We start from the raw sequence: 50,282 nt of genomic DNA, 5'->3' as shown, positions 1-50,282 counted from the left end.
GCGCGGCACTACCTGGCCATCTTCGACAAGGGCAAGACCCTGGCGCTGTATCACACCAAACGCCTGGCCTCCCCCGCACAACGAATCGTGTTGTACGCCAAGGATCGTGGCTGCACCGCACCCGGCTGCACCGTGCCCGGCTACTACAGCGAAGTCCACCACGTGGTCGGCTACGCCACCTGTGGCTGCACCGACGTCAACAACCTCACCTTCGGCTGCCCCACCCAACACCACATCGTCCAACCCGAGGGTTGGAGCACCCGCAAGAACGCCAAGGGCGAAACCGAATGGATCCCGCCCCCACACCTCGAACGGGGCCAACCCCGAACCAACACCTACTGGCACCCCGAAAAACTCCTGCACAACGACGACGCCGCCGACGACCACGCCGCCGACGACGACGCGGCATAGCGCGCCGCTATAGCAGGATCGGCTGCCCAGTTTCCGGATCGGCCGGCGCGAGCAGCTCAGGACCGTTGTTCCGAACGTTGTTGACCAGTGTGGACACCTGACGCAGCTCGATGTCGCCGGCATCCGGCGGGCGGGTGAGGAATTCGGGGTCAAGGGCGGCATCGGGATCCAGCCAGGCGTCCCAGTCCGCTGGAGCAAGCATCAACGGCATCCGGTCGTGGATCTCGGCGAGCTCGCCCACGGCGTCGGTGGTGATGATCGTGCAACTCAGCAGCGGCGCAGCGTCTTTCGCGGGTTTCCACACCGACCACAGGCCCGCAGCGAACAGCGGCTCCCCGTCGCCGCGGTACATGTAGAACGGCGTCTTGCTCGACTTCTTTCCGCCCGCACCATCGGCGTTCACGCGCCACTCGTAATAGCCGTCCATCGGCACCAGGCAGCGCTTGCCCTTGGCCGAACCGCGAAACGCGGGCGAGGTTGTGACCTTGTCGGCCCGGGCGTTGATCAACAGCGGGCCCTTGTTCTCTGGTGCACCGTCGGGGCCGGCTTTGACCCATGGCGGGATCAACCCCCACCGCATGAGCCGGACGCGCCGGGTCGGTTCGTCGTCGGGCTCGCTGTGGCGGGTGACGACCGTGGCGATCGTTGAGGTGGGCGCCACGTTGTAGTTGGGCCTGCCAACATCGGACGTCTTTGCATCGGGCGTCTTAGCATCGGACGTCTTAGCATCGGGCGTCTTAGCATCGGACGCCGCGCCCGTGGCCTCGTCGATCGCCTTGATCTTCTCGGCCAGCTTGGCCGGATCCGTCGTAACCGCAAACCGTCCGCACATACCACCCATGGTGGCAGAACGCGGTCACAAGCGATGATGTACCAGTGACGACCTGGACGGCCCCCGAGGCGACGGCGCCGGTGCACGCGACCGTGACCGTTCCCGGCTCGAAGTCACAGACCAACCGGGCGCTGCTGCTCGCGGGGCTCGCGGCCGCACAGAACCAAGGCTCGTCGACCATCGGCGGGGCGCTGCGCAGCCGGGATACCGACCTGATGATCGGGGCGCTGCGGACCCTGGGTTTGTCCGTCGAGGGGGACGGTTCCGAACTGACCGTCGGCGGCCGCATCGCCCCGGGCCCGGGCGCCCGGGTGGACTGCGGCCTGGCGGGCACGGTCCTGCGGTTCGTTCCGCCGTTGGCGGCGCTGGCCGACTCGCCGGTGGATTTCGACGGCGACGAGCAAGCCCGGGTCCGGCCGATCACACCCCTGCTGGACGCGCTGAGAGGTCTCGGCGTCCGGATCGACGGGACCGGCCTGCCTTTCCGGGTGCAGGGCACCGGGTCGGTCGCCGGCGGCACCGTCGCGATCGACGCCTCGGCGTCGTCGCAGTTCGTGTCGGGCCTGCTGTTGTGCGCCGCGTCGTTCACCGACGGCCTGACAATCCAGCACACCGGTTCGGCACTGCCCTCGGCGCCGCACATCGCGATGACGGTGCAGATGCTGCGGCAGGCCGGCGTCGACGTCGACGACTCGGTCACGAACCGCTGGCGGGTGCGCGCGGGCGTAGTCGCGGCCCGACACTGGGACGTCGAACCCGACCTGACGAACGCCGTCGCGTTCCTGGCCGCCGCCGTGGTCAGCGGCGGAACGGTGCGCATCACCGGCTGGCCCGCCCACAGCGTGCAACCCGCCGACAACATCCTGGACGTCTTCGCGAAGCTGAATGCCGTTGTCACCCACACTGATTCATACCTGGAGGTGCGAGGCTCGTCGGGTTACGACGGGTTGGACGTCGACCTGCGCGCCGTGGGCGAGCTGACACCATCGGTGGCCGCGCTGGCGGCGCTGGCGAACCCGGGCTCGGTGTCACGCCTCTCCGGCATCGCCCATTTGCGCGGGCACGAGACGGATCGGCTCGCCGCGCTGAGCGCCGAGATCAACCGCCTGGGGGGCAACTGCGCCGAAACCCCCGACGGCCTGGTGATCACCGCGACGCCGCTGCGGGCCGGCACCTGGCGCGCCTACGCCGATCACCGCATGGCGATGGCCGGCGCGATCATCGGGTTGCGGGTCGCCGGAGTTCAGGTGGACGACATCGGCGCCACGACAAAGACATTGCCGGAGTTCCCGCGGCTGTGGGCGCGCATGCTCGAGGGTTCCAGCGGTTGAGGCCCGGCGACTACGACGAGTCCGACGTCAAAGTCCGGTCCGGCCGGGGATCGCGACCCCGGACCAAGACTCGTCCGCAGCATGCCGATGCAGAGGCCGCGATGGTGGTCAGTGTCGATCGCGGCCGCTGGGGATGTGTGCTGGGCGGCAGCCCCGAACGCCGGGTGACCGCCATGCGGGCCCGCGAGCTGGGTCGCACGCCGATCGTCGTCGGCGACGATGTCGATTTGGTCGGCGACCTGTCCGGCCGGCCGGACACCCTGGCCCGCATCGTGCGCCGCGGCGAGCGGCGAACGGTGTTGCGGCGCACCGCCGATGACACCGATCCCACCGAGCGAGTCGTGGTCGCCAACGCCGACCAACTGCTGATCGTGGTGGCCATGGCGGACCCGCCGCCACGCACCGGTCTGGTCGACCGGACGCTGATCGCCGCCTACGCCGGCGGGCTGGCACCGATTCTCTGCCTGACCAAGACCGACCTGGCCCCACCCGAGCCGTTCGAGCGGCAGTTCGTGGACCTGGACCTGACGGTGGTCGCCGCGGGCCGCGACGATCCCCTGCTCGCGGTCGCGGACCTGCTCGCCGGCAAGATCACGGTGCTGCTCGGGCATTCCGGGGTCGGCAAGTCGACGCTGGTGAATCGCCTTGTGCCCGAGGCGGATCGGGCCGTCGGCGAGGTCACCGATATCGGCAGGGGGCGACACACCTCGACGCAGTCCGTGGCTCTTCCATTGGGCGAGCCGCTGCAGGGCTCCGGCTGGGTGATCGACACGCCGGGGATCCGTTCCTTCGGGCTGGCGCATATTCAGCCGGACGACGTGCTGCTGGCGTTCTCGGATCTGGCGGAGGCGATTGCCGACTGCCCCCGCGGCTGTGGTCACCTGGGGCCGCCGGCCGATCCCGAATGCGCGCTGGACAGCCTGTCCGGGCCCGCCGTTCGCCGCGTCGCGGCGGCCCGACGGCTGCTTGCGGTGCTCAACCAGGCTTGACCAATCGCATGCCGAGCTCGTCGGGCGGCACCGGATGCCCTTCGGCGCAACGGATTTCCACGCTTGCCTCGGCACCGCAGCCCTGGTGAACCAGCCGCAGGCGGTTCCGTCCGGGCAGGTGGTGTCTCCCCCACTCGAACATCGCCCATACCACCGGCATGAAGTCGATGCCGGCCTCGGTGAGGACGTACTCGTCGCGGCCGCGTTGCCCTGGTTCGCGGTAGGGCCGCCGCGCCAGTAGCCCGAGGTCGACCAGTTCGGCCAGCCGCGCCGAGGTGGCCGCCTTGGTGATGCCGACCCGGCGCGCGAAGTCGTCGAACCGGGTGGTGCCGTAGTACGCCTCGCGCATGATGAGCATCGCCGACTTGGTGCCGAGCACCGCCATCGTCTTCTCGATGGAGCACTCTCCCACCGGCGACCATTTGTCGCGGTCGGCCAGCACCCCCTGCAGAAATGTCACGCAAATCACCTCTCGATCTGGGTTGCTTTTACTATACCCAGATGTTTACCTAGGTACAGCTAGCAATACCTAGCTTCTGGACTCGAGATTCTGGACTCAAGATTCTGTACTCAAGGAGGAGCCATGACCGGCTATCAAGGCCGCGACGCCGTCATCGTCGGCGCCGTCCGAACCCCCATCGGGAAGGGCAAGGCCAGCGGCGCGTTGCACGACGTACTGCCCGCGGACCTGCTGGCGCACAGCCTGCGCCAACTGGTGGCACGCACCGGCGTGGACCCGGTGCAGATCGACGACGTCATCGCGGGTGCGGTCACCCAGGTCGGCGACCAGGCCGTCAACATCGCCCGTAATGCCTTGCTGGGAGCCGGTTTCCCGGAGTCGGTCCCCGGTACCACGGTCGACCGGCAGTGCGGCAGCAGCCAGCAGGCCATCAGCTTCGCCGCCCAGGGCGTGCTCGCCGGCGCCTACGACATCGTGATCGCCGGCGGCGTGGAGTCGATGAGCCGGGTCGTGATGGGCAGCTCGGTACTGCCGGGCAGCAATCCGTTCGGCAACGACATGGCGGCGCGCTACCCCGACGGCCTGGTGCCGCAGGGCATCAGCGCCGAACTCATCGCGGCGAAGTGGGGCTTCTCGCGCACCCAGCTCGACGAATTCTCCGCGGCCAGCCATGAGAAGGCCGCCCGTGCCACCAAGGACGGACTCTTCGACAACGAGCTGATCCCGATCGCCGGGCTGGAGTACGACGAGATCATCCGGCCCGCCACCACCGTCGAGACGCTGGCCACGCTGCAGCCCGCGTTCTACAGCGAGGCGATGAAAGACCGCTTCCCGCAGATCAATTGGGAGATCACGCCCGGAAACTCGTCGCCGCTCTCCGACGGCAGCGCCGCGGTTCTGATCACCACCAGCGAGGTGGCCCGCAAGCTCGGCCTGCGCCCGCTGGCCCGGATCCACACCACCACCGTGGTGGGCTCGGATCCGCTGTACATGCTGACGGGCGTCATCCCCGCTACCGAGAAGGTGCTGCATCGCGCCGGGCTAACGCTGGCCGACATCGACCTGTTCGAGGTCAACGAGGCCTTTGCACCCGTCGTACTCGCATGGGCGGCCGACACCGGCGCGGATCTGGCGAAGACCAACGTCAACGGGGGCGCCATCGCGATCGGCCACCCGCTGGGCGCCAGCGGTGCCCGCATCATGACCACGCTGGTCAACGCGCTGGAGCAGCGCGGCGGTCGGTACGGCCTGCAGACGATGTGCGAGGGCGGCGGCATGGCCAACGCCACCATCATCGAGCGGCTGTGAGAGCGGAGGCCACCAACATGTCCAAGATCTTTGTCATAGGCGGCACCGGGGCCCAGGGCATCCCCATCGTTCGCGCCCTGGTCGCCGACAAGAAGTACTCCGTTCGAGTCCTCAGCCGTGATCCCGCCTCCCGGCGTGCCAAGGAACTTCTCGAACTCGGCAACGTCTCCATCCTGGAAGGCACCTTCGCCGACGAGGAGGTCCTGCGGGAAGGATTCCGCGGCGCCGACGGCGCATTCGTCAACATCGACGGGTTCAACACCGGCGAAAAGACCGAGATCTACTGGGCGATCCGCGCTTACGAGATCGCCATCGAAGAAGGCGTCAAGTTCTTCGTGTACGGCAACCTCGACTACGGGCTCAAGAAGTCGGGCTATGACTCGAGATTCCGCACCGGCCACTACGACGGCAAGGGCCGCGTGGGCGAGTGGATCTTGTTCCAGAACCAGGCGAATCGCTACCGGATGGGCGCGGCGGTCTTCACGACCGGCCCGTACATCGAAATGGTGATCTCGCCCGGGACACCCATGACACCCACCGTGGAGGACGGCGTCGTGACGTGGCGAGTCCCGCTCGGTGAGGGCGCCGTGCCGCACGTGTCACTCGAGGACTGCGGGTATTACGTCCGCTGGCTTTTCGACCATCGAGAGCGGGCGAACGGCATGGATCTCGAGGTAGCCATCGACCAGGTCCGCTATGCCGACCTCGCCGCGGCGTTCGAGAAGGTCACCGGGCATCCGGCACGATACATCGACACCGACCTGGACGAGTACTGGCGCACCGGTCCGATGAGCGCGGCCGCACAGGCGCCTGCCGGGTACAACGCCGACCCAAATGACAAGAGCACCATGAGCATTCGCGACAACTTCACAGGGTTCTGGAATCTGTGGAAGCACGAAGTCATTACGCGTGATTACGCCTTGCTCGACGAGATCCACCCGAATCGGATCAGTAGCGCCGAGGAGTGGTTGAGGCGAGAGGACCAGCGGGGACGAGAGCTGGGCAAGGGCGGCCTTTGGGATAGGGTTCAACCGGACAACCGGACTCCGATTCTCAAGATCGGCGAAGACAGGCGGACAGGAAAGCTGTAATGACCGTAATACGTGCCGCCGCAGTCCAACTCAGCCCAGTGCTGTACAGCCGGGAGGGCACCGTGGACCGGGTGGTTGCCAAGATCGAACAGCTCGCCCGCCAGGACGTGCAGTTCGCGACCTTCCCCGAGACGGTGGTCCCGTATTATCCGTACTTCTCCTTCGTCCAGCGTCCGTTCGAAATGCGTTCGGAACAACTGAAATTGATGAATCAGGCGGTGACGATACCGTCGCCGGCGGTCGCCGCGATCGGTGCGGCTGCGCGGGACGCCCACATGGTGGTGTCCATCGGGGTCAACGAGCGTGACGGCGGTTCGCTGTACAACACCCAGTTGCTGTTCGACGCCGACGGCACCCTGATTCAGCGCCGGCGCAAGACCACGCCGACCTACCACGAGCGGATGATCTGGGGACAGGGCGACGGCAGCGGGCTGCGCGCGGTCGACAGCGCGGTCGGTCGAATCGGGCAGTTGGCCTGTTGGGAGCACTACAACCCACTGGCGCGGTATGCCCTGATCGCGGACGGCGAGCAGATCCACTCTGGCATGTTTCCCGGATCGTTCGGCGGTGACCTGTTCGCGCAGCAGGCCGAGATCAGCGTGCGCAACCACGCGCTCGAGTCGGGCGCCTTCGTCGTCAACGCGACCGCATGGATCGATGACGATCAGCGAGCGCAGATCGTGGCCGACACGGGCGCGCCGGTCGGCCCGATTTCGGGTGGCTTCTTCACGGCGATCATCAGCCCCCAGGGTGAGTACCTGGGCGAGCCGCTGCGCTCCGGCGAGGGCGAGGTAGTGGCCGACCTCGACTTCTCGTTGATCAACACCCGCAAGATCCTGATGGACGCCAGCGGCCACTACAGCCGGCCCGAACTACTCAGTCTGATGGTCGACCGCACCCCGACGGCCCACGTGCACGAGCGCGTGGAACCACCGCAGGAGGCCGAGAATGACCCCCTCTGAAATTTCCTTCCAGGGCGTGCGCGCGCGCTACGAGAGCGCCAAGAGCTACGACGAACTGGTCACAGCGCTACTGGCCGATATCGGCGAAAAGCCAGTTTCGATCAATGATTTCGCGACGGCTGCGGACGACTGGCAGTCGTATCAACGGCTGGTCGAACCCCATGTCGGGCCAAGCGGATTCATGTTGTTCGGGCTGCTCGACCATGGCGCGTGGATCAAAAAGGCCGGCATCGAACGCAAGGTGTTACGTGTCATCCTCGGCAACCCGCTGATCGCGATCACGATGCTGCGCCACGACGTGACCGCAGGGTTGTTTGCCCCGGTCGAGGTGCTGCTCGTCGACGAGGGGGACGGCCACAGCAGTCTGACCTATGTCAAGCCGTCGTCACTGATGGCCTTGGACGCGGGCGCGGGGCCCAACCCCGAGTCACTCAGCGCCGCAAAGGATCTCGACGCCAAATTGGCCGCGCTTGCCGCCAAGGTGGCAGCCTGACGCCGATCCCTATGGCGTGCCTTCCCAGTGCCTAGCGAGCCGCGTGCCGGTGAACTTTTCAAGCATCAACCGCGAGAAGGACAGTAGCGCACTGCGCGGCCGGTGATTCACTACGACCTGCTGGGTCTGCCCCGCGGCGTTAAAGGTGACCCACACAACAACATTGGTGTGTACGCCGTTGATCTCAGTCGTGTAGTCCCCAACGAAGCCGTAGTCGCCAGCGAGACCGGCGAACCTGAACTCCTGGTTGTCATATACCTCGCGAGCGGTGACCACGATTGAGCGAACGTCCTCAGCGCCATGTGCGGTGCCATCCATAGCCGCGGCTTCCAAGATGACGTCATCGGCGAGGTTGTCCAGCCAGACCGGGTAGTAGGGCTTGCCCATATACGTCATGCCGCGCCTCCCTCGGAAACCGACACTCAGCCTGCCATAGCCTCAAGACTTCCCAGGAAGTTGTTCTCCGCGGTGGAAAACGGGTACTCCGCCTGCACGACGTAGCCGCAGGATGTAAAGGAGTCCAAAAGTGGCGAAAGATCATGGATCCAGCGTCAAGAACGACAAACAGTATGAGGGCCTGCGCAAGAAGGGGATGAGCAAGTCCCGGGCGGCCGCGATATCGAACTCGCCCGGCGCCTCCAGCAGGGGCGGCAAGAGCGCGGGCAGCAGCCAAAGCAGCCGCAGCAGCGGGAGCGGCAGCGGCGGTAACACGTCGCAGAAGAAGGCCGCCGGGCGCAAGGGCGGCAAGAAGTCGAGCTAGCTCCCGAATTGCCCAGATCCCGAATTACCAGCGCTGCAGCGGAACTCAGAGCCAGCCGGTGCGGGCGGCGGCAACCGGCTCGGCGGCGGCGGGTGCCAACGTTCCGTCCCGCACACCGTCGAGCATCCGTTTTACCGCGGCCACAATCTCCGGGGCCGCCGCGGCGATCCCCTGTCGATCGGCGTCGCTGACCTCGTCGCGATCGACGCCCGCGCGGGCCAGCACGGCGTCCGGGTCGGCCAGCTGATCGGCCAGCCAGGTCAACGGGTCGGCTGACAGCTCTGGAACGAAATGCCGGCGGCTCGGCTCCCATCCGTTGAAACGGGGATGGTGATGGGCCCGATCCAGCGTGCCCGGCGGGCTCTCGGCTGAGCCGAAAAGGTCCACCCGCCACACCGGACGGTTGAAGGCGATCGGGACGCCGGCGTAGATCGACCCCTGCGGCTCGGCCCGGTCGATGAGGCGGAGTTCCAGCCTGACTCCCCGCTCCGGTGTTTCCTGACCTTCAAGCGGAGTCGGATCGACGAAGAACATGTCGCCGACAACCACACCCAGACTTTCGAATCCGAACGCTGCGAGCATCGCGCACCTTCCCTCGTACCTTCCCGAGCGTAAACCCAGGACGTGCGTGGCGTGGTGCCGCCGTCGCGCCGAACGTGTTCTCAGGGCGAGAAATCGGCCAAAATTTCGCCATGAGTGCGCGCTCGGCGCAAGGGCCCGTAGAGACTAGGCCGCCAAGTCGTCGGAGTCGTCGGAGTTGCCGGCACCCATCCGGCGAGTGGCCTTCGCGGCCCGCTTGTCGCGCCGCCAGCTCCGCACGGCGGCGATCGCCGACTTCAGCCCGCGCCGCCGGCCGGTCGCCGGATCGGTGCCGGCGAAACCGGGCTCCAGCTCCGCGAACATGCGCTCGCTGCGGGTCTCCGGCGCGTCGTCGGCGTTGTCCACGAGGTACTTGTTCGGCAGCGACAGCTTAGCCAGCGTCCGCCACGTCTTGCCGTACTGCACCAGGAAAGAGCCTGTGGTGTAAGGCAAGTCGTATTTGTCGCAGACGGCGCGCACGCGCACCGAGATCTCGTGCAGCCGGTTGCTCGGCAGGTCGGGGTAAAGGTGATGCTCGATCTGGTGGCACAGGTTGCCGCTCATGAACCGCAGCACCGGCCCGGCTTCGAAGTTGGCGCTGCCCAGCATCTGGCGCAGGTACCACTGCCCCTTGGTTTCACCGATCATGTCGGTCTTGGTGAATTTCTCTGCCCCATCGGGAAAGTGGCCGCAGAAGATGACGGCGTTGGCCCACACGTTGCGGATGATGTTGGCAACCGCGTTGGCCGTCACTGTCGAACGGAAACTCGCGCCGGGCGACAGCGAGGTCAGCGCCGGGAACGCGACGTAGTCCTTGAACACCTGCCGACCGGCCTTGGCCATGAACTCGTCGATCCGCTGCCGGGCCTCCTCGTTGTCCATGCGCTTCTTGACGATCTTGCCGATCTCCACGTGCTGCAAGCCGACGCCCCACTCAAACAGCAACGCCAGCAACGTGTTCCACACCAGGTTGAGGAAGTTGAATTTCTTCCAGCGCTGGTCGCGGGTGACGCGCAGCATGCCGTAGCCGACGTCGTCGTCCATCCCGAGGATGTTGGTGTACTTGTGGTGCACGAAGTTGTGCGTGTAACGCCAGTGCTTGGAGGACCCGCTCATGTCCCACTCCCACGTCGAGGAGTGAATCTCCGGGTCGTTCATCCAGTCCCACTGGCCGTGCATGACGTTGTGGCCGATCTCCATGTTCTCGACGATCTTGGCCACACCCAAAGTGATGGTGCCCGCCCACCACGCCGAGCGCCGTGAACTGGCGGCCAGCAGCAGCCGGCCGGCTACCTCCAGCGCGCGTTGCGCTGCGATGGTGCGACGGATGTAGCGGGAGTCCCGCTCGCCGCGCGAGTCTTCAATGTCCTGGCGGATAGCGTCCAGCTCAACGGCCAGGCTTTCGATATCGGCGTCGGTGAGATGTGCGAATACGTCGACGTCTGTGATCGCGATTGTCTCCACCTCCATGCGCTCATCGTGTTGTGAGTTGTGTTGTCAGTTGTGTTGTCAGTTGTGTGGTCCGTACCTACGCTATCGTAACCTACGATTCCGTAAGTTACCTGTGAGTAGCCTTTAGATGTCGATCACGCAATCGCCCGATGCGGCGGAAATACACGTCTGAACTCGGGTCCCGGGGTCGTGTTCCTTGCCGGTGCGCAGGTCGCGGACGTGACCTTCCACCAGGCTAACCACACACGACTGGCAGATGCCCATGCGGCAACCGAAGGGCATCTGCACACCGGCGCCCTCCCCTGCGTCCATCAGCGATGTCGCGGCATCGGCGGCGACGGCGCGGCCGCTTCGGGCGAATGTCACCGTTCCGCCGGCTCCGGCGGGCGCGGCCTTGGACACCGCGAATCGCTCCAGGTGCAACCGGTCGTCGATGCCCGCCGCCGACCAGACCCGCTCGGCCTGGGTCAGCAGGCCCTCCGGCCCGCAGGCCCAGGTGTGGCGTTGCCGCCAGTCCGGCACCTCGCGGTCGAGCGAACCGAGGTCGAGCCGGCCCTGGGTGCGGGTCTCGCGCACCCGCAAGCGATACCCCGGCTGGTCGGCCGCCAGTGCGTTCAACTCCGCACCGAACATCATGTCGGACTCGGTGGGCACCGAATGCAGGTGTGCGATGTCGGTGATTTGGTCGCGGCGCGCCAGCGTGCGCAGCATCGACATGACCGGCGTGATCCCCGACCCCGCGGTGAGGAACAGGATCGACGCCGGCGCGGGGTCGGGCAGCACGAAATTGCCCTGTGGCGCCGCCAGTCGGACGATGGTGCCCGGTTCCACGCCGGCCACCAGGTGGCTGGACAGGAAGCCCTCGGGCATCGCCTTGACGGTGATGGTCACCGTGCGTGCCGGTCCCGATCTGACAGCGGACCGGGAAGTATCGGCCGGGCTCGACGTCAACGAATACGACCGCCAGCGCCAGCGCCCGTCCACCAGCAGGCCGATGCCCATGTACTGGCCCGGTTGGTAGTCGAAGCTGAAGCCCCAGCCGGGCTTGATGACCAGCGTCGCGGAGTCTTCGGTCTCGCGGCGGACATCGAGGATCCGGCCCCGCAGTTCCCGCGCCGACCACAGCGGATTCGCCAAGTGCAGGTAGTCGTCGGGCAGCAGCGGCGTCGTGATGCGCGCGGCTAGCTTGCGAAGCGCGTGCCAGCCGGGATGCCGCTCGGCCCCGACGACACTGGGACGTTTGGTCTCCACGACATTGGCGGCGATCGATGCATGTTGCTTACTCATTGGTAGCACCCCGTCACACAAGCTACGGTACCGTAACCTACGGTACCGTATCCAGGCTCGCGACCCCGGAATGCGTCACACAGTTCCCCTCAGAGCAGGTCGAGCAAGAAGGGCAACTCCTGATTGGCGTACCAGGCCAGATCGTGGTCCTGAGCATCGCCGACGATCAGGTCGGCGTCCTCGTCGCCCAGGTCGGCGGCATCGATGGCCTCGATGGCCCTGGTGACGTCGTCCTCGGCGGCGGCGTTGTCGACATACGCGGCGATCACCTGGTCGAGTGCGACGGGCGCGCCCAGTCTGACGACGGCGTCGTCCAGATCGGGACGGAACGTGGCCCCGGATTCGCCCAAGCCCACCTCGGCGGACAGCACCGCGCGCCGCGGCCGCGGGGCCGGGTCGGCCCCTCCGGCGTCCTGGGCCGCCAGCAGGCGCAGCGACGCAAGCGCGGCCTCGCGCAGCGCCACGTCGGCGAGTTCCTCGTCGTCACCTTCGGCGTAGGCCTCGCGCAATGTGGGGGTCACCGCGAACGCGGTGCCGTTGACCGGCCACAACGAGCCGTCGGCGACGAGCTGCTGCAACATCGGCAGGGTGGCCGGGATGTAGACCTGGATCGCGGCATCGCCCACGGCTAGCCCTCGATCAGCGTGGCCGCATAGTCGTCGACGTACCTCGACAGCTCACGTGGCGGGCGTTCGTAGTTGCCGCTGAGCACCGGGCGTTCCGGCAGCTCGACTTTGGGCGTCTCCACGTCGGTGTACTCGATCGTGGACAACAGGTGGTGCATCATGTTGAGCCGTGCGTGCTTCTTGACGTCGGATTCCACGACATACCACGGGCTCACCGGAGTATCGGTGTGCACCATCATCTCGTCCTTGGCGCGCGAATAATCCTCCCAGCGGTACACCGATTCCAAGTCCATCGGACTCAGCTTCCATTGGCGCACAGGGTCATTGCGCCGAGCCTTGAACCGGCGCAGCTGCTCGTCTTCGGACACCGAGAACCAATACTTGCGCAGCAGAATCCCGTCGTCGATCAGCATCTGCTCGAAGATCGGCGTCTGCCGCAAAAACAGGGCATACTCGCCCGGCGTGCAAAATCCCATCACCTTCTCGACGCCGGCGCGGTTGTACCACGATCGATCGAAGAGCACGATCTCGCCCTTGGCGGGCAGATGGGCGATATAGCGCTGGTAGTACCACTGGCCGCGTTCGCGATCGGAGGGCGCCGGCAGCGCCGCGATCTGGGCGACGCGCGGGCTGAGGTATTCGGTGATTCGCTTGATGGCGCCGCCCTTTCCCGCGGCGTCCCGCCCTTCGAAGATGACCACGACGCGCGCGCCGGAATGCCGCACCCACTCCTGCAATTTCACGAATTCCGTTTGCAGACGGAATAATTCGGCCTCATAGACGGCATCGGAGATCCGGGGTTCGGACGAACCCGCTTTCTTCTTCTTCGCCTTCGCCGCCGCCTTCGCCTTGGCGCCGTCATTCGTTGCGGTGCTCACATCAACGAATGCTATATCCACACAGCGATTTTGACGCCACTACCGAGAAGCTTCCAGAAGCTCTTCCAGTGATTGATTCAGCAGCCCGGGCAGCAGGTCGACATCGCTCATCGCATCGCGGTCGGCATTGATTCCGAAATAGAGCATCCCGTTGTAGGACGTCACACTGATGGCCAGCGCCTGGTTGTGCAGCAGCGGCGGCACGGAATAGGTCTCCAGCAACTTGGTGCCGGCGATATACATCTGCGACTGAGCCCCAGGCGCATTGGTGATCAACAGGTTGTACTGGCGCGCGGAAAGACCGGCGGCGACGCGGATGCCCATGGCGTGCAGCGTCGGTGGCGCAAACCCCGACAGCGTGACGATGGTCCTGGCGTCGACGAGACTGGCGGCCGTCGGGTTTGATTCGGTGGCGTGCGCGATCTGCGACAGCCGCACCACGGCGTTGCGTTCTCCCACCGGCAGGTCGACCAGGAACGGAGTGACCTGGCTGATCGTCTGGCCTGGGCCGGTGGAGTCGTGTTGACCGTCGGAGTACACCGACAGCGGCGCCATCGCCCGGATCGTCGCGGTCGGCGACACCGCCTCACCACGCGACATCAACCAGTTCCCCAGTGCGCCGGCGATCACCGCCAGCACCACATCGTTGACGTCGCAGTCGTACCGCGCCCGGATGGTCCGGTAATCCTCGAGATTGCCCTGGGCGACCGTGAACCGCCGGTTGCGCGAGACCCGCGCGTTGAGCGGGCTGCTGGGCGCGGTGCCGCGCGCGACCGTGCGCGCGAAATCGATTACGCGGCGGCCGGCGTCGAGCAATTCGCCGTAGTTGGTTGCCAGTCCGGCCACCGCGGATCCGACCGCGCGCAGCTGGGCTCCCGGCCCCATGACCCAGTCGCTCACCGCGCCGAGCACGAGCCGGGTGTTGCCGGGATCGCGTTCAGGTATCCAAATGTCTTCGGGGAACGGCGGCGGACGGCGCGTCCGGTCGGCGATGACGTGGCCGATCTCCAGCGCGGTCATGCCGTTGATCAGCGCCTGGTGGGACTTGGTGTACAGCGCCACACGGTTTTTGTTCAGGCCTTCGACGAGGTACATCTCCCAGAGCGGCCGCGACTTGTCCAGCGGGCGGGCGGCCAGCCGCGCGATCAGCTGGTGCAGCTGCTCGTCGCTGCCCGGCGACGGCAGCGCCGACTGCCTGACGTGGTAAGTGATGTCGAAGTCGCGGTCGTCGATCCAGACCGGCCGGGCCGTGCCGATCACTTCGCGAACCTTCTGCCGATAGCGCGGTATCTGGGCGAGCCGCTGCTCGACGGTGGCCAGCAACGCCTCGTAGCTCAATCCGGCGCGGGGACGGCGAAGGATGGACAGCGATCCGACGTACATCGGGGTAGCGGAATTTTCCAGCCGGTAAAAGGACGTGTCCGACGGGGACAACCGGGTCACCACTGCGGCCATGTGCTCCTTGTCAATTCGCCCTCAATTCCTTCGTGCGCCTCGCTGGTGTGCCATGTCCCCGACCACCGTAATCGCCCGAGCCGGGCGCGGCAGTGCACGGGTATGTGGGAGACCGAATTGCGCGATGGCGACTAGCGCCTTAAAAACAGGCCTAGCAACAACCGTCTGCCACTCTCCAGCAGGCTCCCCCGCGTCCGCATCGGACGACCCGTTCGTGTGAGTTGGAGAGTGCCCGTTGACCACCAGTCCCTTCGCCGTCACGCCCGTCGTCGAATACGAGCCCGAACGACTCGGGCCGCGAAATGTGACCCTGTGCCGCCCGTCGCCGGTCGATGACTCCCGGCAGGCGACGCCGCGCCGGGCCGGGCGCGCACCGGGCCGGGCCCACGGCGGGCGGCCCCGCGGCCAACCCGAGGCGGCGCAGGTGCTCTCCCCGTCGATGCGTCAGGCGGCGATCTTCGCCGACGCCGCGCTGCGCCGAGTGCTGGAAGTCATCGACCGGCGCCGGCCGCCGGCCCAGCTGCGGCCCCTGCTGGCACCGAGCCTGGTCGACTCGGTGGAATCGGTCCGCCGCGCCCCGGCCGCCCAAAAGGGTGCGGCGGTACTGCGCCGGATGCGGCTTCAACCGGTCGGACACCCCGCGACCGCGGCCGAGGTCTTCGGCTGCTACAGCCGCGGTGACCGCATGCACGCCATCGCCTGCCGCGTCGAACAGATCGCGGGTGCGCGATGGCTGCTCGTCGCCCTGCACATCGGTTGACTCCTGCGGGCGCTACTGCGCTGCACGCTCCGGCGCCGGGCCGCCGGCGAAGCGAGCCAACACCGGACCCGCGATCGCCATGACGAAGACATACGACGTCGCCAACGCGGCCACGCCGGGCACCGATGTGCCGACCAACCCGATGATGACAAGGGAGAATTCGCCGCGGGCGATGAGCGCCGTGCCGGCCCGCAACTGCCCACGGCGCGCCACACCGTCGCGGCGGGCCGCGAAGACCCCGGTGGCCACCTTCGTCGCGGCGGTGACGGCGGCCAGGGCAACGGCCACCGGAAGCATCGGAAGCAACTCGTGCGGGTCCACCGACAGACCGATCGCCAGGAAGAAGATCGCGGCGAACAAATCGCGCAGGGGACCCAGCACCTGGCGCGCCCGGTCCGCGGTCTCCCCGGTCAGCGTGAGGCCCACCAGGAACGCGCCCACGGCCGCCGAGGCGTGCAGCGACTCGGCCAGGGCGGCGACCATCAGCGTGACCCCCAGCACCCGCAGCAGCAGTTGCTCGGAATCGGCGTGTGCCACCAGCCGGCCGACGTGATGTCCCCAGTGATACGACGCGACGAAGGCCAAAATCAGGGCGACGACCGCCGCGATCATGCCGGCGAGCGCCTCGAGCCAGGTGCCCCCGGACGCCAATACCGCGAACAGCGGCAGGTAGGCGGCCATCGCGAAATCCTCGAGCACCAATACCGACAGCACGGCCGGCGTCTCGCGGTTGCCGAGCCGGCGCAGGTCTTCCAGCACCCGGGCGATGACACCCGACGAGGAGATGTAGGTGACTCCGGCCAACGCCAGGATCGCGACGCCGTCCAGGCCCAGCAGCCAGCCGGCGACCGCGCCGGGCGCGGCGTTGAGCACCACGTCGACGGCGGCCGACGGCAAATGGTGGCGCAGGCTGCTGGCGAATTCGGTCGCCGAGAATTCCAGGCCCAGCGTCAGCAACAGCAGGACGATGCCGATGGGCGCGGCGGTCGTGATGAACCCACCCGCGGCGGCCACGGGCCAGATGCCGCCCTTACCCAGGGAGAGACCCGCCACCAAATAAAGCGGTATGGGGGACAACGCGAACCGGCGCGCGACGGTGCCCAGCACCGCGAGCGCGGTCAGGAGGGCGCCCAGCTGAAATAGCAGCGCCCCCGAAACCTGCACTGGCTCAGCCCTTGTCGACGATCTGTTCGACCCCGGCGATGCCTTCCTCGGTGCCGATCACGATCAGGACGTCGCCCGCCCGCAGCGTCTCCGCCGGGCCCGGCGAGGCGAGCACGTCGTCGTCGCGCACGATCGCCACGATCGACGCGCCGGTCCGGGTGCGGGCACGGGTCTCCCCCAGTGGCCGGTCCACGAACGTACCGCCCGGCCGGATGTGGACTTGGCCCGCTTCGAGTCCCGGCACTTCGCGGGTCAGTTCGGTGAAGCGCTCGGCGATGCGCGGTGCGCCGAGAATCTGCGCCACGGCCTCGGCCTCTTCGTCGGTGAGCCGGAACACCGGGCGGGCCTGGTCCGGATCGTCGGGGCCGTACACGACGACGTCGAAGTCACCGCCGCGCCGCGCGACGATGCCGATCCGGTCCCCGGTATGGCTCACGAATTCGTATCGGAGACCGACGCCCGGCAGCAAGACCTCCTTGACATCCATAGGAGTCAATCCTCGGCGAAACACCGCCCCAAGAGAAGCGGTACCGGCCAAACTCAGGTTTAACCCTGGGGCGCCGCCTCGGTGGGGTGCGGAGTCGTGTGCGGGCGAGGCCACGGCAGCACCATCGGCACCCGACGACGGTAGTCACGGTATTCGTCGCCCAGCGCGCCGATCAGGTCGTGCTCCTCCAGCTGCGTGGCGATCAGGATGTACCCCGTCATCGCGATCGAGAAGAGCAGGTGCCCGGCCGTCATCGTGGGCGTCGCCCAGAAGGCGATGAAGAAGCCCAGCATGAGCGGGTGACGCACCAACTTGTACAGCCATCGAGCGTGAAAACCTATGTGCGTGTAGGGTTTTCCCTGCCAAGCCAGATACACCTGGCGCAGGCCGAACAGGTCGAAGTGGCTGACCATGAAGGTCGCGGCCAGCGCGATCGCCCATCCGAGCCAGAACAACGCCCACAGCGCCGTGCGCCCGACCGGCTGCCACACGTCCCAGATGACGGTCGGCATCGTGCGCCATTGCCAGTACAGCAGCACCAGCACGGCGCTGGACAGCACCACGTAGGTGCTGCGCTCAATCGTCGACGGCACGACTCGTGTCCACCATGCCTTGAACCCCGGCCGCGCCATGACGCTGTGCTGGACGCCGAACGCGGCGACCAGCAGCAGGTTGATCAGGACCGCCTGGCCGATGGGCGCGGAGATCCCGTGGTCCACGGTTCGCGGGACCCAGAAGTTGCCCACGAAAGCAACGAGGTACAGGAATGCCCCAAGAAATAGCAGGTAAGCCACGGCGCCGTAGCCGACTATCAACAATCGCTTCATTCGCTGATTGTGCGCCTCGACGGTGGTTTTGAACATGGGGCGGATGCCTCATTTTCCGCCGGGGTAGGCACGATTTCGGCCGGATCTCTAGCCGCGCGCCGGGTCCACCGGCGCGTGCTGCAGCGCATACATCTGGCGTCGCTGACGTTGCGATTTGAGGCAAATGCCTCATGCGACCGCGGAAGCGGTGGGCTGATGATCGGCCATGACAAAGCTACTTCGGAAAGGCACGGAGGTCGGATCATGGCCGGTTTGGCATGTGAGGCGGCGACTATCGAGCGCCTCGGTACTGAGCGATCAGATCACGCAGCCAAGGCACCGGGCGGCGGCCGGGTCGACGCAATCGAGGTCAGCCGGCGCATCGGTAGGCGGCAGATTCTCCACCGCCTGTCGCTCTCGGTGGGACCTGGCGAAATGGTCGCCATCGCCGGCGGCAGCGGGGCCGGAAAAACCACTTTGCTAGAGATCCTCGCGGGCCTGCAGCAACCCTCCACGGGGGAACTTCGGCACGACGGCATCGCTCGCCGTGCCCGCGTCAGCGACGACTCCCGAGTCGGCTACGTGCCCCAGGACGACATCATCCACCTCGAGATGCCCCTGCGGCGCACGCTGCGCTACGCGGCGCTGCTACGGCTGCCCGCGGGCACATGTGCGGCCCGCGCGAACGAGATCGTGGAGGAAACCCTGCAGGACCTCGACTTGGCTGACCGCGCCGAGGTGCCGGTGCGTGCGCTGTCCGGCGGTCAACGCAAGCGGGCCAGCATCGCCGTGGAGCTCCTGACCCGGCCGCGTCTTTTCTTCCTCGACGAACCCACCTCCGGGCTCGATCCCGCAACCGCGGCCGACGTGATGCGCCTGCTGCGCCGGCTCAGCCAACGCGGGGTCACCATCGTTCTCACAACACATGAGCCCGCCGGTATCGACCGGTGTGATCGGGTGGTCTTCCTGGCTCGCGACGGCCACTTGGCCTTCACCGGCAGCCCGGCCGCGGCGCGGCGCTACTTCGGCGTGGAAAACCTCGCGGAGGTGTACGAGCGCCTAGCCGGCGAGCACACGCCGCAGATCTGGGCCGAGCGATTCGCCGAAAGCCGACTGAGGTCGAAAACCCCGCCTAGCTTCGCTCGACAACCGGTCCCCGCCACCCGGTCCGACGTCGTCAAGCGCACGGGCATGGCGCGGCAATGGTGGCTGCTCACCCGCCGCAATTTCGATGTGCTCTGTCGCAACCGGCTGACCCTTGCGATCCTGCTCGGCTCACCGGTGCTTGTGACGGCGATGATGGCCACGCTGTTCAAGCGCGGCGCGTTCGACCCGGGAAACGCGGCCGACGTCGGGCCGGCCCAGATCGTGTTCTGGATTGCGTTCGATGGCTTCTTCTTCGGGCTGACGTACGGCCTGCTCCAAATCGTCGGAGAGATGGCCGTGTTTCGGCGCGAGCGCCTTGCCGGGCTCAGCGTGGGCGCCTATGTGGCATCGAAGGTGACTGCGCTGCTTCCGGTTCTGGCGGGCGTGAGCGCGGTGTTGCTGGTTGTGCTGCGCGCGCTCGGTCGGCTCCCCGCGGTCGGATGGGACGTGTACGCCTCGCTATTCGCGACCATCATGATCGAGGCGACCTCGGCACTGGCGCTGGGCCTGCTCGCCTCGGCCGCAGTCTCCAACGCGGCGCAGGCGGCGCTCGCCCTGCCGATGCTGTGTTTTCCCCAGGTTCTGTTCGGGGGTGCCATCGTTCCCGTCGACCAGATGGCCGCCCCGGGACGCCTTATGAGCCTCGTCCTATCCAACCGCCACGCCTTCGACGCATTGGGGCGCGCCCTGAACCTCGACCGCTATACCGCCACGCTGCCGGCCATGTCCGCCTACCGCGACACCTTCCACGGAGGCACCGCCGCCAGTCTGATCGCGCTCGCCTCGTTCGCTGTAGCCCTCACGCTGGCAACCGCATGGGTGCTCGACCGGCGATCCCGGCCCGGCGAATCCCGGCGGTGACGGCGCTCCCCGGGAAACCGTGTCCTAGTGGGGCGCGCTGCTGGTAAGGCCGTGCCGTGTCGCGTACAAGCTAGCCCCGATCCGGTTCGAGACCCCGATCTTGGCATAGATGTGCTCAACGTGATTGCGTACAGTCTTCTCGGAAATCCAAAGGGCCGAGGCGATCTCCCGGTTGGATCGCCCCTGTGCGACATGGAGCAATACCTCGGCCTCGCGCCGGGTCAATCCCGATAGCCTGGGGGCTCTGCGCGAGGGCCGGTGGCCCGCCGCCTCCAAAACGGCTTCAACCGCTTCGCCGTCCAGCCGGCCGCGGGCCGCTTCACTTCGCAGTTGCCTGGCCGCGTCGGCCTCGTCCAGTGCATCGCGATACGGTCGCGGCTCCATTGAGGCGCAATAGCTTTCGGCGGCAGCAAGTACCCGATCGCGGACAGAGAGATCATCACCCCGGAGACCATTCGGATAACCAGACCCGTCCAGTCGTTCGTGGTGGTTCACCGCGACCTCCCGGACAGCCTTCAGCCCGCCGACCCGGGCCAAGATTCTGCCAGTCAGATACGGATGCAAATGCACACGCTCGCGTTCGGCATGGGTTAGCTCACCCGGCTTTTCCCACACCCGGTTGGACACACCGATCCGGCCCAGATCGTGAACGTAGCCTGCGCGGCGCAGAACGTCGATGTGGTCCTGCGGCAGCCCGGCACATTTCGCGGCATTCTCTGCCAGCTCGGCGACTGCACGCGAATGACCAAGTGTGAAGGGGCATTTCAGGTCCGCGAAGTCACCCATCGCGCGCAAGAGCCGGTCTAGCACGACCTCACTCAGCGCCTCCCCCGGGTCCGGCGCCAAGTCGGCAGCGGTCGACCACACATCTTCGTTCTCGCGCAGCAGTTCGTCGGCGGCCGCAGTGAACACCGCGACGATGTCCGGATCGAACTGTTTGCCGCTGCGGCGGCGAACCTCGGCCATCGCGGCCTTCGCGCCGTAAGCGCGATGGTGCACTTCGGCGATGTCGGCAACCTGCGCCACCCGCATCGCCACGGGTATCTGGCGCCCGGCGGCGCGAGCGGGAAGACCGCTGCCGTCCCACCGTTCGTACGCGTAGGGCAGGGCTTCGCAGACGTCCGTGCCCAAGCCGATCTCCTCGGCGAGCAATGCGGCCGACAGGCAATGGGACCGCACCAACGCGCCGAGATTCCCGCGCGCATCGACGAAAAGTTTTGCCGCCAATTGGGCTCGTTTGGGCAGCGTCGACCCACGACCCAGATTGCTCATCAGAAATCGCCGGTACGTGGGACCGGACCAGTCGATGAAGTGGCTGTCGTGTCGCACCGCGATGTCGTCGCCGAACCACCGCGTGTATTCGTGCGAGTCGGCATGACAGCCGATCCACATGACTAGACCCGTGTAGAAAACAGTCCCGCGCTCACGCTCGCTGAGCCCAAGCCGCTCGCCGAGCCTGGTGCCCAGCGCCGCCGACCGCAGCATGTGATCCATCGGTTGCCCCAGCCCAAGGTCGATCGCCAGCGATAGCGCCGCCAGAACCTCCGTCCGCGACACAGCTCCGCCGAAGGGCATGAAACTTGCCCCTTTCTCGACCGGTCACCGTTGCGGCGTCGCCGCGTCTAGCGCCTCTTCACGGACTTCGGCGGCTTGGCGCCCCGACCCTGTTGCCGCGCGGCCGCGCGCCGCTCGCGCCGGCTGGCGCCGGCGGGCACTCCGGCCGGCGTCTTGTCGGCGGCCCCACCGCCGTTGCGCTGCACCTGCGCCGAACCGTCCTCCGACGGGCCGGAATACGTCAGGGCCGGCGCTTCGTCGTCAATGCCCTTGGCGCGCAACGCGGTCGGAGCCTGCTCGCGCACCGCGGCGGGCGCACCACCCGAGCCGTCCCGCTGACCGGCCGCGGCGGCCGTCGCGAATTCCGCGAGCCCGTCGGGAGCATCCACCGGCGCGACTTGCGGGGCGGGCGCGGCCTCGACGGTGACGTTGAACAGGAAGCCGACCGACTCCTCCTTCATGCCGTCGAGCATGGCCATGAACATGTCGTAGCCCTCGCGCTGGTACTCCACCAGCGGGTCGCGCTGCGCCATCGCGCGCAGGCCGATGCCTTCCTTGAGGTAATCCATCTCGTAGAGGTGCTCGCGCCACTTGCGGTCGATGACGTTGAGCAACACGTTGCGCTCCAGCTGGCGCATCGCGCCCTCGCCGGCAATTTCCTCGAGTTCGGCTTCCCTTGCGGCATAAGCGCGTTCGGCGTCTTTGAGCAGCGCCTCGAGCAGCTCCTCGCGGGTCAGGTCGTCGCGGTCGGAGTCCTCGTCGCGGTGGGTCAGCGCCTCGTGGCTGATTCCGACCGGGTACAGCGTCTTCAGCGCCGTCCACAATGCGTCGAGGTCCCAATCCTCGGCATATCCCTCGGCGGTCGCACCGTCGACGTAGGCGGTGATGACGTCGGTCAGCATGTCGGTGGCCTGCTGCTGCAGATCCTCGCCCTCGAGGATGCGACGGCGCTCGGCGTAGACGACCTTGCGCTGCTGGTTCATCACCTCGTCGTACTTGAGGACGTTCTTTCTGACCTCGAAGTTCTGCTGCTCGACCTGAGTCTGGGCGCTCTTGATCGCGCGGGTGACCATCTTCGCTTCGATCGGCACGTCGTCGGGCAGGTTCAGCCGGGTCAGCAGCGACTCCAGCGCCGCCCCGTTGAAGCGGCGCATCAGCTCGTCGCCGAGCGAGAGGTAGAAGCGCGACTCGCCGGGGTCACCCTGGCGGCCGGAGCGGCCGCGCAGCTGGTTGTCGATGCGGCGCGACTCGTGGCGCTCGGTGCCCAGCACGTACAGGCCGCCGGCCTCGATCACCTCTGTGGCCTCTTTGGCGGCCTCCTCCTTGACGACGGCCAGCTCCTCGTGCCAGGCCGCTTCGTACTCGTCGGGCGTCTCCACCGGATCCAGGCCCTGGGCGCGCAGCCGCTGGTCGGTCAGGAAGTCGACGTTGCCGCCCAGCACGATGTCGGTACCACGCCCGGCCATGTTGGTAGCCACGGTGATGCCGCCGCGGCGGCCGGCCACCGCGATGATGCCCGCCTCCTGCTCGTGATACTTGGCGTTGAGCACGTTGTGCGGAATGCGCCGCTTCTTGAACTGACGCGACAGGTACTCCGAGCGTTCCACGCTGGTGGTACCGATCAGGACGGGCTGGCCCTTGTCGTAGCGCTCGGCGACGTCGTCGACCACCGCGATGTACTTGGCTTCCTCGGTCTTGTAGATGAGGTCGGAGCAGTCGGTGCGGATCATCGGCTTGTTGGTCGGGATGGACACCACGCCGAGCTTGTAGATCTCGTGCAGCTCGGCCGCCTCGGTCTGGGCGGTACCGGTCATGCCGGCGAGCTTGTCGTAGAGCCGGAAGTAGTTCTGCAGCGTGATGGTGGCCAGCGTCTGGTTCTCGGCCTTGATCTCCACGTGCTCCTTGGCCTCGATGGCCTGGTGCATGCCCTCGTTGTAGCGGCGCCCGATCAGCACGCGGCCAGTGAACTCGTCGACGATGAGCACCTCGCCGTCGCGGACGATGTAGTCCTTGTCGCGGTTGAACAGCTCCTTGGCCTTCAGCGCGTTGTTGAGGTAGCTGACCAGCGGCGAGTTGGCGGCCTCGTAGAGGTTGTCGATGCCGAGCTGGTCCTCGACGAACTCGACGCCCTTCTCGTGCACGCCGACGGTGCGCTTGCGCAGGTCCACCTCGTAGTGGACGTCCTTCTGCATCAGCGGCGCCAGCCGGGCGAACTCGGTGTACCAGTTCGAGGCGCCGTCGGCGGGCCCGGAGATGATCAGCGGGGTCCGGGCCTCGTCGATCAGGATGGAGTCGACCTCGTCCACGATGGCGTAGCTGTGCCCGCGCTGCACCAGGTCGTCGAGCGAGTGGGCCATGTTGTCGCGCAGGTAGTCGAAGCCGAACTCGTTGTTGGTGCCGTAGGTGATGTCGGCGTTGTAGGCGACCCGGCGTTCGTCCGGGCTCATGTTGGCCAGGATCACCCCGACCTGCAGGCCCAGGAAGCGGTGCACGCGGCCCATCCACTCGCTGTCGCGTTTGGCCAGGTAGTCGTTGACCGTGACGATGTGCACGCCGTTGCCGGCCAGCGCGTTGAGGTAGGCGGGCAACACGCAGGTCAGGGTCTTGCCCTCACCGGTCTTCATCTCGGCGACGTTGCCCAGGTGCAGGGCGGCCGCGCCCATCACCTGCACGTCGAACGGCCGCTGGTCGAGCACCCGCCAGGCGGCCTCGCGGGCCACCGCGAACGCCTCGGGCAGCAGGTCGTCGAGGCTTTCCCCGTCGTCCAGGCGCTTGCGGAACTCGTCGGTCTTGGCCCTCAGCTCGGCGTCGGTGAGCTTTTCGACGTCGTCAGACAAGGTGCTGACATAGTCGGCCACCCTTTTGAGGCGCTTGACCATGCGACCTTCACCAAGGCGCAGCAATTTCGACAGCACGGTGTTGTCCCCTTTGGGATGTTCCCCTGTTGGTAGGAGTCTTCTATAAGGCGACTCCCATGGTAGGTGACAACCCCGTGATGTCCGCCGACCCTCAGGAGAGCCTGATCAGCCCGTAATCGTAGGCGTGTCGCCGGTAGACGACGGATGGCCGTTCGGTCTCCTTGTCGTAGAACAAAAAGAAGTTGTGGCCGACGAGTTCCATCTCGTAGAGCGCATCGTCGACCGACATCGGCTTGGCTTGATGCTCTTTCGTGCGCACGACACGGCCCGGCTCGTGGCCATGGGGCTCGGCGTGGTCGTTGTGCTCGTGTTGGTGCGGCGGCGCCGGCTGGCTGTTGTTGAACGCCTTGCCGTTGAGCTTGTTGTTGAGGGCCTTCTCCGGCGGCGGGGCCACCGCGGTGGCCTCGGCCAGGGAAACGGGCGTCTTTTCGCCGTAGTGCACCTTGCGGCGATCCTTGCCGCGGCGCAGCCGGCTCTCCAGCCTGACAACCGCGGCCTCGAGCGCGGCATAGAAGCTGTCGGCGCAGGCCTCGCCGCGGACTACCGGCCCGCGGCCCCGCGCGGTGACCTCCACGCGCTGACAGGATTTACGTTGGCGACGGTTGCGTTCGTGCTTGAGCTCGACGTCGAACAGATAGACGGTCTTGTCGAACCGTTCCAAGCGGGCGAGTTTCTGCGAGACATAGACGCGGAAGTGATCGGGAATCTCGACGTTGCGGCCCTTGAATACGACCTCGGCGGACGTTGTCGGTTCCTGCGCGTCGGTTTCTGCCGGCGGTTGGTCCAGAATCTGACCGGAATCCACGGTGAGCCTTGACATACGTGACAACTCGTTTCTCTTTTCACGTCGCACGCGCCCTGCGTGTCGGCTTTCTTGAAGACGCAACGACGGGGTGGGAACGGCTTGAGAGAGATCGCCGCCGCAGGCAGCCCGCCGGTGCAAGGTGTCGAATACTCACCCCCTCCGCAAGTGGCGTATCAACCTGAGAATCGCGACCGGTGAGTCAGACCAGTAGGTCCTCGTAAGTTCCTGAAGGTTGTCCTCGACGTTAGCTCGTGTTCGCCTTGCGATGCCACCATTTCGCTCACCTGTTGCGAGTTCTTCACAACCTCTTGGCTGCCGCACAGGGAGAGACACAGGGAGGGGCGCGGCGTCAGGCGGCCGCGATCGCCAGCACCGCGGCCACCCGGACCCCGGCGGACCGCAGGACGCGCACCGATTCGCGTGCCGTCGCGCCGGTGGTGACGATGTCGTCGACGATCAGGACTTCGGTGCGCTGTAGTCCGGGCCGCCCGCGCAGCAGGACGCGGCCCGCGATGTTGCGCTCGCGGGCGGCGGGACGCAGGCCCACCGAGTCGCGGGCCAGCGCCGCCATCCGCAGGGCCGGCACGACGAGGACGTCCGGGTGCGCGGCGACCGCTGCGGCGGCCAGCCGGGCGACCGGGTCACCGCCACGCCGGCGCGCCGCGGAACGCCGGGTCGGTGCGGGCACGATCGTCAACGGCGTCTCGAGCATTCCCCACGTCAGCAGCCGGTGCAGCCCGATGGCCATCACCCGGGCCAGCGGCGCGACGAGGTCGCCGCGCCCGTGCTCCTTCAGCGCGAGGATCGCCTGGCGCCGGGCGCCGGCGTAGCGGCCGAGCGCGAACACCGGCGCCCGCGGGTCGATGCGCGGGTTGATGAGGTGCGGTTCGTCGGGTTTGACGGCCAGCTCGATGGCGCACGCGTCACACCAGCGGGTCGCAGGCGCGCCGCAGCCGCCGCATTCCAGCGGCAGGAGGAGGTCGAGCACCCCGCCAGTGTGGCGGGCGGGGGTGACAAGCGACCGCTTATCCCGGCAGCACCGGTGCCGCTCCGGGTGCCGCCAACCCGGCTACCTCCGACCAGCTCTGCTCGCCTTCGGCGGAGGACGCCGAATATTGCAACACCCCTTGCGGGGCCGCGACGTACACCGTCGACGGATTGGCCGCGATCGCGGTCAGCGGGATCTGCAAACCACGCGAGGGCGCGTCGGAGTTCACGCCGTCGATGTTCACGTAGGACACCGGATGCGTCGCGTCCGTGCGGGTCACCACGATGTCATCGCCGGTTCGCCAGGACAGCGACACCACCGACGTGCCGAGCCCGAAACCCAGCCGCCGCGGGTATGTCAGGGCGAACTGCCCGGCCTGGGTCTGCTCGACGCTGGCGATGATCACCTGGCCCGCGATCACCATCGCGGCGCGCGTGCCGTCGCGGGACAGCTGCAGCTCGGTGATCGGCCCCGGGAAGCGGCTGGCGACCGCCGCCGAATCCACCGGGATGCGGGCGGGCTGCCCCGACGCCGGCTCCTGGAACGACCGCAGCACGTTGTTGGTGTCGACCACCACCCAGACCGCGTCGTCCAGCCCCCAGCTGGGCCGCGAAATGCTGTGTCCGTCGGCGGATTGCACCGCCTCACCGCCCAGCTCGCCGATCCACAGCGACTCCGCCACGTCGGGGGCGCCGCGCCGCAGGGTCACCACCGATGCCACCTCGCGTCCGCTGCGCGACAGCGCGGCGGACGACTGGTCGCCCATGCGACCGAAGGCCCCGGGCACCGTCGTGGTGTGCTGGCCGTCCAACCCGACCAGGGAACCGTTGACCAGCGCGTGCAAACCCGCTCCCGCGCCGTCGGCCACGCCGGGATCGGTGGCCGCGACGTCGGAGGTGGTCCACCCCTCGGCGAACCTGTCGTCCAGCGGCGCGCCGTCGGCGTTGATCACATACGGCCCCCTGATATCCGCGCGCGCCAGGGTCCAAATGATCTGTGCGGCAAGCAATTGCCGGCTGTGCGGATCGGTCGTCGATAGCTTTTCCAGATCGATGCGCGCTCCGCCGTAGCCGCGGCCGATCCCGTTCTTGCCGCCGTCGGCGCGGGTCACCGGACCGCGCAGCCGCAGCGGCGGCGCGAGCAGGTTGCGGACCGTATGGGCCATCTCCGGCCGCGGGCCCGCCAGCAGCTTGGATACGAGTTCGGTGGCCAGCTGATCGTGATCGGATACCGCGACGTAGCGCGGATCGGGCACCACGGTCTTGCCCGTCGGATCGGCGAAGTACAGCGTGTTGCGTTTGTAGGTCGCCTGAAATTGCTGCCAGTCCAAGAAGACTCCGTTGGGCAGGCGATCGATCCGCCAGCCGCCCGACGTCTTGACCAACTCGATCGGGCCCGGATCCGGCAGCGTCCCTTCCGCGGTTTCGAACACCCCCATGTCGGACAGCGAGCCCAAGATGTCGGCCCGCATGTTTGCCGAAACCCGTTCAGCCCCACGGGTTTCCACGAACACCACATGGTCGATCAGCAGCGAGCTACCCGCGTCGTCCCACGCGTTGGATGCCGACTGCGTGAGGAACTGCCGCGCGGCCAGATGCCGGTTGGCGGGATCGGCTGTGGCCTTGAGGAATTCGCGCAGCAGCACGTCGGGGTCCATGCCCGGGGTCGGCTTGGGCAGGTTCGACGGCGCGGGCCGCTCGACGGTGCCGATAGCCTGCGGGGCCGACGAGCTGGGCACCCCGGCGCAGCCGGCGAGCAATACCGCCAGCAACAGCAGACCCAGGAACCGGCGCATCACCCGCTCCTCTCGGCATGCTCGCGTGTGCGCTGGCGCTCCTTGCGTTCGGCAGCCGGCGGTTGCGGAATGGGTTTCATGGGCAGCGGGCTGGTGGTGACCTTGTGGCCGCGAACCAGGGGCAGCGTCAGCCGGAAGCAGGCGCCCTGACCGGGCTCGCCCCACGCCTCGAGCCGGCCCTGGTGCAGGCGCGCGTCCTCGATGCTGATCGCCAGGCCCAGCCCGGTGCCGCCGGAGCGCCGCACCCGCGACGGGTCGGAGCGCCAGAACCTGCTGAACACCAGCTTCTCCTCGCCGGGCCGCAACCCCACCCCGTGGTCGCGGACCGTGACGGCGACGGTGTCCTCGTCGGCGCCCATCCGGATGTGGACGGGCTTGTGCTCGGCGTGGTCGATGGCGTTGGCGATCAGGTTGCGCAGGATCCGCTCCACCCGGCGCGCGTCGACCTCGGCGATCACCTCCTCGTCGGGCATCTCGACGAGGAGCTCGATGCCGGCCTCTTCGGCCAGGTGCCCCACGTTGCCCAGGGCGCTTCGCACCGTGGTGCGCAGGTCGACCGCCTCGACGGACAGCTCGGCCACGCCCGCGTCGTGGCGGGAGATCTCCAGCAGGTCGTTGAGCAGCGTCTCGAAGCGGTCCAGCTCGTTGACCATCAATTCGGTGGACCGCGCCAGCGTCGGGTCGAGGTCGGCGCTGTGGTCGTAGATCAGGTCGGCGGCCATCCGCACGGTGGTCAGCGGGGTGCGCAGCTCGTGACTGACGTCGGAGGTGAAACGCCGCTGCAGGTTGCCGAACTCCTCGAGCTGGGTGATCTGCCGCGACAGGCTCTCCGCCATGTCGTTGAACGACACCGCCAGCCGGGCCATGTCGTCCTCGCCGCGCACCGGCATCCTTTCGGACAGATGGCCTTCGGCGAATCGTTCGGCGATCCGCGACGCCGACCGCACCGGCACCACCACCTGACGGGATACCAGCAGTGCAATCCCGGCGAGCAACACCAGCAGCACGGCTCCGCCGGTGATCATCGTGCCGCGCACCAGCTGGATGGTGGCCTGCTCGTTCTTCAGCGGGAAGATCAGGTACAGCTCCAGGTTGGCAACCTGTGCCGACGCCGGCGTGCCGATGATCAGCGCCGGCCCGGAGAAGCCGTCGGTGTGCACCGTGGCGTATTGATAGGCGGCCTGCCCGGCCTTGACGAAGCCCCGCAGCGAGTTGGGTACCTGGTCGACGGGTCCCGCCGAGCTGGCGGCGCGCGGACCGTCACCGGGAACGAGCAGCGCCGCGTCGAACGCACCCGCGAGGCCGGCGCCCGACGCCGGGTCGGTCTTCGACGTCAACGTGTTGCGGGCCAGCTGAAGGCTGCTATCCAGCGAGCGCGTTTCCTCGCCGTTGACGATCCCGCCGACGGTGCTGCGCGCCCGCTCGATCTGCTCGAGGGCGGCCTTGACTTTGACGTCGAGCACCCGGTTGGTGACCTGACTGGTCAGCACGAAGCCGAGCGCCAGGATCACCGCCAACGACAGTCCAAGGGTGAGCGCCACGACTCGCAGCTGCAGCGAACGGCGCCAGGCAATGCCTACGGCTCGGCTCAACGCACCTAAGCCGCGTGCCATGGGGCCAGTGCGCCCCCAACGACTCCGAGTGCGTCGCGGCGAGCGCCGGATCACGGAGGTCCGGCCTTGTATCCCACTCCTCGAACGGTCAACACCACAGTCGGGTTCTCAGGGTCTTTTTCGACCTTGGCCCGTAGACGCTGGACATGCACGTTTACCAAGCGGGTATCCGCTGGGTGCCGGTATCCCCATACCTGTTCGAGCAGCACATCACGAGTAAACACCTGGCGTGGTTTGCGTGCCAGCGCGACCAGTAGGTCGAACTCCAGCGGGGTCAGGGAGATCTGCTCGCCGTTGCGAGTGACCTTGTGTGCGGGCACGTCGATCTCGACGTCGGCGATGGACAGCATCTCGGCGGGCTCGTCGTCGTTGCGCCGCAGCCGCGCGCGGACCCTGGCGACCAGCTCCTTGGGCTTGAACGGCTTCATGATGTAGTCGTCGGCGCCCGACTCCAGGCCCAGCACCACGTCGACGGTGTCGGTCTTGGCCGTCAGCATGACGATCGGCACGCCGGAGTCGGCGCGCAAGACCCGGCACACGTCGATGCCGTTCATGCCGGGCAACATCAGGTCCAGCAGCACCAAATCCGGGCGCAGCTCGCGCACCGCGGTCAGGGCCTGGGTGCCGTCACCGATGACCGCGGTGTCGAAGCCCTCCCCACGCAGCACGATGGTCAGCATCTCCGCCAGCGAAGCGTCGTCATCGACGACCAAGATCCTTTGCCTCATGGAGTCCATGGTGTCACCGAATCGGGACAAAACTCGGGCGCCACACGGGCGTTTCTTATTCGATAGGGCCAAATCGTGACAAATTTGTGCTAACTGGCCGTCTCTACGGGGCGATCAACGCGTCCGCCAGCCTGCCCGGATCGATGTCCGCGTCCACGACGAGCCACCGCCCGCCCCAGTCCGCGGCGGCCAAACCCGCGTACACCGCGCCGGTGCGTTGCTGAAGGTCGTCGTCGCGTTCGTAGCTGTCGCGCGCCCGGCCCGGCTCCGATTCGGCGCGATGGCGGGCTCGCTGCGCGGCGAGTTCGGCGGACACCGCCAGCAGCACCTGCCAGTCCGGCACGGGCAACCCCAGTCGCTGGTATTCCAGCCGCCGCACCCAGGCCGCCGCTTCTCCCGCCGCGTCCTGGCGCAGCCGGGCGGCGGTGTAGGCCGCGTTGGAAGCGACGTAACGGTCCAGGATCACCACGTCGTGCGCGCGGCCCAGCGCCTCGATGTCGCCGACCGCCGCTGCGCGGTCGAGCGCGAACAGCATCGCCATCGCGTACGCCGACGACGCGAGATCGCCGTGCTCGCCGTGCAGCGCCTCCGCGGCGACGTCGGCGGTCACCGACTGCCCGTACCGCGGGAACGCCAGCGTGGCGACCGACTTCCCGGCGGCTTCGAACGCTTTACGCAAGCCCTCGGACAACGTCCGCTTGCCGGCGCCGTCGACCCCTTCGATCGCGATCAGCACGCCGCGAGCCTATTCCCTCGTCGAGCGCCCGGCTGTCCGGGCACACGTCGTCGAGCGCCCGGCTGGACGGGCGTTCGGCGCACCCGAACTCAGTAGCGGTAGTGGTCGGCCTTGTACGGCCCGTCGACATCGACGCCGATGTACTCGGCCTGCTCCTTGGTCAGCTTGGTCAGCTCACCGCCCAGCGCCTCGACGTGGATGCGGGCCACCTTCTCGTCGAGGTGCTTGGGCAGCCGGTACACCTCGTTGTCGTACTCGTCGTTCTTGGTCCACAGCTCGATCTGCGCGATCACCTGGTTGGAGAAGCTGTTGCTCATCACGAACGACGGGTGGCCGGTGGCGTTGCCGAGGTTCAGCAGCCGCCCCTCGGACAGCAGGATGATCGACTTGCCGCTGTCGGGGAACGTCCACAGATCCACCTGCGGACGGATGTTCACCTTGGTGGCGCCGGACTTTTCCAGCGCGGAGACCTGAATCTCGTTGTCGAAGTGCCCGATGTTGCCCAGCACCGCGTGGTCTTTCATCGCCTTCATGTGGGCCAGCGTGATGATGTCCTTGTTGCCGGTCGCGGTGATGACGATGTCCGCCTCGCCGATCGCGTCCTCGACCCGCTTGACGTCGAAGCCCTCCATCAGGGCCTGCAGCGCGTTGATCGGGTCGACCTCGGTGACGACGACGCGCGCGCCCTGACCCTTGACGGACTCGGCGCAGCCCTTACCGACGTCGCCGTAGCCGCAGATGAGCACCTTCTTGCCGCCGATCAACACATCGGTGCCGCGGTTGATGCCGTCGATCAGCGAGTGGCGGCAGCCGTACTTGTTGTCGAACTTGGACTTGGTGACCGAGTCGTTGACGTTGATCGCCGGGAACGCCAGGTCGCCGGCCGCCGCGAACTGGTAGAGCCGCAGCACGCCGGTGGTGGTCTCCTCGGTGACGCCCTTGACCGACTCCGCGATCTTGGTCCACTTGTCCTTGTCGGTCTCGAAGCGGCGGCGCAGCAAGTCCAGGAAGACCTTCCACTCGGTGGGGTCGTCGTCCTCGGCCGGGGGCACGACGCCGGCCTTCTCGTACTGCGCGCCGCGCAGCACCAGCATGGTCGCGTCGCCGCCGTCGTCCAGGATCATGTTGGCCGGCTCGTCGGGCCAGGTCAGCATCTGCTCGGCGGCCCACCAGTACTCCTCGAGCGTCTCGCCCTTCCACGCGAACACCGGCACGCCCTTGGGCTCCTCGGGGGTGCCGTGCGGGCCGACGACGATCGCCGCGGCGGCGTGGTCCTGGGTGGAGAAGATGTTGCACGACGCCCAGCGGACTTCGGCGCCCAGCGAGACGAGGGTCTCGATGAGCACGGCGGTCTGCACCGTCATGTGCAGCGAGCCCGAGATCCGCGCGCCCTTCAGCGGTTGCACTTCGGCGTACTCGCGGCGCAGCGACATCAGACCGGGCATCTCCTGCTCGGAGAGCTCGATGTCGCGCCGGCCGTACTCCGCCAGCGACAGGTCGGCGACCTTGAACTCGATGCCGTTGCGGACGTCGGGAGTGAGCGCGTTTTCGGTCGTCGTCATAGCGTGTTTCATCCTTCTTGGGGCGCACCGGATCTAGCGGTACTTAGCTTAGGTATGTTCTTGCGCCACTGTAGCCGCCGAGCACTCACGGCAGGTTGACGACCCCGTGACGCTCCGCGAAGGGTGTCATCAGCCGCGCCAGGTCGGCCGCCACATCGTGGTCGGCTTCGGGCGGCATGGACACGTAGCTCAATGCCAGCCGCACGATGGCGCGCGCCAGCACACCGGCGTCCTCTTCACTGGTGGCCACCCAAGTCTGGGTAAGTGCGGACGCCAATCGGGCCGAGGCCCGGGTCATGATCGGCGCGCTGTCGGTGGTGATCAGCTGCAACAAGTCGGGCTTGGCGACACCTATGCGCAGTGAGGTCACCAGCGGGTCCGCGGCCGCCTCGGTGAAAAACCTCCGGAAAGCCTGCAAGAACGACTGATAGATTTCGCCGACGTTCGCGTCGAGGGCCTCATGGATGGTGTCGACCAGGCGATCGGCCAGGCGCAGGGCGTACCCCTGCGCCAAGCCCTGCCGCGAGCCGAACTCGTTGTAGATGGTCTGCCGGCTGATGCCGGCGGCGCGGGCCACGTCGGAAAGCGTGATGGCGGACCAGTCTCGGCTCTCCAGCAGCTCCCGCATCGCGTCCAGCACCGAGTCGCGCAACAGGGCGCGGGACGCCTCGGCGTACGGCATCCGCTTCACAGGCGCGACGATAGTGCTCAAGACCGGGCAACCTCCACCATTTCGAAGTCGGACTTCGCGGCACCGCAATCGGGGCAGCTCCAGTCCTCGGGGATGTCGTCCCATCGGGTGCCGGGCGCGATGCCGTCTTCCGGCCAGCCCTTGGCCTCGTCGTACTCGAATCCGCATTGGACGCAGATGAAGAGCTTGTAGTCGCTCACTGATTCACTCCTATCCGATTGTCGATATCTTTTCGAAGTCGACCTTTTCGCGCACTGCGCAGTCGGGGCAGCACCAGTCGTCGGGGATCTCACTGAAGGGCGTACCCGCGGGAAACCCTTCCCGCGGAGCGCCCTTCGCTTCGTCGTAGGTGTAGTCGCAACCGGGGCAGCGGTAGGCGATCATGCCGCGGCCCCTTCGGGGGCGCCGTAACGCGCCAGCAGCTTCGCGCGCAGCCGCGGCTGCAGGTTGACCCGGGTGATGTCACCGTCGTAGTGCTCGAGCACCCGATGATCCATCACCCTGCGCCAGAGCGGCGGGAAGTAGGTCAGCCCAATCATCGACGCATAGCCGCTGGGCAGGTTCGGCGAGCCCGCCATGCTGCGCAGCGTCTGGTATCGCCGCGTCGGGTTGGCGTGGTGATCGCTGTGCCGCTGCAGGTGATACAGGAACAGGTTGGTGACCACGTGGTCGGAGTTCCAGCTGTGCACCGGCGCGCAGCGCTCATAGCGGCCTTTCCCAGAAGCGGTGTCGTTGCGTTGCCGCAGCAGCCCGTAGTGCTCGAGGTAGTTGACGTTCTCGAGCAGGCTGAACCCGAAGACCGCCTGGATGACGACGAACGGGATCAGCCCCGGCCCGAACACCGCGATCAGCACCCCCCACAACACGACCGACATCGCCCAGGCGTTGAGCACGTCGTTGGACGGGTACGTCTTGGGATTCCAGGGGCTCGAGCCCTGCCGGCGTATCCGCTGCGCCTCGAGACGGACGGCGGAGCGCAGGCCGCCAAAGACGCTGCGCGGCAAAAACTCCCAGAACGTCTCGCCGAAGCGAGCCGACGCCGGGTCCTCCGGGGTCGAGACGCGCACGTGGTGGCCGCGGTTGTGCTCGATGTAGAAGTGGCCGTAGCAGGTCTGCGCCAGGGTGATCTTGGACAGCCACCGCTCCAGCGCGTCCTTCTTGTGCCCCATCTCATGCGCGGTGTTGATGCCGACGCCGCCGAGCACACCGACGGACAGTGCGAGACCGATCTTGCCGACCCAGCCCAGCCCGCCTTGGGAGTCCGGGAAACCCAGCCAGTGCAGGTTCGACGCGGTGAACAGGTAGGCACCCAACACCACGCTGAGGTATTGGAACGGGATGTAGATGTAGGTGCAGTAGCGGTAGTACCTGTCGTTCTCCAGCCGTTCCATCACCTCGTCGGGGGGATTCTGGCCGTCGGGCCCGAAATGCAGATCGAGGAGGGGCAGCAAGACGTAGAGCAGGATGGGCCCGATCCACAGCGGCGCCTGCGCGGCGGCGTGCCAGCCGAGCTGATTCAACCCCCAGATGATCGGCAGCATCACGAACAACGCCGTCGGCGCGATCAATCCCATCAGCCACAGGTGACGCTTCTTGTCCCGCCAAACGGGCGCGTCAGCCGCCGGTGTTTCGGGCCCGCTCGCCGGCCTGAGTGTGGTCATATGCCAAACCTCCTTGTGAGTCATGCCACGTCATGCCCGTCATGCCACGTCATGCCACGTTGAGGTTTGACAATACGCCGCTCTGCGTCTTCTGTCTAGACACAGAGTACTATTTTGTAAAGGCGCCCGTCGTTTGAGTCTGCTCCACGTCCCGGCGGCCCTGCACCGAATGCCAGCGGCCGTAGCCGACGTAAATCGCGATCCCGACCACCAGCCACACGGCGAACCGGACCCAGGTGAGTGCGGTGAGGTTGACCATCAGCCACGCGCACGCACATATCGACGCGATCGGAAGCCACGGCACGCCCGGGGCCTTGAATCCGCGCTGCAGGTCCGGCCGGGTCCGGCGCAACACGATGACACCGGCGGACACCAGGACGAACGCGAACAGCGTCCCGACGTTGACCATCTCCTCGAGCTTGTTGATCGGGAACACCGCCGCCGTCGCCGCGACCACTACGGCGACCAGCACGGTGATCCGGACCGGCGTTCCGCGCGAGCCGGTCTTGGCCAGCGGGCGCGGCAGCAGCCCGTCGCGCGCCATCGCGAACAGCACCCGGCACTGCCCGAGCATCAGCACCATCACGACGGTGGTCAGGCCGGCCAACGCCCCCACCGAGATGATTTTGCTAGTCCACGTCAACCCGTTCGCGGTGAACGCGGTGGCCAGGTTCGCGGACTTGCCGCCCGGGGCGGTCCTGAGCTGGGTATAGGAGACCATTCCGGACAGCACCACCGAGACCGCGACGTACAGAACCGTCACGATCGCCAGCGACGCGAGGATCCCCTTCGGGACGTTGCGCTGCGGTTCCTTTGTCTCCTCGGCCATGGTCGCGACGATGTCGAAGCCGATGAACGCGAAGAACACGATCGACGCCCCCGCCAGGACGCCAAACCAGCCGTAGTGGCTGCTGTGCGCCCCGGTCAGCAGCGACAACACCGACTGGTTGACGCCCGACGCCTCGCCCCCGACTTCCGGCTTCGGAATGAACGGCGAGTAGTTGGCCGGTTTGATGTAGAAGGCGCCGACCACCACGACCAGGATGACCACCGAGACCTTGATGGCGGTGATCACCTGGGAGAACCTCGACGACAACTTGGTGCCCAACGCGATCAGCGTCGACACCAGCCCGACGATCACCAGTGCGCCCCAGTCGACGCTGACCGATCCGAAATGCACTGTGCCACCGGCGAATCCGAACACCGTGCCCAGGTAGCTCGACCAACCCTTGGAGACGACGGCCGCGCCGACCGCCAACTCCAGCACCAGGTTCCAGCCGATGATCCAGGCGACGAACTCACCGAAGGTGGCGTAGGAGAAGGTGTACGCGCTGCCCGCCACCGGAAGCGTCGAAGCGAATTCGGCGTAGCACAACGCCGCCAGCGCGCACGCGACCGCGGCGATCACAAACGAGATCCAGATCGCTGGCCCGGTAATGTCGCCGGCCGTCGACGCGGTGACCGTGAAGATGCCCGCGCCGATCACCACGGCGACCCCGAACACCGCGAGATCTAACCAGGTCAGTTCCTTGCGTAGCCGGGTGCCCGGCTCGTCGGTGTCGGCGATCGACTGTTCGACCGACTTCGTGCGCCATCGATTGGCCATTCGCCCGCCCCTTCCGTCACCCATTGGTCCGCACCCTAGTGGGTAGTCTGCGGGGATGCCCCACAGCGCAGCAACCACGAGGAACCACGCGGTGGTCATCGGGGCGAGCATCGCCGGGCTGTGCGCCGCGCGGGTGCTCTCGGGTTGCTACGAAGCGGTCACCGTCTACGAGCGCGACGAGTTGCCGAGCACACCGGCGAACCGCGCGACGGTGCCCCAGGACCGGCACCTGCACATGCTGATGGCCCGCGGCGCCATCGAGTTCGAGGACCTGTTCCCGGGCCTGCTGAAGGACATGGTCGCCGCGGGCGTGCCGATGCTGGAGAACCGCCCGGACTGCATTTACCTCGGCGCGGCGGGGCACGTCCTCGGGACGGGGCACACCCTGCGCGACGAGTTCACCGCGTACGTGCCCAGCCGGCCGCACCTGGAGTGGCAGTTGCGCAAGCGGGTCGAAGACCTCGATAACGTCACGATCGTCCGGCGCTCGGTGGCCGAGCCGCGGTTCGAGCCCGCCCGCCAGCGGGTGACCGGCGTGCTGCTGGACCCCGCCGACCGCCAGACCGGTGAGCCGGAGTTCGTGCGCGCCGACCTCGTCGTCGACGCGGCCGGCCGAGGCACCCGGCTGCCGGTGTGGTTGTCGCAGTGGGGATTTGCGCGCCCCACCGAAGAAATCATCGACATCGGCATCAACTACGCCACCCAGCACTTCCGCATCCCCGACGGCCTGATCGCCGAAAAGGTGGTCGTCGCGGGCGCTTCCCATGAGGAGCCGCTGGGGCTGGGGATGCTGTGCTACGAGGGCGGGACCTGGGTGCTCACCACCTTCGGCGTGGCCGACGCCAAGCCGCCGCGGACGTTCCCCGAGATGCTGGCGCTCGCGGACAAGCTACTGCCGGACCATTTCACCGACGCACTGGCGCGGGCCGAGCCCCTCGGCGAGCCGGCATTCCACGCCTTTCCGGCTAGCCGATGGCGCCGCTACGACAAGCTGGACCGCTTTCCCGGCGGGATCATCCCGTTCGGTGACGCCGTCGCAAGCTTCAACCCCACCTTCGGGCAGGGGATGACGATGGCGTCACTGCAGGCGGGTCATCTGCGGCGGGCCCTGCAATTCCCGGAGAGCGAACTGGCCGCGGAACTCAACCGGGCCACCGCCAAGACCACCTACCCGGTGTGGATCATGAACGCCATCGGCGACGTCACCTTCCATCACGCCGGAACCAAGGAGCCCGCCCCGTGGTGGTGGCGCCCCTCGGGCGCGCTGTTCGACCAATTCCTGGGGGCTGCCGAAACCGAACCCGTTCTCGCGGAATGGTTTTTGCGCCGGTTCTCGCTTCTCGACAGCCTCTATATGATCCCGCCGCCCCGGATCGTCGGCCGCACCGTCGCGCACAATATGCGGCTGTGGCTGCGCGAGCGCCGGCGGGCCGCCCACGACCGGCGCCGGGCCGTGGCGATCGCGAGCGCGGCAGAGCCGGGCGAAGCGGGTCGCCACCGTCAGGGCTAGTCACAGCCCCACGGTTGCCCTGAACAGCTTGGCGGGCTCTCGCGCCACCAGCCGGATGGGGCCGTCGTCGGCCGCCACCCACGCCGCCATTCCGCGTTCCAGCGTCAGCGATCCGGACTTTGCGTGCACCGTCGTGGAACCCTCGCTGCACAGCAGGATCTGCGGACCCTCGTGGCTGCACGAGGCGTCGACTTCGTGGCCGAGGTTGTCGCCGTCGAGCACCAACAGCGCGACCGCGAACTCGTCGGTCGGTGTTTCGTAGATCAGTCCGAGTCCTTCGCGGCGGATCCGCGGCCGCAGTCGTTCTTCGGCGGTGGGGGCGAAGTCGAGCACTCGCAGCAATTCGGGCACATCGACGTGCTTGGGGGTGAGGCCACCGCGTAACACATTGTCGGAGTTGGCCATAACCTCTACCCCGAACCCGCGCAGATAGGTGTGCAGGTTGCCGGCCGGCACGAAGATCGCCTCGCCCGGGTCCAGGGTGATGCGGTTGAGCAACAACGCCGCCAGCACACCGGCGTCGCCCGGATAGCGCTCGCCGAGTTCCAGCACCGTCTTGGCTTCCGCGGCGAAGTCCGTTGCGCCGGAGCTGACGTACTGGATGGCGCCGTCCAGCACCGCGGGCACCAGCACGTCGAGGTCGGGCTGCGGCGCGGTGATCCAGGTGGTGAACAACGCGCGCAGCCCGTCGGCGTCGGACTGGTCGTTGAGCAGATCGATGTATGGGTCGAGGTCGGAGACCGCCAGCGCCCGCAGCAGCTCGACGGTGCGCGACGCCGGGCGGAACCCGGCCAGCGCCTCGAACGACTCCAGCGCCACCAGCAATTCGGGCTTGTGGGAGGTGTCGCGATAGTTGCGGACCGGCGAGGACACCGGAATTCCCACCCGTTCCTCACGCAGATAACCCTCGACCGCCTGCTCGGCGCTCGGGTGGGCCTGCAGGGACAGCGGCTCGTCGGCGGCCAGCACCTTGACCAAGAACGGCAGCACATCACCGAAGCGGGCGCGCGAGGAGGGACCGAGCTGCCCCTCGGGATCGGCGACCAGCGCCTCCATCAACGAGATTTCGCCCTGCTCAGTTTCCAGCCACGCCGGGTCGCCGGGGTGGGCGCCGAACCAGAGTTCGGCTTCCGGGTGCGCGGCCGGAACCGAGCGCCGGGTGAATTCGGCGATGGCGGTGCGCGATCCCCATGCGTACGTCCGTAACGCCCCGCGAAGCAGTTCCACTTGTTTATCTATCCCCGCGCCAGTCTCAAGTAAACGGCGGCCATCTCCAGCCGAACGGCTAATACTGCCAGTTGCTGCTCGATGCGCGCGGCACCGCCCGGAGCGGATGCCCCGACCAGACCGGCTGACCCGCCCACACCCCCGGGCGCTTCGGGCACGTCCTCGGCCGCGATCAGGTAGACCTCGTTGAGCCCGGCGACGCGGGCGGCCACCACCGTCCGCTCGCGAGCCAAGGTGAGCGCGAGCACCCGCAGCCGCTCGGGCAGCGGTCCGTCGATTTGCTCGTCGTGAAACAGAGCATCGACTCCAGACGGCGCTTGGCCGAACCCGGACCCCGACTCCGAGCTCGCGCGCAGTGCCACCACCGCATCCGCAAGCCCGGTCGCGGCGGCCACGTGGTGGGCGATCCGCAGCAGCACCGAACTGCCGTGCCGGGCCAGCGCCAGCGTCGCTGCGCAGTCCCCGGCCAGCGCCACTTGGGCATCGGAGATGCGCGCGGCAATCATCTTGGCCGGGTTGGTGAATAGCTCGCGGGCGGCGCTGTTGCGCAGCGCCTCGGCGTCCAGCTCGTCGGCGAGCAACTCCAGATCGATGTCGGGTGCGGCGTCCACGCATTTCAGCACGGCCAGGCCGGCGGCCAGGTACCGGGGCAATCCGAACTCGTCGGGAACCGACAGGCGCGGCGGCAGCGCCGCGGCGCGCCCGGCGGTGGAGTCGCGCAGCGGGCCCTCGTATGGCGCCGCCACGACGACCCGCGCGCCGCGGCGCACGCCCGTAGCGGCGGCCCCGACCAGCGCGGGATCACCGGGGTCGTCGCCCGCGACGATCAGCACGTCGAGCGGACCGATCCACGGCGGCGCGTCGCCGGCGAGCGCGATCGGCGCCGACGCGGCGCCGCCCTGCGTCGCGGCCAGCAGCGTCCCGGCGGTCTCGGCGGTCCCGCGGCCCGAGACCCAGATGATGCTGCGCGGCCGGTCCTCGATGCGCAGCGAATCCAGTGCGCCCTCCGCGGCCGCGGCGGCGATGGCGCGCACCTGCGCACCGGCGGACGACGCGGCCCGCAACAGGCCGCCCCGGTCGGCGCCGAGCAGGCCGTCGGTGTCCTCGAGATCGATCGCCCGGGTGGCGTTCACCGCGCGGCCTCGTGGGTTTCGGCGGCGATCTCGGCGCTGATCTGCTGGACCACCGCGTCGACGTCCTCGGTGCTGCGGCCTTCGACGTTGAGTCGCAGCAGCGGCTCGGTGTTGGAGCTGCGCAGGTTGAACCAGCTGCCGTCGCCCAAATCCACGGTCACCCCGTCCAGGTGGTCGATGGAGTGAATCCGGCTGCCGAACGACTTCAGCACGGCGTCCACGCACCGCGACGCGTCGTCGACTTTGAAGTTGATCTCACCGGAGGATTCGTAGCGCTGGTAGTCGGCGGTCAACTCCGACAGCGGCCGATGCTGCTCGCCGAGGGCGGCCAGCACGTACAGCGCGGCCAGCATCCCGGAGTCGGCGCCCCAGAAGTCGCGGAAGTAGTAGTGCGCCGAGTGCTCGCCGCCGAAAATCGCGCCGGTCTCGGCCATCAACCCCTTGATGTAGGAATGCCCGACGCGTGAGCGCAGCGGTGTGCCGCCGCGCTCGGTGACCAATTCGGACACCGCGCGGGAGGTGATCACGTTATGGATCACGGTGGCGCCGATCTCGCGACCGAGCTCGCGGGCGGCCACCAGGCTGGTCACCGTCGACGGCGAAACCGGCATCCCGCGTTCGTCGACCACGAAGCAGCGATCGGCGTCGCCGTCGAAGGCCAGCCCTATATCGGCGCCGGTGTCGCGCACGTAGCGCTGCAGGTCCACCAGGTTGGCCGGGTCGAGCGGATTGGCCTCGTGATTGGGGAACGAACCGTCGAGCTCGAAGTACAACGGCAACAGCGTGATCGAGTCGATCGCGCCCAGCACGGCGGGCGCGGTGTGCCCGGCCATGCCGTTGCCGGCGTCCACCGCCACCCGCAACGGACGCAGCCCCGAGGTGTCCACCAGTGAGCGCAGAAACTCGCCGTAGTCCGCGAGCACGTCCCGATCGGAGATATCGCCCGGCGGCCCGTCATAGGTCGGCACGCCGGCGATCACTTCGTCGCTGATTACCCCGAGGCCGGTGTCCGCGCCGACGGGTTTGGCCCCGGCCCGGCACAGCTTGATGCCGTTGTAGGCCGCCGGGTTGTGGCTCGCGGTGAACATCGCGCCGGGGCAGTCCAACAATCCCGAGGCGAAGTAGAGCTGATCGGTGGACGACAAACCGATGCGCACGACGTCGAGGCCCTGGCCGTTCACCCCCGCCGCGAAAGCCGCGGCGAGCGACGGCGAGCTGTCCCGCATATCGCGGCCGATGACCACCCGTCGCGCCCCGTCGGCGCGCATCAACCTGGCGAACGCGGCGCCGACGTCGGCGACCAACGAATCGTCGATCTCCTCGCCCACCAGCCCGCGTACGTCGTAAGCCTTGATGACACGGTGGATAGCCGCGGCGGGCCGGGACATGCGGAGGCTCCTGACGACTACTTGCTTGGACTCTTGTTGGACTCTTGGGAGCCAGCCTATCGGCCCGCCAAGGTTACGGGTCCAAACGGTGCGCAGTGCTAGTCGGCGGTGCTAATCGCGGCTAGTCACTGGGGTCGGGCAGCACGCGCAGATGCCCGCGGCGGCGTCCGGAACGCTGCTCGGGCGGCGCGAGCAGACCGCCGCTGGGCGCGGTGGCATGGGCCCCGGCGGGGCGCAGGGCGGGGTCGGCGGTGAAGCCGTTGATCGCGGTTGCGCCGCCGTAGGGCACACCGCCACCGCCCGGGCCCTCACGCACCGCGTCGGCCAGCGCCACCAGGTCGTCCTCGTCGGGATTGGGCAGCGGGCCGGCGTGGCGCACCAGTTCCCAGCCGCGCGGTGCGGTGATGCGGCCGGCGTGGCCGACGCACAGATCCCAGGAATGCGGTTCGCGCGCGGTGGCGAGCGGGCCTACCACTGCCGTCGAGTCCGAGTAGACGAACGTCAAGGTCGCCACGGCATAGTGCGGACACCCGGGCCGGCAGCAGCGACGGGGAACGTTCACGACGAAAGGCTATCGTGGACAAACGCCACGGAAGCGCCGGACACGCGCAACCGTTCGGCCCCCGATGTTCAACCGTTACCATCGGCCCCAGTGAATGATTCCCGCGGCGATTCGCGCAGCTCCCCGCGCGGTGGCTGGTCTCAGGGCCGGTCGGGAGGCCGCTCGGCCGCACACCGGGCCACGCGGCGGGGCCGCGATATGCGCGGCCCGCTGTTGCCGCCGACGGTGCCCGGATGGCGCAGCCGGGCCGAGCGGTTCGACATGGCGGTGCTGGAGGCATACGAACCCATCGAGCGGCGCTGGCAAGACCGGGTGTCCGAGCTCGACGTGGCCGTCGATGAAATCCCGCGCATCACCGCCAAGGACCCGGAGAGTGTGCAGTGGCCGCCCGAGGTCATCGCCGATGGGCCGATCGCGCTGGCCCGCTTGATACCGGCGGGCGTCGACGTCCGCGGCAATGCGACGCGCGCTCGAATTGTGTTGTTCCGCAAGCCGATCGAGAGACGGGCGAAGGACACCGTCGAACTTGGCGAGTTGCTGCACGAAATCCTGGTGGCTCAGGTGGCCATCTATCTGGACGTGGAACCCTCGGTCATCGACCCGACGATCGACGACGAATGACGCTGGGCGGGGTCAGATCTGGGGTGGGTCGGCGGCGGGTCAGATGATGCCGCGCTTGAGGCGGCGGCGCTCGCGCTCGGACAGACCGCCCCATATGCCGAAGCGTTCGTCATGCGCCAGGGCGTATTCCAGGCACTCATGGCGCACCTCGCAACCCAGGCAGATCTTCTTGGCCTCGCGGGTGGAACCACCCTTCTCGGGAAAGAAGGCCTCGGGATCGGTTTGCGCGCACAGCGCGCGGTCCTGCCATTGATCGGCGGTCGGCGGCAGGGGCTCGGGTTCGAATGCCACTGGGGCATCGGGAACCACGGTCAGGTGCGGACGCGCAATTGGCGCCGGCGTCGCACCAATGGTGGTGTGCGGTGTGCTTGCCATAACGCCCCGAAGGTGTTCATAAGACATGCGTCGTCCGCCTCCTCAGGTTGATTTTGGGAGAGTGATTTGATGCCACTTTTCTGATGTACAGACAATTCGAACAAGTGATCGAATCTCGGTCTGCGACACCGGAACCGGCCGGCCAACCGGGAAATGACACTGATGTGATTAGACACGGGTTGAGCTGCCCGGTCAAGCACTTCGGCGCATTTCCATATCATCTCGTGATCAAATTTCGGCGTTTCTGTTGTTATTGACACTCGGCGTGTCGGTCACAACTGTCCCAAGCTTCCCAATTGTTCTCGTCGAAATGGGCTTTTATGGCCCACGTGGTGGCCGGTATGCCGCGTGTCTCCGGCCGGTACTGTCGTGCGGTGTGAAGGTCACCGTGCTGGTCGGTGGGGTCGGTGGCGCCCGGTTTCTGCTTGGCGTCCAGCAGCTGCTCGGCCTGGGTCAGTTCGCGGCGCAACAGCGCCCCGATGCTGAAACCACCAGCCACGAGCTAACCGCGATCGTCAACATCGGCGATGACGCGTGGATCCATGGCTTACGTGTCTGCCCGGATTTGGACACCTGCATGTATACCTTAGGTGGAGGCGTCGATCCACAACGGGGTTGGGGTCACCGCGACGAAACCTGGCATGCCAAAGAGGAATTGGCGCGCTACGGCGTGCAGCCGGACTGGTTCGAACTCGGCGACCGCGATCTCGCCACCCACTTGGTGCGCACCCAGATGCTGCAGGCCGGCTACCCGCTGTCACAGATCACGGCCGCGCTGTGCGACCGCTGGCAACCCGGCGCACGACTGCTGCCGGCCACCGACGACCGTTGCGAGACACACGTGGTGATCACCGATCCGGCCGACGGCGACCGCCGGGCGATCCACTTCCAGGAGTGGTGGGTGCGCTATCGGGCGCAGGTGCCCACCCACAGCTTCGCCTTCGTCGGCGCCGAAAAGGCCAGCGCCGCAACCGAAGCCGTCGCGGCCATCGGCGACGCCGACGTCATCCTGCTGGCGCCGTCCAACCCGGTGGTCAGCGTCGGCGCCATCCTGGCCGTCCCGGGCATCCGCGGCGCGCTGCGGGGCGCCACCGCCCCGGTCGTCGGCTATTCGCCGATCATCGGCGGAAAGCCGTTGCGGGGCATGGCCGATGCGTGCCTTTCGGTGATCGGGGTCGAATCCACCGCGGAAGCGGTCGGTCGGCACTACGGGGCCCGGCGCGACACCGGCATACTGGATTGCTGGCTGGTGCACGAGGGCGACTTGGAAAACTTCAAAGCCGACATCGAAGGGGTCGCGGTGCGCTCGGTGCCGCTGTTGATGAGCGACCCGCAGGCGACGGCCGAAATGGTCGCCGCCGGGCTGGACCTTGCGGGCGTGACGGCGTGACCGACCGTTCAAAAGAGCATGGCACCGCCGCGGCGATCGAGATCCTGCCCGTGCCCGGGCTCCCCGAGTTCCGGCCCGGCGACGACCTTTCTGCCGCCGTCGCCGCCGCGGCGCCCTGGCTGCGCGACGGCGATGTCGCGGTGGTCACCAGCAAGGTGGTGTCCAAGTGCGAGGGCCGGCTGGTGCAGGCGCCGCGCGACGCCGAGGAGCGCGATCGGCTGCGGCGCAAGCTGGTCGACGACGAGGCGGTCCGGGTGCTCGCGCGCAAGGGCCGGACCCTGATCACCGAGAACCGGCTCGGGCTGGTGCAGGCCGCCGCGGGCGTGGACGGTTCCAACGTCGGCGGGGACGAGCTCGCGCTGCTGCCCGTCGACCCCGACGCCAGCGCCGCGGCGCTGCGTGCCGGCCTGCGCGAGCGGCTCGGCGTCGACGTCGCCGTGGTCATCACCGACACGATGGGCCGCGCCTGGCGCAACGGCCAGACCGACGCGGCCGTCGGCGCGGCGGGTCTGGCTGTGCTGCACGGCTATTCGGGGGCCGTCGACCAACACGGCAACGAACTGATCGTCACCGAGATCGCGATCGCCGACGAGGTCGCGGCCGCCGCCGATCTGGTCAAGGGCAAATTGACCGCCGTGCCAGTGGCGGTGGTGCGCGGGCTGCCCAAGCGCGTCGTGTCCGACGACGGCACCACCGCCCGGCAGCTGCTGCGCCCCGGCGAGGAAGACCTGTTCTGGCTCGGCACCGCCGAAGCGATCGAGATGGGTCGTCGGCAGGCCCAACTGTTACGCCGATCGGTGCGCCGGTTCAGCGTCGAGCCGGTGCCGCCGGACCTGGTGGAGGCCGCCGTCGCCGAGGCCCTCACCGCGCCCGCCCCCCACCACACCAGGCCGGTGCGGTTCGTGTGGCTGCGGACCCCAGCCACCCGGACCCGGCTGCTGGACCGGATGAAGGACAAGTGGCGCGCCGACCTCGCCGGCGACGGCCGGCCCGCGGACTCGATAGATCGCCGGGTGGCGCGCGGCCAGATCCTCTACGACGCACCCGAGGTCGTCATCCCGATGTTGGTCCCCGACGGCGCGCACAGCTATCCCGATGCCGCCCGCGCCGGCGCCGAGCACACGATGTTCACCGTCGCGGTCGGCGCGGCCGTGCAGGCGCTGTTGGTCGCATTGGCGGTGCGCGGCCTGGGCAGCTGCTGGATCGGCTCGACGATCTTCGCCGCCGACCTGGTCCGCGCCGAGCTCGAGCTGCCGCCCGATTGGGAGCCGTTGGGCGCCATCGCGATCGGCTACCCCGCGGAGCCGACCGGATTGCGAGACGCGGCGCCGGACGCCGGGGATCTGTTGATCCGCAAGTGATACTGGGCCGATGACGACGTTCGCGGGCAAGGCGGCGGCCTCGGCCGACAAGGTTCGCGGCGGCTACTACACCCCCGCCCCGGTGGCCCGGTTCCTGGCCCGCTGGGTGCGCGAAGCCGGCCCGCGCATCGTGGAACCCTCCTGCGGTGACGGCCGAATCCTGCGCGAGCTCGCCGCGCTCGGCGCCCGGGCACACGGCGTCGAACTCGTCGCCGGCGAGGCGGTCAAGGCGCGGCAGTTCGCGCCCGTCGACGCCGACAACCTGTTTACCTGGCTCGCCCACAGCGGGGCCGGCGACTGGGACGGGGTCGCGGGAAACCCGCCCTACATCCGCTTCGGCAACTGGGCATCCGGTCAGCGGGAGCCGGCCCTGGAACTCATGCGGCGCGCGGGCCTGCGACCCAGCAGGCTGACCAACGCCTGGGTCCCCTTCGTCGTCGCCGCCACCGTTCTGGTGCGCGACGGCGGACGCGTGGGCCTGGTCCTTCCCGCCGAGTTGCTTCAGGTCGGCTACGCCGCGCAGTTACGCGACTTTCTGCTGAGCCGGTTCTGTCAGATCACGCTGCTGACCTTCGAGCGGTTGGTGTTCGACGGCGTCCTGCAGGAGGTCGTGTTGTTCTGCGGCACAGCCGGTTCCGGCCCCGCGCGGATACGCACGGTCCATCTCAGAGACGCCGAAGGGCTGGATGACGCCGAGCTCGACGTCGAGTCGGCGCCGGCGCTGCTGCACGAAGAGGAGAAGTGGACCAAATACTTTCTGGACCCCGCAGCGATCCGGCTGCTGCGCGCGCTCAAGGGATCCCACACCCTGAGCCGGCTCGGCGCTCTGGCCGACGTGGACGTCGGCATCGTGACGGGCCGCAACAGCTTCTTCACCTTCACCGATGCGCACGCCCGCGAACTCGCGCTGATGCCGCACTGCGTACCGCTCGTGTCGCGCAGCGCGCAGCTCTCCGGCCTGGTATACGACAACGATTGCCGCGCAAGCGATCTCGCGGCCGGACACCGCGCTTGGTTGCTCGACGCCCCCCGCGACCCGCGCGATCCCGCCCTTCTCGCGCACATCGCCGCGGGTGAGGCCGCCGCGGTCCACCGCGGCTACAAGTGCTCGATCCGCACGCCCTGGTGGCGCACGCCGTCGTTGTGGATTCCCGACCTTTTCATGCTGCGCCAGATCCACACGGCGCCACGGCTGACCGTCAACGCCGCCGCGGCGACGAGCACCGACACCGTGCATCGGGTCCGGCTCGCCGCAGACCCCCACTCCCAGATAGACGCGTGCGCGCTTGCCGCGGTGTTCCACAACAGCGCGACGTTCGCCTTCGCGGAGATCATGGGCCGCAGCTACGGCGGTGGAATTTTGGAGTTGGAGCCGCGGGAAGCCGAGCAGCTGCCCATCCCCCCGCCGGCGTATGCCAGCGCCGAACTCGCCTGCGACGTCGACCTTTTGCTGAAGGCCAACGAGACCGAGAAGGCGCTCGACCTGGTGGACCGTCAGGTCCTGATCGACGGGCTGGGTTGGTCGCCGGATGTGGTGGCGCAGTGCCGGTCGGCGTGGGCGGCGCTGCGCGCTCGCCGGACCAAGCGGGGCTCGCGGTGAGCGTTCGGGACTCCGCGATCTCGATTCTCTCCGACTGGGAGGCACCCGATCCGGCGCAGGATTCGTTGCGGCACGCCGTGCTGGCCTTCGTGCACGGCCACGCCGACGCCTGCCTCCGCGAGTGCGTGCCCGGACACGTCACCGCGTCGACGTTGGTCCTCGACGACAGCGGCACCCGGGTGCTGCTGACCCTGCACCCCCGCCTCGGCCGCTGGGTGCAACTCGGCGGGCACTGCGACGAGGACGACCCCGACGTCGTGGCCGCGGCGCTGCGCGAGGCCACCGAGGAGTCGGGCATCGCCGGCCTGCGCATCGCGCCCGAACTGGCCGCGGTGCATGTGCACCCGGTGGTGTGCTCGTTGGGCCTGCCGACACGGCACCTGGACCTGCAATTCGTCGCACACGCGGCGCCCGGCGCGCAGATCGCGATCAGCGACGAGTCGGACGACCTGCAGTGGTGGCCCGCCGACGCGTTGCCGGACGGAACCGACCACGCGCTGGCCTACCTCGTCGCGCGCGCGACCCGTCGAGCGTGACTGCAGCGTCACGTTCGACGCCGATCGTGACTGCAGCGTCACGTTCGGCGTATGAAGCCGCGCCACTCAGGCGTCGGGACAGAGGTCGGATACGGCGAAGCGCAGTGCTGCCTGGGCCTGTTGAGGTGTGAGCCCCGCCTGGTCACCTGAGCGTGAGTCGGTGACCAGATGTTGAATCAACTGGGCCGGGGTTTCGCCGCTGTACAGCCGCCAACAGATTGCGTTGCCGAACCCAACCAGGTCGAAATTATGGCTGTCGCTTGGGTTGCCGATGCCGATGCCGTTGAGATCTCTCAGGAAATCGTCGGGCCCCTGCGCTTGAGCTGGGCTGGCGGAAACGATTCCGGCGCTACTCAGCCACGCCGCCGCCAGGCCTAACATCTTGCGCGCACGACCGATGCGCGATTTTTGCGCCGCCCTCATGAGTTTCCTTATGCGTTATGCCGAGACGGCGTCCGTCATCGTGCCGACGAGTAGGCACGGTTCGGTAGAACGGTTGCTCCAGGCGTGGTTGACCCCACGGATGATCGCGGTGTCGCCCGGCCGCATAAGTACCTCGTCGATGTCTGTGATGAGGAAGATTTCGCCGCGTACGCAGGTGAGACAGTCCAGGGTATCGGTGCGGTGCATGGTGGGGTGACGGTCCAGGTCGGCCGCAGTGGGCAGGTGCTTTTGGCGCACTTGTTGATTCAGCTCGGTGAACTGGCGGCGACGCTCGCTGGCGTCGGGTTCATCGGGCCAGATTTCCAGCGCTCGGCAGATCAATCCGTTCGGGAAAGGTTCGCGTTGAGCGCCCAATCCGGGAGTCTGTGACCGGTCGCCCTCAATTGCGTTGTCGGCAGGGGTTTCCTGGGTCGCCCACAGTGTGGCTCGCCAGAAGAATCCGTCGCGGGCTTGCACGTTGGTCAGTCCTTGCTGCAGGACCGCCGAACGGCCGTCGGCGTTGGGGCCGATGACGAATCGGTTCACAGGAGCGGACATGGCGACATTCCTTTCATTTCGTTGCCAGTCCGAGCCGAATGGACATCGAGCAGTCTGGCTATGACGTAAATCCTTGCAGCCCTCGTCATTTCAGCGCTCGATCCCGGGCGCGTCGGCGGGGACGTCGTAAAACTTCAGCGTGAACGAGACCGCCGTGTACATACCCATGAGGACGGTGATGTCAGTGATGCGATCATGACCGAGAACGTCGACCGCCCGGTCGTACAGGCTCTGGGGGATGTAGCGGCCAGCGGCTAGGGCCGTGGCCAGCTCATAGACGGTCCGCTCCCGCTCATCCTCCAGCCGCGTCGGCCGGCCACAGAGCAAAGCATCGACAACCTCGGGCGAGATGGCCAGTTCGATCGCGACTCGGTTGTGCGCGTTGATCGGGAACGGTGCGTGCCACTTGCCAAGAATGACGCAGACGGCGATCTCCCGTTCGCGTTGCGTGAGCGAATGATTCGGTGGATGAAAATGGTCGGCCAGTGGCGCCACGGCCTTTGCGAGGTTCGTATTGTCCACCCAGATCTTCGCCGGCCCGTGTAGCTGGCCGCCCTCGGCCTTTGCGAGCACCCGATAGCCCTGCTGTTGCTCGGGAGTCATCTCGTCGTATGGCGTTTCGGTGTAGCGGCCAAACGTTGCGTGGGCGTGGTTGGCGTCCGTTCTGGATGTGGACATACGACCCTCCTGGTCGGCTGCTGAGCATCGGTATACGGTTGCCGTCCTCGCCGAACCTCAAACAACTACGATCGTTTCTGTTTAGTGTTCAGAGTAAAGGCATCTACCGTATAGCGCAACTGAGC

General features: G+C 67.5%; 50 protein-coding genes. 16 read left to right on the top strand and 34 right to left on the bottom strand.

Annotated elements, in window-relative coordinates; translation table 11 throughout:
- Positions 1 to 411 (top strand): HNH endonuclease signature motif containing protein (locus tag A5744_RS00965; RefSeq protein ID WP_139331186.1); only part of this gene is annotated, 411 nt, incomplete at its 5' end.
- A gap of 7 nt (positions 412 to 418) precedes the next feature.
- Here A5744_RS00965 and A5744_RS00960 read toward each other — a convergent pair.
- A complete protein-coding gene (locus tag A5744_RS00960) occupies positions 419 to 1,243 on the bottom strand; it encodes an SOS response-associated peptidase (RefSeq protein ID WP_076057726.1) in 825 nt (274 codons plus the stop codon).
- 44 nt (positions 1,244 to 1,287) lie between these two features.
- On the opposite strand from A5744_RS00960, the gene aroA reads away from it, so the two are divergent.
- Positions 1,288 to 2,574, top strand: a complete 1,287-nt coding sequence (gene aroA, locus A5744_RS00955) for a 3-phosphoshikimate 1-carboxyvinyltransferase (protein ID WP_076057725.1) — start codon at positions 1,288 to 1,290, stop codon at positions 2,572 to 2,574.
- A complete protein-coding gene (gene rsgA, locus A5744_RS00950; protein ID WP_076057740.1) occupies positions 2,571 to 3,563 on the top strand; it encodes a ribosome small subunit-dependent GTPase A in 993 nt (330 codons plus the stop codon). Before aroA ends, rsgA begins: the two co-directional genes overlap by 4 nt.
- On the opposite strand, the gene A5744_RS00945 is transcribed toward rsgA, so the two are convergent.
- The gene (locus A5744_RS00945) at positions 3,550 to 4,023 is read right to left on the bottom strand and encodes a helix-turn-helix domain-containing protein (RefSeq protein ID WP_076057741.1); all 474 of its coding nucleotides are present in this window, start codon (positions 4,021 to 4,023) and stop codon (positions 3,550 to 3,552) included. The genes rsgA and A5744_RS00945 overlap by 14 nt on opposite strands.
- Positions 4,024 to 4,146: 123 nt before the next feature.
- On the opposite strand from A5744_RS00945, the gene A5744_RS00940 reads away from it, so the two are divergent.
- The 4 genes from A5744_RS00940 to A5744_RS00925 are packed head-to-tail and all read left to right on the top strand — an operon-like array spanning position 4,147 to position 7,877.
- Positions 4,147 to 5,331 carry a thiolase family protein gene (locus tag A5744_RS00940; RefSeq protein WP_076057724.1) on the top strand — a complete coding sequence of 395 codons (1,185 nt, stop codon included), beginning with the start codon at positions 4,147 to 4,149 and terminating at the stop codon, positions 5,329 to 5,331.
- Entirely contained in the window at positions 5,328 to 6,422 is a 1,095-nt protein-coding gene (locus tag A5744_RS00935) for an NmrA family NAD(P)-binding protein (protein WP_076057723.1), read from the top strand. Before A5744_RS00940 ends, A5744_RS00935 begins: the two co-directional genes overlap by 4 nt.
- Positions 6,422 to 7,384 (top strand): nitrilase-related carbon-nitrogen hydrolase, encoded by a 963-nt coding sequence (locus A5744_RS00930; RefSeq protein WP_076057722.1) that lies wholly within the window; start codon positions 6,422 to 6,424, stop codon positions 7,382 to 7,384. Before A5744_RS00935 ends, A5744_RS00930 begins: the two co-directional genes overlap by 1 nt.
- Positions 7,371 to 7,877: a DUF302 domain-containing protein gene (locus A5744_RS00925; RefSeq protein WP_076057721.1), complete on the top strand. Its 507-nt coding sequence runs from the start codon at positions 7,371 to 7,373 to the stop codon at positions 7,875 to 7,877. The genes A5744_RS00930 and A5744_RS00925 overlap by 14 nt, the downstream gene beginning before the upstream one ends.
- Before the next feature lie 9 nt (positions 7,878 to 7,886).
- On the opposite strand, the gene A5744_RS00920 is transcribed toward A5744_RS00925, so the two are convergent.
- Entirely contained in the window at positions 7,887 to 8,273 is a 387-nt protein-coding gene (locus A5744_RS00920) for a hypothetical protein (protein WP_076057720.1), read from the bottom strand.
- Positions 8,274 to 8,403: 130 nt separating this feature from the next.
- On the opposite strand from A5744_RS00920, the gene A5744_RS00915 reads away from it, so the two are divergent.
- Positions 8,404 to 8,637 carry a hypothetical protein gene (locus A5744_RS00915; protein WP_076057719.1) on the top strand — a complete coding sequence of 78 codons (234 nt, stop codon included), beginning with the start codon at positions 8,404 to 8,406 and terminating at the stop codon, positions 8,635 to 8,637.
- Between the two features lie 45 nt (positions 8,638 to 8,682).
- Here A5744_RS00915 and A5744_RS00910 read toward each other — a convergent pair whose 3' ends face one another.
- The 6 genes from A5744_RS00910 to A5744_RS24765 all read right to left on the bottom strand — a co-directional run bounded on the left by A5744_RS00910 (position 8,683) and on the right by A5744_RS24765 (position 14,905).
- A complete protein-coding gene (locus A5744_RS00910) occupies positions 8,683 to 9,219 on the bottom strand; it encodes a hypothetical protein (protein ID WP_076057718.1) in 537 nt (178 codons plus the stop codon).
- Positions 9,220 to 9,363: 144 nt separating this feature from the next.
- A complete protein-coding gene (locus tag A5744_RS00905) occupies positions 9,364 to 10,671 on the bottom strand; it encodes a fatty acid desaturase (protein WP_076057739.1) in 1,308 nt (435 codons plus the stop codon).
- Between the two features lie 120 nt (positions 10,672 to 10,791).
- Positions 10,792 to 11,955: a ferredoxin reductase gene (locus tag A5744_RS00900; RefSeq protein WP_076057717.1), complete on the bottom strand. Its 1,164-nt coding sequence runs from the start codon at positions 11,953 to 11,955 to the stop codon at positions 10,792 to 10,794.
- A gap of 89 nt (positions 11,956 to 12,044) precedes the next feature.
- The gene (locus A5744_RS00895) at positions 12,045 to 12,536 is read right to left on the bottom strand and encodes a hypothetical protein (protein WP_076057738.1); all 492 of its coding nucleotides are present in this window, start codon (positions 12,534 to 12,536) and stop codon (positions 12,045 to 12,047) included.
- Positions 12,537 to 12,583: 47 nt separating this feature from the next.
- Complete coding sequence (ppk2, locus tag A5744_RS00890; protein ID WP_076057716.1) at positions 12,584 to 13,459, bottom strand: polyphosphate kinase 2; 876 nt, start codon at positions 13,457 to 13,459, stop codon at positions 12,584 to 12,586.
- A gap of 39 nt (positions 13,460 to 13,498) precedes the next feature.
- The gene (locus tag A5744_RS24765) at positions 13,499 to 14,905 is read right to left on the bottom strand and encodes a wax ester/triacylglycerol synthase family O-acyltransferase (RefSeq protein ID WP_076057737.1); all 1,407 of its coding nucleotides are present in this window, start codon (positions 14,903 to 14,905) and stop codon (positions 13,499 to 13,501) included.
- Positions 14,906 to 15,149: 244 nt separating this feature from the next.
- On the opposite strand from A5744_RS24765, the gene A5744_RS00880 reads away from it, so the two are divergent.
- Positions 15,150 to 15,674 (top strand): Rv3235 family protein, encoded by a 525-nt coding sequence (locus A5744_RS00880; RefSeq protein ID WP_076057715.1) that lies wholly within the window; start codon positions 15,150 to 15,152, stop codon positions 15,672 to 15,674.
- Positions 15,675 to 15,686: 12 nt separating this feature from the next.
- Here the strand turns inward: A5744_RS00880 and A5744_RS00875 are convergent, their stop codons facing one another.
- The 3 genes from A5744_RS00875 to mddA are packed head-to-tail and all read right to left on the bottom strand — an operon-like array spanning position 15,687 to position 18,152.
- On the bottom strand, positions 15,687 to 16,838 hold the full coding sequence (locus A5744_RS00875) for a cation:proton antiporter (RefSeq protein ID WP_076057714.1): 1,152 nt from the start codon (positions 16,836 to 16,838) through the stop codon (positions 15,687 to 15,689).
- A 4-nt stretch (positions 16,839 to 16,842) separates the two neighbouring features.
- On the bottom strand, positions 16,843 to 17,325 hold the full coding sequence (locus A5744_RS00870; protein ID WP_076057713.1) for a cation:proton antiporter regulatory subunit: 483 nt from the start codon (positions 17,323 to 17,325) through the stop codon (positions 16,843 to 16,845).
- Positions 17,326 to 17,384: 59 nt separating this feature from the next.
- Positions 17,385 to 18,152 carry a methanethiol S-methyltransferase gene (gene mddA, locus A5744_RS00865; RefSeq protein ID WP_205866275.1) on the bottom strand — a complete coding sequence of 256 codons (768 nt, stop codon included), beginning with the start codon at positions 18,150 to 18,152 and terminating at the stop codon, positions 17,385 to 17,387.
- A gap of 243 nt (positions 18,153 to 18,395) precedes the next feature.
- On the opposite strand from mddA, the gene A5744_RS00860 reads away from it, so the two are divergent.
- Positions 18,396 to 20,138 (top strand): ATP-binding cassette domain-containing protein, encoded by a 1,743-nt coding sequence (locus A5744_RS00860; protein ID WP_083679161.1) that lies wholly within the window; start codon positions 18,396 to 18,398, stop codon positions 20,136 to 20,138.
- A gap of 24 nt (positions 20,139 to 20,162) precedes the next feature.
- Here the strand turns inward: A5744_RS00860 and A5744_RS00855 are convergent, their stop codons facing one another.
- The 14 genes from A5744_RS00855 to A5744_RS00790 all read right to left on the bottom strand — a co-directional run bounded on the left by A5744_RS00855 (position 20,163) and on the right by A5744_RS00790 (position 36,795).
- Positions 20,163 to 21,713 (bottom strand): HD domain-containing phosphohydrolase, encoded by a 1,551-nt coding sequence (locus A5744_RS00855; protein WP_076057711.1) that lies wholly within the window; start codon positions 21,711 to 21,713, stop codon positions 20,163 to 20,165.
- 47 nt (positions 21,714 to 21,760) lie between these two features.
- Positions 21,761 to 24,607: a preprotein translocase subunit SecA gene (secA, locus tag A5744_RS00850; protein WP_076057710.1), complete on the bottom strand. Its 2,847-nt coding sequence runs from the start codon at positions 24,605 to 24,607 to the stop codon at positions 21,761 to 21,763.
- A 94-nt stretch (positions 24,608 to 24,701) separates the two neighbouring features.
- Positions 24,702 to 25,430: a ribosome-associated translation inhibitor RaiA gene (raiA, locus tag A5744_RS00845; protein ID WP_076057709.1), complete on the bottom strand. Its 729-nt coding sequence runs from the start codon at positions 25,428 to 25,430 to the stop codon at positions 24,702 to 24,704.
- Positions 25,431 to 25,764: 334 nt separating this feature from the next.
- Positions 25,765 to 26,403 (bottom strand): ComF family protein, encoded by a 639-nt coding sequence (locus A5744_RS00840; protein WP_076057708.1) that lies wholly within the window; start codon positions 26,401 to 26,403, stop codon positions 25,765 to 25,767.
- Between the two features lie 37 nt (positions 26,404 to 26,440).
- Positions 26,441 to 28,198 carry an MtrAB system accessory lipoprotein LpqB gene (gene lpqB, locus A5744_RS00835; protein WP_139331183.1) on the bottom strand — a complete coding sequence of 586 codons (1,758 nt, stop codon included), beginning with the start codon at positions 28,196 to 28,198 and terminating at the stop codon, positions 26,441 to 26,443.
- Positions 28,198 to 29,811 (bottom strand): MtrAB system histidine kinase MtrB, encoded by a 1,614-nt coding sequence (gene mtrB / locus A5744_RS00830; protein WP_139329746.1) that lies wholly within the window; start codon positions 29,809 to 29,811, stop codon positions 28,198 to 28,200. Before mtrB ends, lpqB begins: the two co-directional genes overlap by 1 nt.
- Before the next feature lie 50 nt (positions 29,812 to 29,861).
- On the bottom strand, positions 29,862 to 30,548 hold the full coding sequence (gene mtrA / locus A5744_RS00825) for a two-component system response regulator MtrA (RefSeq protein ID WP_007168097.1): 687 nt from the start codon (positions 30,546 to 30,548) through the stop codon (positions 29,862 to 29,864).
- 94 nt (positions 30,549 to 30,642) lie between these two features.
- On the bottom strand, positions 30,643 to 31,275 hold the full coding sequence (locus A5744_RS00820) for a dTMP kinase (protein ID WP_076057705.1): 633 nt from the start codon (positions 31,273 to 31,275) through the stop codon (positions 30,643 to 30,645).
- An 89-nt stretch (positions 31,276 to 31,364) separates the two neighbouring features.
- Entirely contained in the window at positions 31,365 to 32,837 is a 1,473-nt protein-coding gene (gene ahcY / locus A5744_RS00815) for an adenosylhomocysteinase (RefSeq protein WP_076057704.1), read from the bottom strand.
- Between the two features lie 85 nt (positions 32,838 to 32,922).
- Positions 32,923 to 33,519 carry a TetR family transcriptional regulator gene (locus A5744_RS00810; protein WP_139329749.1) on the bottom strand — a complete coding sequence of 199 codons (597 nt, stop codon included), beginning with the start codon at positions 33,517 to 33,519 and terminating at the stop codon, positions 32,923 to 32,925.
- 26 nt (positions 33,520 to 33,545) lie between these two features.
- Entirely contained in the window at positions 33,546 to 33,728 is a 183-nt protein-coding gene (locus tag A5744_RS00805; RefSeq protein WP_076057702.1) for a rubredoxin, read from the bottom strand.
- 10 nt (positions 33,729 to 33,738) lie between these two features.
- Positions 33,739 to 33,912, bottom strand: a complete 174-nt coding sequence (locus A5744_RS00800) for a rubredoxin (protein ID WP_076057701.1) — start codon at positions 33,910 to 33,912, stop codon at positions 33,739 to 33,741.
- Positions 33,909 to 35,189 (bottom strand): alkane 1-monooxygenase, encoded by a 1,281-nt coding sequence (locus tag A5744_RS00795; protein ID WP_076057700.1) that lies wholly within the window; start codon positions 35,187 to 35,189, stop codon positions 33,909 to 33,911. Before A5744_RS00795 ends, A5744_RS00800 begins: the two co-directional genes overlap by 4 nt.
- 109 nt (positions 35,190 to 35,298) lie before the next feature.
- Positions 35,299 to 36,795 (bottom strand): amino acid permease, encoded by a 1,497-nt coding sequence (locus A5744_RS00790; protein ID WP_076057699.1) that lies wholly within the window; start codon positions 36,793 to 36,795, stop codon positions 35,299 to 35,301.
- 91 nt (positions 36,796 to 36,886) lie between these two features.
- On the opposite strand from A5744_RS00790, the gene A5744_RS00785 reads away from it, so the two are divergent.
- Positions 36,887 to 38,305 (top strand): oxidoreductase, encoded by a 1,419-nt coding sequence (locus A5744_RS00785; RefSeq protein ID WP_139331188.1) that lies wholly within the window; start codon positions 36,887 to 36,889, stop codon positions 38,303 to 38,305.
- Here A5744_RS00785 and manA read toward each other — a convergent pair whose 3' ends face one another.
- The 4 genes from manA to A5744_RS00765 all read right to left on the bottom strand — a co-directional run bounded on the left by manA (position 38,306) and on the right by A5744_RS00765 (position 42,615).
- Positions 38,306 to 39,532: a mannose-6-phosphate isomerase, class I gene (manA, locus tag A5744_RS00780; RefSeq protein ID WP_076057697.1), complete on the bottom strand. Its 1,227-nt coding sequence runs from the start codon at positions 39,530 to 39,532 to the stop codon at positions 38,306 to 38,308. It lies immediately after the preceding gene.
- Positions 39,533 to 39,540: 8 nt separating this feature from the next.
- Positions 39,541 to 40,665, bottom strand: a complete 1,125-nt coding sequence (locus A5744_RS00775) for a TobH protein (protein ID WP_076057696.1) — start codon at positions 40,663 to 40,665, stop codon at positions 39,541 to 39,543.
- Positions 40,662 to 42,053 (bottom strand): phosphomannomutase/phosphoglucomutase, encoded by a 1,392-nt coding sequence (locus A5744_RS00770; protein WP_076057695.1) that lies wholly within the window; start codon positions 42,051 to 42,053, stop codon positions 40,662 to 40,664. Before A5744_RS00770 ends, A5744_RS00775 begins: the two co-directional genes overlap by 4 nt.
- A gap of 121 nt (positions 42,054 to 42,174) precedes the next feature.
- Positions 42,175 to 42,615: a DUF3499 domain-containing protein gene (locus tag A5744_RS00765; protein ID WP_076057694.1), complete on the bottom strand. Its 441-nt coding sequence runs from the start codon at positions 42,613 to 42,615 to the stop codon at positions 42,175 to 42,177.
- A gap of 198 nt (positions 42,616 to 42,813) precedes the next feature.
- On the opposite strand from A5744_RS00765, the gene A5744_RS00760 reads away from it, so the two are divergent.
- Positions 42,814 to 43,236 (top strand): metallopeptidase family protein, encoded by a 423-nt coding sequence (locus tag A5744_RS00760; RefSeq protein WP_076057693.1) that lies wholly within the window; start codon positions 42,814 to 42,816, stop codon positions 43,234 to 43,236.
- A gap of 39 nt (positions 43,237 to 43,275) precedes the next feature.
- Here A5744_RS00760 and A5744_RS00755 read toward each other — a convergent pair whose 3' ends face one another.
- A complete protein-coding gene (locus tag A5744_RS00755) occupies positions 43,276 to 43,611 on the bottom strand; it encodes a WhiB family transcriptional regulator (RefSeq protein WP_076057692.1) in 336 nt (111 codons plus the stop codon).
- A 376-nt stretch (positions 43,612 to 43,987) separates the two neighbouring features.
- Here A5744_RS00755 and cofD point away from each other — a divergent pair, with 376 nt between their 5' ends.
- From cofD to A5744_RS00735, 4 genes are read left to right on the top strand one after another with little or no spacing between them, the layout of a single operon-like run.
- Entirely contained in the window at positions 43,988 to 45,001 is a 1,014-nt protein-coding gene (gene cofD / locus A5744_RS00750) for a 2-phospho-L-lactate transferase (protein WP_076057691.1), read from the top strand.
- Positions 44,998 to 46,362 carry a coenzyme F420-0:L-glutamate ligase gene (locus A5744_RS00745; RefSeq protein WP_076057690.1) on the top strand — a complete coding sequence of 455 codons (1,365 nt, stop codon included), beginning with the start codon at positions 44,998 to 45,000 and terminating at the stop codon, positions 46,360 to 46,362. The genes cofD and A5744_RS00745 overlap by 4 nt, the downstream gene beginning before the upstream one ends.
- A 10-nt stretch (positions 46,363 to 46,372) precedes the next feature.
- The gene (locus tag A5744_RS00740) at positions 46,373 to 47,962 is read left to right on the top strand and encodes a class I SAM-dependent methyltransferase (protein ID WP_076057689.1); all 1,590 of its coding nucleotides are present in this window, start codon (positions 46,373 to 46,375) and stop codon (positions 47,960 to 47,962) included.
- Entirely contained in the window at positions 47,959 to 48,498 is a 540-nt protein-coding gene (locus A5744_RS00735; protein WP_076057735.1) for an NUDIX hydrolase, read from the top strand. The genes A5744_RS00740 and A5744_RS00735 overlap by 4 nt, the downstream gene beginning before the upstream one ends.
- Positions 48,499 to 48,564: 66 nt before the next feature.
- Here A5744_RS00735 and A5744_RS00730 read toward each other — a convergent pair whose 3' ends face one another.
- The 3 genes from A5744_RS00730 to A5744_RS00720 all read right to left on the bottom strand — a co-directional run bounded on the left by A5744_RS00730 (position 48,565) and on the right by A5744_RS00720 (position 50,157).
- The gene (locus A5744_RS00730; protein WP_076057688.1) at positions 48,565 to 48,921 is read right to left on the bottom strand and encodes a DUF732 domain-containing protein; all 357 of its coding nucleotides are present in this window, start codon (positions 48,919 to 48,921) and stop codon (positions 48,565 to 48,567) included.
- Positions 48,922 to 48,936: 15 nt separating this feature from the next.
- Complete coding sequence (locus A5744_RS00725; RefSeq protein ID WP_139331182.1) at positions 48,937 to 49,479, bottom strand: cupin domain-containing protein; 543 nt, start codon at positions 49,477 to 49,479, stop codon at positions 48,937 to 48,939.
- 90 nt (positions 49,480 to 49,569) lie between these two features.
- Positions 49,570 to 50,157 carry a hypothetical protein gene (locus A5744_RS00720; RefSeq protein WP_076057686.1) on the bottom strand — a complete coding sequence of 196 codons (588 nt, stop codon included), beginning with the start codon at positions 50,155 to 50,157 and terminating at the stop codon, positions 49,570 to 49,572.
- Positions 50,158 to 50,282 lie beyond the last annotated feature (125 nt).

The organism is Mycobacterium sp. IS-1264 (assembly GCF_001954195.1).
Classification (GTDB): Bacteria; Actinomycetota; Actinomycetes; order Mycobacteriales; family Mycobacteriaceae; genus Mycobacterium.
The sequence above is the reverse complement of the archived record's forward strand: the minus strand, read 5'-3'. Positions and strand labels throughout refer to the sequence as shown.

Excerpts from the sequence above, each read along its gene's own strand:
- A5744_RS00960 (WP_076057726.1), bottom strand. The coding sequence starts at position 1,243 with ATGTGCGGACGGTTTGCGGTTACGACGGATCCGGCCAAGCTGGCCGAG.
- A5744_RS00940 (WP_076057724.1), top strand. The coding sequence starts at position 4,147 with ATGACCGGCTATCAAGGCCGCGACGCCGTCATCGTCGGCGCCGTCCGA.
- A5744_RS00930 (WP_076057722.1), top strand. The coding sequence starts at position 6,422 with ATGACCGTAATACGTGCCGCCGCAGTCCAACTCAGCCCAGTGCTGTAC.
- A5744_RS00925 (WP_076057721.1), top strand. The coding sequence starts at position 7,371 with ATGACCCCCTCTGAAATTTCCTTCCAGGGCGTGCGCGCGCGCTACGAG.
- A5744_RS00920 (WP_076057720.1), bottom strand. The coding sequence starts at position 8,273 with ATGACGTATATGGGCAAGCCCTACTACCCGGTCTGGCTGGACAACCTC.
- A5744_RS00910 (WP_076057718.1), bottom strand. The coding sequence starts at position 9,219 with ATGCTCGCAGCGTTCGGATTCGAAAGTCTGGGTGTGGTTGTCGGCGAC.
- A5744_RS00900 (WP_076057717.1), bottom strand. The coding sequence starts at position 11,955 with ATGAGTAAGCAACATGCATCGATCGCCGCCAATGTCGTGGAGACCAAA.
- A5744_RS00895 (WP_076057738.1), bottom strand. The coding sequence starts at position 12,536 with ATGTTGCAGCAGCTCGTCGCCGACGGCTCGTTGTGGCCGGTCAACGGC.
- A5744_RS00870 (WP_076057713.1), bottom strand. The coding sequence starts at position 17,325 with ATGGATGTCAAGGAGGTCTTGCTGCCGGGCGTCGGTCTCCGATACGAA.
- mddA (WP_205866275.1), bottom strand. The coding sequence starts at position 18,152 with ATGAAGCGATTGTTGATAGTCGGCTACGGCGCCGTGGCTTACCTGCTA.
- A5744_RS00860 (WP_083679161.1), top strand. The coding sequence starts at position 18,396 with ATGGCCGGTTTGGCATGTGAGGCGGCGACTATCGAGCGCCTCGGTACT.
- A5744_RS00855 (WP_076057711.1), bottom strand. The coding sequence starts at position 21,713 with ATGCCCTTCGGCGGAGCTGTGTCGCGGACGGAGGTTCTGGCGGCGCTA.
- raiA (WP_076057709.1), bottom strand. The coding sequence starts at position 25,430 with ATGTCAAGGCTCACCGTGGATTCCGGTCAGATTCTGGACCAACCGCCG.
- lpqB (WP_139331183.1), bottom strand. The coding sequence starts at position 28,198 with ATGCGCCGGTTCCTGGGTCTGCTGTTGCTGGCGGTATTGCTCGCCGGC.
- mtrB (WP_139329746.1), bottom strand. The coding sequence starts at position 29,811 with ATGGCACGCGGCTTAGGTGCGTTGAGCCGAGCCGTAGGCATTGCCTGG.
- mtrA (WP_007168097.1), bottom strand. The coding sequence starts at position 30,548 with ATGGACTCCATGAGGCAAAGGATCTTGGTCGTCGATGACGACGCTTCG.
- ahcY (WP_076057704.1), bottom strand. The coding sequence starts at position 32,837 with ATGACGACGACCGAAAACGCGCTCACTCCCGACGTCCGCAACGGCATC.
- A5744_RS00810 (WP_139329749.1), bottom strand. The coding sequence starts at position 33,519 with ATGCCGTACGCCGAGGCGTCCCGCGCCCTGTTGCGCGACTCGGTGCTG.
- A5744_RS00800 (WP_076057701.1), bottom strand. The coding sequence starts at position 33,912 with ATGATCGCCTACCGCTGCCCCGGTTGCGACTACACCTACGACGAAGCG.
- A5744_RS00795 (WP_076057700.1), bottom strand. The coding sequence starts at position 35,189 with ATGACCACACTCAGGCCGGCGAGCGGGCCCGAAACACCGGCGGCTGAC.
- A5744_RS00790 (WP_076057699.1), bottom strand. The coding sequence starts at position 36,795 with ATGGCCAATCGATGGCGCACGAAGTCGGTCGAACAGTCGATCGCCGAC.
- A5744_RS00770 (WP_076057695.1), bottom strand. The coding sequence starts at position 42,053 with ATGTCCCGGCCCGCCGCGGCTATCCACCGTGTCATCAAGGCTTACGAC.
- A5744_RS00760 (WP_076057693.1), top strand. The coding sequence starts at position 42,814 with ATGCGCGGCCCGCTGTTGCCGCCGACGGTGCCCGGATGGCGCAGCCGG.
- A5744_RS00755 (WP_076057692.1), bottom strand. The coding sequence starts at position 43,611 with ATGGCAAGCACACCGCACACCACCATTGGTGCGACGCCGGCGCCAATT.
- A5744_RS00740 (WP_076057689.1), top strand. The coding sequence starts at position 46,373 with ATGACGACGTTCGCGGGCAAGGCGGCGGCCTCGGCCGACAAGGTTCGC.
- A5744_RS00730 (WP_076057688.1), bottom strand. The coding sequence starts at position 48,921 with ATGAGGGCGGCGCAAAAATCGCGCATCGGTCGTGCGCGCAAGATGTTA.
- A5744_RS00725 (WP_139331182.1), bottom strand. The coding sequence starts at position 49,479 with ATGTCCGCTCCTGTGAACCGATTCGTCATCGGCCCCAACGCCGACGGC.
- A5744_RS00720 (WP_076057686.1), bottom strand. The coding sequence starts at position 50,157 with ATGTCCACATCCAGAACGGACGCCAACCACGCCCACGCAACGTTTGGC.